Genomic DNA, 57,671 nt, shown 5'->3' with positions numbered 1-57,671 from the left:
GACGCGGAGCAGTTCGTGGACGCCGTGAGGAGGGTGGCGGGGGGTGGGACGGTGATGGATCCGCAGGTGATCCAGCAGTTGCTGGCGCGGCGGGCGGCCGACGACCGGCCGTTGGGGCGGCTCACGCCCCGGGAGGTCGAGGTCCTCGAACTGATGGCACAGGGGCGGTCGAACGCGGCGATCGCGGGGCAACTCGTCGTCACGGAACGGGCGATCGGGAAGCACACGTCCAATATTTTCGCCAAACTGGGACTGGAAGTCTCCGACGACGACAATCGCCGCGTGCTGGCGGTATTGGCCTATTTGGACCAGGGACGCTGAGCACTAGCTGTGAGTCGATCACAACTGCTGGTGTTTAAGGGCCAGTTGTCAGGGGACTTACCCAGGAACCTCTCATAAATTTATGAGACGGCTGAACACTCCTGGGACCCCCTGCGTATCTGAGGGAGCCGCTTCACTCCTGTCGGGCGCCCTCGCTGCCCCGCAAGGAAGTCAGAGGAGTTCCATGGGACGCAATGATCGTAAACGCCGTACGCCGATGGCCACCAAGGCCATTGCTGCCTCGGCTGCCCTAGCCATCGGGGGGGCCGGGCTGATCTGGGCGCAGATGAACGCTTCGGCGCATGAGTCCAGCTCATCGGGCCAGAACGCCACGAAGGCCGCCGCGGCCAGTGCTGTCGCGACGATCGCCTGCCCGGACGTCGGCCAGCAGCTGACGAACGTGCCGCAGAAGGCTCGTCAGGGTGTCGCCGTCGAACTGGCGAACCTGGACAAGCAGATCACCGAGGCCTACGCCCGGCTCGCCTCGACGCGTCAGGCGCAGGCGAACGACGCGAGCTTCGTGCAGAACGCGATCGTCGGCCCCCTCAAGGAGAAGCGGGCCGCGACGATCGACCGCATCCGCATCGACATCCAGCGAGTGGGCGGCACCGTCAACGCGACCGCGCTGGCCCAGCTCGCCGCCTGCACCACGCAGAACGCCACCAACACGACCACCGCGGGGGGTCAGAACAACGGCGGCGGTAAGAACAACGGTGGCCAGAACAACAATGGCGGCCAGAACAACGGCGGTCAGAACAACGGCAACACCGCCGCTCCGAGCGCCAGCGCCTCCGCGCCGGCGGCCAACAATGGTGGTCAGGCCGGCAACGGCCCGACAGCCGCGGACTTCGTGGACATCACGAAGGCCGCGGCGAACGTCCAGGCGAAGCCGCAGAACAGCGGCCAGGCTTCGACCGGTTCGTTCACCACCAAGTGCGGTGTCAACGCGAACAAGAACCACAACACCGACAACGTCATCGTGGCGCCCGGCGTGACCAACGGCGCGCACCACGAGCACGACTACGTCGGCAACCAGAAGGTCAACGCGTTCTCCACGAACGACTCGCTGCTGGCCGCCCCCTCCAGCTGCCAGAACCAGAGTGACCTCTCTTCGTACTACTGGCCGGTCGTTCGTGTGCAGGACGGCACGAAGGAGTTCGACCAGAACGCGCTCGGCGGTGGCCAGGAAGGCAACGTCGGCAAGATCCTGACCGCGCAGTCCGCGCAGATCAAGTACGTCGGTTCGCCGGCCAGCAAGGTCGTCGCGATGCCGCAGTTCCTGCGCATCATCACCGGTGACGCCAAGACCCTCACCAACGGTCTGGCCAACGCCAACGCGCACTGGAGCTGCACCGGCTTCGAGAACAAGGTCCAGCTGACGGAGCAGTACCCGATCTGCCCGCAGGGCAGCAACGTGGTCCGCACCTTCGCGTTCCAGAGCTGCTGGGACGGCGTGAACATCGACAGCGCCAACCACCGTACGCACGTGGCCTTCGCGGACCCGGCGAGCGGTGTCTGTGGGAACGGCTTCAAGGCCATCCCCCAGCTGACGATGCGCCTGGTCTACAAGATCACGCCCCCCACCATCCAGGCGGACGGCACCGTGAAGAACGCCTACGCGGTGGACGGATTCCCGGAGCAGCTGCACAAGCCGTCGACCGACCACGACGACTTCATCAGCGTCACCAAGAACAACCTGGCGGCGAAGATCGCCAACTGCGTGAACTCCGGCAAGAAGTGCCAGTGAGCGCAGCTAGCCGGTAGGACCCGGTAGCACGAGAGCGGGCGGTGGGAGAACCCACCGCCCGCTTTTGTGTGTGTCCTGGACTAACCGGTCTCGGCCCTCTGAGAGGTGTGAACCGGTGACAGCCTTTTCAGCTGGTGTGCTTGGAGTGGTCGGTGCCGATCTCCTCGGAGCCGCCGAGCGTGGTCTGCAGCTTCTTGACGATCTTGTCGGTGCCCACGACGACCCACTTGCGGCCGACGAGGTAGAAACCGCCGTAGTCCTTGGCGTCGTTGATCCACTCGCGCTGGCCGCGGTCGGTGGCGAAGGTCGCGAGGACGAACTTGCCGTAGCTCATCTTGCAGATGGCCTGGCGGAGTTCGTCGGCGTCGGTCTGGATGTCGGGCGTGCACTTCACCTGGGCCGCGAGGCTCTCCAGGCTGCCACTGGCCTCCGTCGGAACGGTCGCGGCCTTGGTGTCGGCACCGCAGCCCGCCAGCGCCAGCGCCGCCGTGGCGCCGGCCACCGCGAGCATCGGTCGGGTCAACCTCATCTGTCGTTCCTCCGGTCGTCCGGTCAGCAGCATGCCGCAGTCGGCCCCGGCGAGGGGCCTTCTCCTTCGATACGGCCACAACCTGCCCCGCGCTCAATTCGATCGTCGTCGGCTGTACGCGTGTGCGAAGGTGGCGCCCGTGAACCAAGACTGGGAAGACCGTACGACCGCCGCCTGGGCGACCTTCGACGATTACCCGGAGGAGCGTGCGGCCGACTTCCGGGCCGTGATCGACGCGCTCGTCGCCGAACTCCCGGACGGCAGCCCACAGGGCCCCTTCGAGCGGGCCTGCGCCTGGGACTCGACCGGGCACTCGGACCGGGCCGTTCCGCTGTACCGCGAGGCGCTGGCGCTCGGGTTGCACGGCTACAAGGGGCGGCGCGCGAAGATCCAACTCGCCAGCTCGCTGCGGAACATCGGGCAGGCGGAGGAGGGCGTCAAGCTGCTCACGCCCGAACTCGACGGCCCCTCGGACGAGTTGGACGACCCGGTCCGCGGGTGCCTCGCCCTGTGTCTGTCCAGCCTCGGCCGCGACCGCGAGGGCCTGTCCCTCGTGCTGGGCGCCCTCGCACCCCATCTGCCGCGCTACCAACGGTCGATGGCGAACTACGCGCGGGCCCTGGTCGAGCCCGAGGCCTGAGGCGCCCGGGTCGCCCGGGCGGCGGTGACCAACTCACCATTCGCTCGTTTTGCTGAACGTGCAGTCACAGGATGTCGCCAAGCGCCCCGCAGCTTCACCCACCGACCCGGTCGTCGATGTCGAACAGGCCGAGGCCGCGCTCGTCGAGCACTATCCACGGCTCGTCCGGCTCGCCTATCTGGTGCTCCCCCCGAGCCTCGGCCGCAACCGGCGCGTCCTGACCGCGCACGCCCTCACCCAGCGCGCCCTGCCCAGGCGCCGCGCGTCGGCGTCGGCGATCCCGGCCCAGTCGACCGGCCGCGACGGCGACCCCGGCTATGCCTTCGTCCGCCTCCAGGTCGTGCGTACGGCGCTGGAGGCCGGCCTGCCGCTGTCGTTCCGGGCATTGCCGAAGCGCTCCCAACTCCCGCCGCTGCTCCCCCAGGTGCGGGGCCTGCGGCTCTTCCCCCGCTCGGGCGGTGCCGACGAACTCGCCCTGGACCAGCGGCTGTCGGCGCTGTCCGGCCCGGCGCGCGCGGTGTACGTGCTGCGCGGCCTGGAGAAGCTGCCCGACGGCGACGTACGCAGGGTGCTCGCGGCGGCCGGAGTCGACGAGGTGGACGAGGCGCTGCGCGAGGCCGACGAGACGCCCGCGCAGTACGAGTTGCTCAACTCCCCCGAGTTCGACCCCTGTTCGCTGCACGCCCGGCCCACCGACCTGATGCGCCGCCGCCAGCACGGCAAGGCCGCGTTCGCCGCCGCCGCGGCCGTCGCCGTGTGCGGCGCGCTGCTCGCGCTGCCCGGCGGCGGCTGGGGCCCGGACGGCGCCGCCGCTCCCGCGTACGCGCAGAACCCGGCTTCCCAAGCCGCCCTGGATCCAGGCAAGTTGACGAGGATCGCGCCCACCGCGTGGAAGTCCGCCACACGCGAGGACTTCTCCGTCTGGCCCGCCCGCGGCGACCTCGCGGACGACACCGCGCTGCTGCGCCGCGCCCTCGCCGTCTGGGCCCGCCCCGGCGAGTCCGTCCAGGTCTCGGCGACCCCCGGCACCCCCTCCGGCGGCCCGGCCGGACCGCCCCAACTCCTGTACGCGGGCACGGTCGACAACGCGCGCGTGGTGATCCTCTACGACGGTCTGCGCATCGCCCGTTACGCCGAACCGAAGGACGGCACCAAGGGCGCCGCGCTGGACTTCGCCCGGGTCGACGGCGCGACCGGGGCCGAGGCGGACGCGGTGGTCCTGGACCGCGCCGACGGCAACGTCCGCTATCTGACGGCACCTTGGGTGAAGAAGGCGGCCGAGCGCGATCTGCAGAAGCCGAACGCCGGCGCGCTGCCCATGACCCTCACCGACGGGATCACCTCGCCGCTGGCCAGCCCCGCCCAGGCGACCGGCGCGTGCACGTCGTGGAACGTGCTCCAGCTGACCGACGGCACCGGCACCCGGCTGCTGAGCGACCTCGGCGAACTGGTCCCGGCGCACCTCACCGCCGGCCGCCCCGGCGCGGCCCGCGAGGTGTCCGGCACGGGGACGCAGCACGCGTGGGCACCCTTCGCCTGCTCCCTCGGCGCGATGCGCTCCCTGGGCGTACGGTCCGTGAACGCCTGGCAGTACGCCGAGCAGCCGCTGCCCGACGCGAGCGGCACGGCGGAGTGGGTGTGCACGCGGGCCGAGACCTGGCAGGGCGGCGGCGAGCGCGTGCTGGCACAGTTCCGCACGCCGGGCGGGACGTACGGCGCGGTCGCCGCGAAGGCGCAGGACGTGGCGGCCTGCGGGGCGCGTGACCCGCACGTCCTGGCCGGTGTGCTGTGGAAGTCGGCGGCGGGCTCCTGGTATCTGCTGGCCGCGGGCAGCAAGGGCACGGAGGCGGTCACGGCGACGGGCGGGGTGACCGGCTCGGCGCGCGGCGGCCTGCTGACCGTGAAGACGAAGCAGGGCGTCCAGGCCGAGCTGAAGGGCACGCTGGACGACGGCAGGACGATCACCGGCCTGCGCTAGTTGACGTTCACGTCAACAAGTACCCGCACAAGGGTTCCCCACGGACTTACCCGTCAGTACATTGACGCCATGTCCAATAGCCCGCTCAAGGCCCGCAAGGTGTCCTTCTCCTGGGAGGGCACCCCGCTGCACTGGGTGCCCGGTGATCCGTTCACCACGCACACGATCAACGTGCTGCATCTGCTGCTGCCCGCCGGTGAGCGGTGGTTCGTGCACGTCTACAAGCAGGTGCTGCCCCTCATCCGGGACGACCGCCTGCGCGAGGACGTGATCGGGTTCATCGGCCAGGAGGCGATGCACTCCCAGGCCCACGACGAAGTCCTCCCGCACCTCAAGGAGTTGGGCCTCGACCCGACCCCGTACACCGCGCAGGTCGACTGGTTCTTCGAGAAGCTGCTCGGCGACCGCACACTGCCTCCGGGCCGGGCCCGGAAGTGGTGGCTGCTGGAGCGGGTCGCGATCATCGCGGCCATCGAGCACTACACCGCGTTCCTCGGCAACTGGGTACTGAACGCGGAGGAGTTGGACCGGCGCGGCGCCGATCCGACCATGCTGGACCTGCTGCGCTGGCACGGCGCCGAGGAGGTCGAGCACCGCTCCGTCGCCTTCGACCTCTTCCTGCACGTCGACGGCGGCTACCGGCGGCGCGCCCGGACCTGGGCGACCGCGTTCACCGCGCTGATGTTCCTGTGGCAGCGCGGAGCCCGCTTCTTCATGGCGAACGACCCGACCCTCGTCGACGGCAGAGCGAGCTTCAAGGACTTCTACGTCGCCGGCCGGCGCGGCACCCTGCCCGCCACCGGGGACATACTCAGGTCCATACCCCGCTATCTGAGCCGCGCCTACCACCCCTCGCAGGAGGGCTCGACCGAACAGGCCGTCGCCTATCTGGCCACGTCGCCGGCGGCGGTTGCCGCCGAGAAGGCTCAGCGCCCCGAAGGGGCTCGGGGCTGTGCCGAATCTGCGGCCACCGCCGCGTGGGCGCGCCCAGCCACGAAGGCGCCGTACCCGACAGACGGCCTGGAAAAGGGGACGGTGTGATGCCGAAGCCCTGGACCGTCGCGGTCGTCGCGGGCGCCGCCCTGATCACACTCCGGGCCCTACGCCGCCGCGTCCGGGCCTCGCCGCTGTGGCCGCTGCCCGCGCTGGACCCGCCGATCTCCGGCCGGCCGCGCACCCGGGCACTGAGACTCCGGGTCGCCACGCGGGAGACGGTCGCCGACGGCGTCGTACAACTACGCCTGGAAGGACGGGACTTGCCGGGCTGGGAACCCGGGGCGCACATCGATCTGGTGCTGCCCTCGGGGCTGGTGCGGCAGTACTCGCTGTGCGGGGACCCGGCGGACACCTCGGCGTACACGGTCGCCACGCGGCTGGTCGAGGACGGGCGGGGCGGGTCGCGCGAGGTGCACGAACAGGTGCGGGTGGGCGCGGAGTTGGAGGTGCGCGGGCCGCGGAACCGGTTCCCGCTCGTCGAGGCACCCGCGTACGTCTTCGTGGCCGGCGGGATCGGGATCACGCCGGTGCTGCCGATGCTGCGGGCACTGCCCGAGGGCGCCGACTGGCGGCTGCTGTACGCCGGTCGGACGCGGGAATCGATGCCGTTCCTGGCGGAGATCGAGGAACTCGGCGCGGGCCGGGTGACCGTCGTGGCCGGACTGCCCGATCTGGACGGGGAGTTGGCGGACGTACCCGAGGGAGCCGTCGTCTACTGCTGCGGACCCGAGGGGCTCATGGCGGCCGTCGCGGAGCGCTTCCCGGACGTACTCCTGGAACGCTTCGCGCCCCGGTCGGCATCGGGAGGCGAGGCCTTCGAACTCGAACTCCGGCGCAGCGGACGGACGTTGACCGTGCCCGCCGACTCCACCGTGCTCGCCGCCGTCCGCGCGGAGCTGCCGAACACCCTCTACTCCTGCGAACAGGGATTCTGCGGAACCTGCCAACAGCGGGTGCTGGAAGGGGAGGTGGAGCATCGGGACGAGTTGCTGACCGACGCGGAGCGGGCCGGCTCGATGCTGATCTGCGTGTCCCGGGCCCGAAGTGGGCGTCTGGTGTTGGATCTGTGATGGGGTGATGTGAACAACCCTGGTCGGTCCGGTCCGTTCGGGGCCCGAACAGATCGGTAAGGTGTTCGCATGAGTACCGGGGTTCGCCGCAGGATGGGAGTCGAGGAACGGCGACAGCAGTTGATCGGCGTCGCTCTCGACCTGTTCAGCCATCGCTCGCCCGACGAGGTCTCCATCGACGAGATAGCCGCGGCCGCGGGCATCTCCCGGCCGCTGGTCTACCACTACTTTCCCGGCAAACTCAGCCTGTACGAGGCCGCGTTGCAGCGCGCCTCGGACGATCTCGCCGGGCGGTTCGTGGTCGCCCGGGAGGGCTCGCTCGGGGGACGGCTGCTGCGTGTGATGGGCCGGTTCTTCGACTTCGTGGACGACCACGGACCCGGTTTCGCGGCGCTGATGCGCGGCGGTCCGGCGGTCGGCTCGTCCACCACCAACGCGCTCGTGGACGGGGTGCGGCACGCCGCGTACCTTCAGATCCTCTCCCACATGAAGGTCGAACACCCGCCCGCCCGACTGGAGTTGATGATCCGCTCCTGGATCTCGCTGGTCGAGTCGACGGCCCTGATCTGGCTGGACGGCCGACGTATCCCGCGCGCCGAACTGGAACGCCAACTCGTGCACGACTTCGGGGCGTTGGCGGCGGTGAGCGCCGCGTACGACGACGAACTGGCCGCGCTGCTGCGCGAGTCCCTGCGGAACGAGCCGGGCGACGGGCCGTTCACCGACCTCGTCGTCCGACTCGTCGCCCTGGCCTCGTAGAACAGACTCTGGGGGAACAGGCCTCAGCGCTGGAACTTCCGGTAGGACGCGTTGAGTTCACGTACCTCGGCGGAGGCGTGCAGAACGGAGCCGTCCTCGTCGATGTACTCGCGGAGGAGGTCCAGCACCCTCTCGGTCAGCTTGGCCTTGGTCTCCTCGGTGCGGCCGGCGAGCAGGCCGAGGGTGACATGGATGACGGTGTGGCCCAGCTCGTCGAGACCCTCGTACCCGAAGGCCGTGTACTCGCTGGGGCGGAACTGGGTCTTGCACGCCTCCGGCTTCGCCGCGGCGATCTCGACGACGGCCTCGTGCAGCGCGCGGGCGAAGCCGTCCTGGTCGAAGGAGATCGTGTGGGAGTGGTCGACGGTGATCTGCGGCATGGGAAGACTCCTGTTCTAAGCCAACAACTCGCTGCTCACCCTAGGACCTATCCGCAACGCCAGCATCGCGATGTCGTCGTCCCGGTCGACGCCGAAGCAGTCGAGCAGGGTGTCGCACAGGGCGTCCAGGCCCGGCAGGGCGCCCGAGGAGGCCGCGCGGAGTTGTTCCATCGACACGGAGATGTCCGTACCGCGGGTCTCGATGAGGCCGTCGGTGATCATGAGGAGCCGGTCACTGGGTTCGAGAAACAGTTCGGTGGGCGGCGGATGCGACAGGCCCACACCGAGCAGCGGGCCGGCCGCCTTGGCGTAGTCCGCGCTGCCGTTGTCCCGGATGATCAGCGGCGGGATGTGCCCCGCGTTGGAGATGAGGGTGCGTCCGGTGTCCGGGTCGACCAGGGCCAGACAGACGGTGGCCGTGGTCTCCGGGTGGTAGTGCTGGAGCATCCGGTCCAGCCGCTCGGCGAGGACGCTCGGGTCGCTCTCCTCGACGCAGTAGGCGCGCAGCGCGTGCCGTATCTCCACCATGACGGTGGCCGCCTCCAGTGAGTGCCCGACGACGTCGCCGACGGCGAACAGCACTCCCTCGGCGGTCTTCAGGACGGCGTAGAAGTCGCCGCCGATCTCGGTGTCCTGGGACGCGGGCACGTACCGCACCACGACGTCGACGGCCGGGAGGTCGGGCAGTTTGTCCGGCTTGGGCAGGAAGCTGCGCTGGAGGGTGAGGGCGACATGCCGCTCGACCTGGTACATGAGGAGGGGTTCTGCGGCGAGCGCGGTGGCCTGGGCGAGTTGCGCGAGCAGCGCCCCGGCCTCGGGACCCACCCGGCGCAGCCCGCGCGTGGGGGCGGCGAGGCAGACCGGGGCCCGGCCCTCCTGGGTGAGGACCAGCGCGAGGCGGGCGTCGTGCTCTACGCCGGGCCGGAAGTAGCCGGTGGGCCACAGCGGCGCGGGCACCGTGGTGATCTGCACCCCGGACTGCCCCTGCGAGAGCCGCCGCAGCAGCCGGGACACGGCCCGGTCGGCGCCCGGGTCCGGCAGCGCGACCGAGGTGCGGTCCCGGGGCAGACCGCGGTACAGCTCGTCGTCCCGGTCGAGGACGAACACGGCGGCGGGGGTGTTGGTGAGCCGCGCGGTACCGTCGGCGGCGACCTCGACGAGTTCCTGGAGGGAGCGCGCGGCCTGGATGGTGACGATCATCTCCGACAGCAGGGTCAGCCGCCGCACCAGCGCCCGGTCGTCGGCCCGCAGCCGGGCGGCGCGGACGGCCGCCCGGACCGCGGCCTCGATCTCCTCGGGCTCCGCGGGCACCGTCAGATAGGCCTCGTCGCCCGCGTCGAGCGCCGGGCAGCGGTCGCTCGGGGGGACGGCGAGCGCCGAGACGTGCACGACCGGCAGGCCCGCCATGCGCGGCCGCTCCTTGAGCAGCCGGCACAGTTCGAACCCGCTCATGTCCGGCAGGTTCACATCGATCAGGGCCACGTCGGGCAGGTTCCCCTTGCGCAGCCGTACGTCGAGTTCGGTGAGCGCCTCTTCGCCGCTGCCGACCGCGAGGACCCGATGACCGGCGCGGCTCAGCACGCTCTCGAACGCGAACCGGCTCGCGGGCTCGTCGTCCACGACCAGCACGGTCGCATGCGTCAGTTTGCCGTTGGCGTCCATTTGTCAGACCTGGCCCTTTGACACACCGGTGGGGCAGGCCGGTGTCCGCAGCCTGCCCCCCTACGGTAATGCGCTTTCAGGGTGTCCGGGTGAATACGGCGACAGTACGTGCGGGAACGGCGAAGGTACCGGTCCCCTTCGCGTACGAGGCCGCCTTGACGGTGGCGTCGGCACCAGCCGCCTGCACCGGGTGCAGCCGGTAACCGGTACCGGCCAGCGAGCCCACCCGCTGCTCCTGGGTGCTCGGCGTCGCGTTGAACACGACCACGAGATCACCGAGCTCCATGGTGATCACCCCCGGCGTCTCGTCCGCCCCGGACAGCGGGAACGACAGCTTCGCCTGCACCTGCCCGGCCGTGTCGAGCGAGAACACACTGTCCGTCGTACGGATCCTCAAGAGATCCTGGTACGCCGCAGAGGCCCCCTCGATCTGCCCGCACCCGACCCCGACCGACGTCAACAGCCCTTTCGCGTACGGCCACTTGGACGCGTTGTCGGCCGCCGACGGCAGCCCCCGCCCGAAGCCGTTGCCGTCCGCGCAGTTCCAGTGGACGGCGTTGAACCAGTCGCCGCTGTCGAAGGAGTTGCGGTCCAGGGACTTGGAGCGCAGCAGGTCGGTACCGGCCTGGGAGAGCGACGGCCCCTGCGACAGAGTGGCCGTGGCCATGGCGAGGACCTGCATCCGGGCCCGGTCGGCGGCGCTCGTCCCGGCGGGCAACTTGTACGTCAGCGCGTCGAACAGCGACTCGTTGTCGTGCGCGTCGACGTAGGCGAGGGCGTCGCCCGGCGCGTCCGCGTATCCGGCGGGAGCGCCGTTGTAGTCGATCTCGGCGCCGGTGACGTCCTTCCCGTCGGAGTCGGTGAAGCGGTACGCGGCGAGGTTGCCGCTCAGGCCGACCTTGATGAGGTCCTGGTAGTGCAGGAGGCGGGCCTTCTGCTCGGCCGAAGTGCCGTTCGCCGTGGACGAGTTGGGGTCGGTGTACAGCCCGGACGCGAAGCCCTGGACACCTGGGTCCGCGTCGAAGGGGCTGCCGCCGCGCACCGCGTCACGGGCCCGGTCCGAGAAGGTCGCGATGCCCGTGCCGGCCATGTTCTTCTGCGTGGCCTGCACGAAACGGGCGTCGTCGGCGACCTCTCCGAAGTTCCAGCCCTCGCCGTACATGATGATCTTCTTGCCGTCGACCCCGTCCTTCGCGAGTGTCAGCGCGTCCAACGCCTTGCGTACGGCGAGGATGTTGGCCTTCGGCTGGTGCCCCATGAGGTCGAAGCGGAAGCCGTCGACCTTGTACTCCTTGGCCCAGGTGACCACGGAGTCGACGACGAGCTTGCCCATCATGGCGTTCTCGGTCGCCGTGTTGGCACAGCAGGTGGAGTTGGCCACACTGCCGTCGGCCAGCAGCCGCTGGTAGTAACCGGGCACGATCTTGTCCAGGACCGAGTAGTCCGCCTGCCCGCTGGCCGCCGTGTGGTTGTAGACCACGTCCATGACGACCCGAAGCCCGTCCTCGTTCAGCGACTTGACCATCTTCCGGAACTCGACGGTACGGCCGGTGCCGTCCGGATCGGTCGCGTACGAACCCTCGGGAACCGTGAAGTGGTAAGGGTCGTAACCCCAGTTGTAGGCGTCCTTCGCGGCGACGGCCGCCACGCACGCCTGCTGCTGCTCCGAGTCGGCGGCGTAGGAGGCGAGATCGCAGTCGGTGCTCGACTGCTCGGACTTCTTCTCGGGGATGGTGGCGATGTCGAAGGCGGGCAGCAGATGCACATACGACGTCCCGGACTCGGCCAACTCCCGCAGGTGCCTGGACCCGTCGCTGTTCTTGTCGGTGAAGGCGAGGTAGGTCCCCTGGTCCTTCGCGGGAACCGTCTTGTCCGCGACGGAGAAGTCCCGGATGTGCAGCTCCTGGATCTCGGCGTCCTTCAGCGGCACCGCCCTGGGCTTCTTCAGGCTCGACCAGCCGCTCGGGGCGAGGGACTTGGCGTCGAGGTCGACGACGAGGCTGCGCTTCGAGTCGGTGGTGAGGGCGACCGAGTAGGGGTCGGTGACCTCGTTGGTGACCAGCTTCTGGACGGTCGGCGCCCACACCTTCACGACGTACCGGTACGGCTTGTTCGTCCAGGAGGCCGGACCGCTGACGGACCAGACGCCGGTGGTGGCGTCACGGCTCATCTTCTTCAGCGAGCCGTCGAGATCGAGGGACACGTTCTGCGCGGTCGGCGCCCAAACGGCCAGCGCGGGACGGCCGTTGTGGAAGACCGGGCCCAGATCGGCCTTGGCGGCGGCGCCGTACACATCGTCGAGCACACCGGCGACCTGCACGCCGGTCGCGGCCAACACGGCGCCGTTGACGGCCCGTTGGGAGGCGACGAGCTGACCGGTCAGCGCATCCCGTACGCGCCCTCGGTCACGCGGGTCGACGGACCAGGCCGTGTAGTCCTTCAGATAGGGGAACTTGGCCTTCTGGGCGTCGGTGAGCGTGGTCCTGCTCAGCCGCAGCCAGCGCTCGTCGTCGCTCGTCAGCGTGCCGTCCTTCACGGCGATCGAACCGTCGTGGGAGTACAGGAGCTGGCTGGAAGCAGCCGCGTCGGACCCGTTCCAGGCAACGGTGTTCCGGTCGATCCAGACCGCCTTGGAGGTGCTCAGGTCGAGCGCCGCCGTGCTCCCGGCGGGCTGCGGCAGGAGGTACTTCTCCTGACCGTTCAGCAGCCACACTTCATAGCCGTTGGACTTGAGGTCGAGCGACTGGTCGGCGGAGAGGTCCTTCTCGTCGCCCTTGTGGAGGATGTAACTGAGGCTGGTGGCACCGGAGTTGAGCGGTACCTCGTAGACGGCGCCATAGGCGTCGGTCCTCACCGGCTGCAACGGGCTCGACCAGTCCGTGGGGCTCGCGGCACCCGTCCAGACGTGCAGCCCCCAGCCGGTGTAGTCGCCGTCGGCGCGGTGGTAGTGGACGACGGCCTTGGTGGTGTCCTGCGCCGGGTAGTCGGGCCTGTCCGTCTGTACGGCGTCCTTGCCCTGCTCGATCCAGACCTCGCCGGTCTTGGTGACATCGATCGAACGGTCGGCGGCGACATCCTTGTCGCCGTCCTTGTCGATCACCAGGAAGCTGACGTTCGAGGCCCCGGGCTTCAACTTGACGTAGGCGAAGGCACCGTAGGCATCCCGCCCGATGAACGGGTGACTGGCCGGCCAGGTCGTCGACTCACCGTCCGCGAGGTCACCCCAGGCGTACAGGCCCCAGTTGTCGTAGTCGCCGTCGGTGCGCTTGTAGTGGACGACCGCGTAGTCGCGGGAGGAGGCGGTGGGGACCTCTGCGGCGGGCGGGGTGCCGGTGATGGAGGCGGCGGTAGCGCTCGCCGTGCGCCCGGTGGAATCGACCACAACCGCCTTGTAGCGCAGGGCGGTTCCGGGCGCCACACCCTTCCCGATGGTCTGGGTGACCTTGTACGGGGCGTGGTCGGCGGAACCCAGCGTCCGCCACGTGCCGTCGCCGGTCTGGGCGGCGAAGACGACCCGGTTGAGCTGACCGCCGGTGACGTCGGCACTCAGCTCGACGGTGCCGGTGGCGCCCGCGTCCGGGGCCTTGAGGGTGATCGTGGGCTTGGTGACGGGCTTGGCGAGGGTACCGGCCGCCTTGAGGACGATGGCGGCACCGGCCGGGACGGTGACGGTGACCTTGTGGTCGGCGCCGCTCGTCGCTGCGACCGAAGTCCCGTAGATCCCCCGGTACTTCATGCCTGCCGACCCGGTCGCGAAGGTCACCGTCCTGTCCGTGTCGGCGTTGTTGAGGGCGACGACGTACTCGGCGCTGCCGCTGGTCCGGGTGAAGGCATAGACACCGGCGCCGTCGGCCGCGTACCGCTCGGTCTGCACACCGTCGGTCAGTGCCGGGTTGTCCTTGCGCAGCTTGGAGAGGGCGGCAATGTCCTTGTACAGCGGGGCAGTTGGGGCGTAGGCGTCGCTGGCGGCGGTGCGATCGGTGCCGATCTCGTCGTCGTCGAGATAGTCGGCGACCTTCGAGGCGAACATCGTCTGGCGGGCGTCCTTGTCGCCGCCGGAGCCGGTGAAGCCCTGTTCGTCGCCGTAGTAGACGACGGGGTTGCCACGGCTGAGGAACATCAGCTCATTGGCGAGCCTGTCCTTGGCGAGGAGTTGGGCGTCGGTGGCCTTCGGATTGTCCTGGTCGAGGAAGTAGCCGATGCGGCCCATGTCGTGGTTGCCGAGGAAGGTGACCTGCTCGTACGCGTTCGCCTTGTCGGTCGTGTACTTGTAGTCGTCGCCGAAGACACTCGCGAGCTTCTGCGCGCTGCCGCCCTGGGAGGCGTAGGCGCGCGCCGCGTCCTGGAAGGGGAAGTCGAGCGTGGCATCCAGGCGGCCCTGGGTGACGTACGGCGACGTGACGGACGTGTCGGCGGAGTAGACCTCCCCGAACATGAAGAAGTTCTTCCGGCCGTGCTGGGCCGCGTACTTGTCGAGCGCGGTGGCCCACTGGGTCCAGAAGTCCATGTCGACGTGTTTGACGGTATCGATGCGGAAGCCGTCGACGTCGAAGTCGCGCACCCACTTCTCGTAGATCTTCTCCATGCCGCTGACGACCTCGGGACGTTCGGTCCACAGGTCGTCGAGGCCGGAGAAGTCGCCGTAGGTGGCGTTCTCGCCGACGTAGGTCGAGTCGCCCCGATTGTGGTACATCGTCGGGTCGTTGAGCCAGGCCGGGACCTTCACGTTCGCCTTGTCGGCGGGGACGGTCGGGGTCTTCGGGAAGGAGGAGGTGGAGACGGCGGGGAAGGTCTTCGTGCCGTCCGCGTAGTCGGCGTCGTCGAAGGGCTGCCCGTCCTTGGTGAGGTAGGGGAAGGCGCCCTTGGAGAGGTAGTCGTAGGACTTGCTCTCGTAGTCGACGACGTCGGCGGTGTGGTTGGTGATGACGTCGAAGAAGACCTTCATGCCCTTGGCGTGCGCCTTGGAGATGAGGGTCGCGAGGTCCTTGTTGGTGCCGAAGTGCGGGTCGACCTGGGTGAAGTCCGTTATCCAGTAACCGTGGTAGCCGGCGGAGGCTCCCCCAGAGCCAATAGCCTGGGAGGTGCCCCCACTCCCCGTCCCCTGCACGGGCTGGTTCTTGAAGATCGGGGCCATCCAGATGGCGGTGGTGCCGAGGCCCTTGATGTAGTCGAGCTTCTTCGCCAGGCCCTTCAGGTCGCCGCCCTGGTAGAAGCCCTTGTCGGTGGGGTCGTAGCCGGTGCTGAGTCGTGAACCGGTCAGCCCGCCCTGGTCGTTGGCGGTGTCGCCGTTGGCGAACCGGTCCGGCATCACGAAGTAGAACTGCTCGCGGGTGTCGTCGTGCCGCGCGGGCGTGGCGGCCAGCCTCGCGTCGGACGGGGGTGCGGGCGGGGTCGCGGCGTGGGCGGCGAGGGGTTGGACGAACGCGGCGAGGAGTGCGGCGACGATGACGCCCGTGGCCCTTCTCCGTCGCTCGGTGCGGCGCGTGCGGGGCGCCGGCCATCTCGGTATCACAGGCGTGAACTCCTTGCGATTACGGCTCAGTTCGGGTCCGACCCCGGCGAGACCGTATCGCTGACGCAAGGGTTGCAGCAAGACTTCTGAAAGTCACAGAAAGAACTTTCAACCGCAACCTTGACGTGCCCTTCTCAACTGGCCCACGCTCACGAGTTGTTGAAACCCGAATCCCCCCTTTCGGAGCCGCTCATGAGCAGATACCGAACACCGGGAACCATCAGGCGCGCGGCCAGTACCGTGGCCGCCGGGGCCCTCGCCCTGGCGGGCGTGGTCGCCCTCCCCGCCGCCACCGCCCACGCGGACACCTCCGCCAAGGGCGATGTCATCGCCAACCTCTGGGAATGGAACTGGAACTCCATCTCCTCGGAGTGCACGAACGTCCTGGGCCCGGCCGGCTACGGCGCGGTCCAGGTGGCGCCGCCCGCCGAGTCGCTCAAGCAGACCAACTACTACTGGTGGGACGTCTACCAGCCGTACTCGTACAACCTGAACAGCCGTTTCGGTACGGCGGCCCAGTTCGCGAGCATGGTGAGCGCGTGCCACACGGCGGGCGTCAAGGTCTACACGGACGCGGTGATCAACCACACCGCCGCGCAGACCGGCACCGGCTACAACGGCACCACCATCACCAGCAAGTACGACACCCCCGACTGGGACCCCGGCGACTACCACACCTCCGCGGACTGCCCCACCTCCGACCTGACCATCCAGGACTACTCGAACCTCACCCAGGTCCAGAACTGCGAACTCCTGGGCCTGCCCGACCTGAAGACCGGCTCGGACTCGGTCCGCGTGGGCATCGCGAACTTCCTCAACAAGCAACTCGCCCTCGGTGTCGACGGGTTCAGGGTCGACGCGGCCAAGCACATCCCCGAGACCGACCTGGCGGCGATCGAGGGCAAGCTGACGAGCACGACGGCGGGTGCGGCACCGTACGTCTTCCAGGAGATCTACCCCGGCTCGACACCACAGCCGAGCGACTACTACGCCTCGGGCGACGTCCTCGACTTCACGTACGCGAGCAGGATGAAGTCGGCCTTCCAGGGCAACGTGAGCGACCTGTCCTCCCTGGAGAGCAGCGGCATCCTCCCCGCCGCCAACTCGGTGTCCTTCGTGACCAACCACGACACCGAACGCAACGGCCTGCACATGAGCTACAAGGACGGCGACACCTACAAACTCGCCAACCTCTTCCAGCTCGCCTACAAGTGGTCCACGCCGACGGTGTACGCCAGTTGGGAGTGGACGCAGAGCGATCAGGCCCCGCCGAACTCCTCCGGCTTCGTCAGCAACACCGACTGCTCCAGCGGCAGTTGGTACTGCCTGGACCGGGACACCGGGGTCGTGGGCATGCTGGCCTGGCACAACGCGGTGGACACTGCGGCCGTCTCCAACTGGCAGACCAAGTCGTCGAGCGTGATCGGCTTCGGCCGCAGCGGAGCGGGCTTCTTCGCGCTCAACAACGGTTCCTCGGCGGCGACTTACTCCTTCACGACGGGGATGGCCGACGGCACGTACAAGAACGTGGTGGACGGCGGCGCCTCGACCGTGACGGTCTCGGGCGGCAGCGCGTCCCTCACCATCCCGGCGAAGAGCGCGATCGCCTTCTACAACTCGTCCTACACCTGCACGGTCGGCTGTGACGACACCGGCGGGGGCGGTTCGTCCGGCTCCACGGTGACCGCCACCTTCAACGAGTACGCGTCCACCACGTCCGGCACGAGCGTCTACGTCGTCGGCTCCATCGACGCGCTGGGCGGCTGGGACACCTCGAAGGCGGTCACGCTGTCGTCGTCCGGCTACCCGGTCTGGTCCGGGGCGGTGAGCGTGCCGACCAACACGTCCTTCGCCTTCAAGTACGTCAAGAAGGACTCGTCCGGAAACGTCACCTGGGAGTCGAACGCCAACAGGGCCGCCACGACGACCACTTCGGCGGTCTCGGTCAACAACTCCTGGAACGTGGCCGACGCGGATGCCACCGACGTGACCTTCAACGAGTACGCGACGACCACCCTCGGCACCAACGTCTACGTCGTCGGCTCGATCGCCTCGCTCGGCTCCTGGAACACGAGCGACGCGATCCCGCTGTCCTCGGCGTCGTACCCGACCTGGAGCAAGCTGGTCATCGTCCCCAAGAGCACGACCTTCGCGTACAAGTACATCAAGAAGGACAGCTCAGGGACAGTGAGCTGGGAGTCCGGGACGAACCGCTCGTACACGACGGGCACCTCGTCCGGCTACACGGCGAGCGACACCTGGAAATAGGTCTCCTCGCGAACTCCCGGGATCTCCTTCGAACTCCTGCGAACAAATCCGCCGTACCGCGCATCGAACTTTGTGTACGGCACCAGTAGGACGGTGCGGGCCGCCGAGCACGGCCCGCGCCGCGGAGCAGGAGTGGGGAACACGACCGTGAACGAAGTCCGGAACATCACCGACCAGACCGCCACCGCCAAGCACCGGCACCGCGCCGACCGCAACCTCGGGCGCACGATGATCGGCCTGGGCGCCGTCGTCGGCCTGGGGCTCGCGGCCTGGGCGGGTACCGCGAACGCCGCGACCTCCACGGCCACCGCGAAGGCGACGCCGACCTGCTCGGCCGCCGCGCTGAAGGCGACCTACGGTCAGCAGCTCGGCGGTGGCATGAACCACGCGGGTGTCGTCATCCGGCTGCGCAACCTCAGCGGCAAGACCTGCTTGCTGCGCGGCTACCCCGGCCTGGGCCTGGAGAACTCCGCCCACAAGAAGCTCGCGACCCACACCACCTGGGGCAACACCTGGTACGCGCACAACCCCGGCAAGAAGACCCTCACCCTCAAGGACGGCGAGAGCGCCGAGGCCGTCGTCGCCTGGACCCACGCCAACACCGGCACCTCGGGCGCGGTCCACGCCGCCTACCTGGAGATCACTCCGCCCGCCTCCACCCAGCACAAGACCCTGGCCCTCCCCCAGTGGGTCGACCACGGCGACCTCGCCGTGACGGCCCTCGCGAAGCACATCACCGTCACCCCCTGACCTCCCACGGTCCGGACGGCGGCGACGTGCCCCCTCGCGCCGCCGCCGTCCAACACCGGGGATCAGCAGGCCGACTCAGTGGCGCCCAGGGATACCTGGGTCGTCCGAGTCGGCACCCTTGTGCAGCCCTTCACGTGCAGGTAGATCGTCGTACCCGCCGCCGAGGGTGACAGTTTGTCGTGCTCCGTGAACTCCTCGTCGCGCCTGATCGGCTCGTCGCAACGGCCGCAGAAATTCACCGTCGGCACTCCCTCACCAAGCGGTACAGACCTCTCCCGACCGGGCACGCAGCGGCATCGTCCGCGCAGTCCCTGCACGTCGAACCATGAGCGAACAGCCCCTGGTGCGCACGCCCGGCGACGCACTGGCGACACGCTTTGGGAAACCAGCGCCGGGGTTCCGGCTGCTCGCCCAGGTCGACGGCCGTCTCGGTCGTCAATCGCTCACCGCCCCAGACGCAGGTCACACCGCGCACCTGCTCATCGGTGAGATCGTCGAGCGACGGCAGCACCAAGACCTCCAGGACACCAGGGACCAGGCCCGAAGCTGGGTTGCTCATGCCGACCGCTCCCATCCGCTCTCGGAGCGTAAGCAGCCCTCAAGGGCAGCCCGGAGGCCCGCGCATCGGTGAGCCAGTCGCCCTCCCCGGGACAGATCCGCCAGTGCGGGCCCGGTGGCTGCGTCCATCGTGTGGGCGGGACAGCGAGGGTGCCGCCCTTGCCGATCGGATGGGTCCCCTCGACTGCCCACCCGGCAGCGGTACCGCTAGCGACGAAGTAGTAGACGACGTCTTTGGGCGGGTACTCCAGTACGGCTCCGCAGCCGGCACCCAGAACAGCCAGGGCGGCGATACCGAGTTGGCGCGGTACCCGGATCACATCCCAGTCCAGGCCGGCATCCTGCAAGGTGCACCCCGCGGCGGTCGGCAATCGTGTGGGCGGCATTGCGGCTCCTCGAATCACGGACGATCAGGTGCGCTTCAGAATGGCCCTCTTGGAAACGGATATCGAGGACTTCAAGAGGTCTTTCAACTGCCGCCAATAGGACTTCTGTTGGCCTTATGGGGGTGATGGGTAGCCAGATCGAGGACTCCGGGTGAAACTGTCCGCAGTACTCGACATGGAGGTACTGCACAGTGCCACGGCCCGCAGGCAACACCCGACTCAAGGCAGCCCGGTTGGCGGCCGGGTTCCGATCGCAGCAGGCCCTCGCCGACGCCCTTGGAGTTGGCGTGCGCCAGGTGCGGCGCTGGGAGTCCGAGAATCCGCCGTCACCCCAGCCGGACCAGGCGCAGGCTCTCACGCGTGAACTCGGCCAGGATCTGGAGTCGTTGGGCTTCAACTCGCCGAACACCGCCCAGTCCGAGCGCGGTCGTCGCTCCGTTCTCGGGGCCACGGCCGCCGTCGTAGGGCTGGCAGCAGTCCCTACGACGGCCATCACCAGGCAACCCCCCACCGTCGCAGCGGACTTCGAGGCCGTCACTCGATCCCATCGGCGCCTGTACTGGTCGGTGGCCCCCGCCACGCTGCACCCCGCCGCGCAGGCCCACGGCTCCCTCGGCTGTGCCCTGCTCACCGAAACCGCAGGCCAGACCCGGCGGGCCGTAGCCGCAGCCCTCGCGGAGTCCTACTTGCTCGCCGGACGCATCGAGTTCTTCGACATGCGTGACGCCGATCGCGCCGGGAACACCCTGCTGCTCGCACTCCAGGCCGCAGGCGAGGCCGACGACCCGCTGCTCGGCGCGGCGATCCTGGCCCACACCGCCTTCATCCCCGCGTGGGAAGGCGAGCGGGACAAGGCAGTTGAACGGATGGTCGCCGCGCGCACCTACGCCCGGCGGGGCGTCCCCTCGGCCGAGTTGGTCGCTTGGCTGGACGCGGTCGAGGCGGAGTGTGAGACCCGGTGCGGCGACACCCGTACGGCACTGCACCTCATCGGACACGCCGAAGACACGCTCGCCACCGGCTCCGAACAGCGAAGCCCGGACTGGCTGGACTGGTTCAGCCCTGTCCGCCTCGCGGCCTTCAAGGGCAACACGCAGTTGAAGGTCGGGCATCTGCCCCAGGCCAGGGAGACCCTCCTCGGGGTGCTCGATTCGCTCGACCCGAGTGAGGAGAAGCAGGCGACCGTCGTTCTCGGAGACCTTGCCGCCGTGGAGGCAGCGGCCGGGCAGCCGGACGAGGCGTGCCGCTACGCGCTGCGGGCGCTCGATCAGCTCGAACGGACCTGGTACGCGATGGGCATGGACCGGGTGCGCGAGGTGCGGCGCGCTCTGGCGCCGCACCAGCACGAGCGGTGTGTGCGCGAACTCGACGACCGGCTGTACGGCTGGTCGACGACGGTCAGTGCGCTGAGCGGTTGAAGTCCGCGATCAGTGCGGGCAGTTGCGAGAGGTCCTCGACTCTGAACGTCGGGAGTTTCTCGGCTTCTTCGGTCCTCCACTGGATCGTCGCCCACGGTCCCCGGTGCACCAGGGCCGTGTGCATGCCCGCCGCCACGGCCGGCCGCAGATCGTTGTCGACGCGGTCGCCGACGTAGAGGATCTCGTCGGCAGCGAAAGGGACGACCTCGGCCACGCGTCGGAAGAACTCAGGGTCCGGCTTGCTGGCGCCCCAGTCGTCCGACGTTCCAATCAAGTCGACGTCGTCGCTGAACAGGTCCCGAAGGATCTTCCCGGCGCGGATCGTCTGGTTGCCCGCGATGCCCAGCCACAGGCCGTCGGCACGTAGCCGCGCCAGCGCGGGGCGCACGTCCTCGTACAGGTCCTCCTCGCCGAAGGACTCCGGCTTGCCTGCGGCGGCCCGCTTCTCGCGCTCCTCGTACAGGTCGAAGCCGGGCCGGAACTCCTGGAACACCTCACGGTAGTCCCGGCCCTGCGCGACGACCGCGCCGAACATCGCGTGGAAGGTGTGCCGGGGTACGCCGAGCCAATCGGCCCAAGTGCCGTACTCCCGGCTCTCGTCCACCAGGCACTCACCGACGTCGAACACCACCGCACGCATCATGGCGGCAGCGTAGCCGGGCACGAGAAGGCTTCCCCGACTCGGCTTAGCAGGTCGATTTCCCGACGTAGATCGCCAGAGCCGCGTTCGACCCCAGCCGCCCCAGATTCAGGCCAGAGGTGCATGCGAGCCTCTGCGGAGCACGGCGGGAGGAGTCGTTACGCCCTTGGAGTGGAGTGGCGTTCGTTGTCCTCGACCGTGCGTCGCACGAGGGAAACCAGCCATGAGTTGAGGGAACGGTCGTTTGCGGCGGCAAGCACCTTGGCTTTGTCGTACAGGTCGTCAGGGAGTCGGAGATTCAGCTTGATCATGTGTCAAGTGTGGCCCTAAAGTGGGGCCATGTCACGTTTCCGGATGTATCCGACGAGTGAGCAGGCGGGCATCATGCTCAGCCACTGCGCGCACGCCCGGTACGTGTGGAACCTGGCCGTCGAGCAGCACTCCCACTGGCGCAGGGGCAGGAAGGCGGCGCCCGGTTTCGCCGAGCAGTGCCGCCAGCTCACCGAGGCCCGGCGGGAGAACGAGTGGCTGCGTGAGGGCAATGCCGATGTGATGCAGCAGGCCCTCAAGGACTTCGCACGGGCCAAGAACGCCCGCTTCACATGCGGGTTCGGTGAACCGACCTGGCGCAAGCGGTTCCAGCACGAGGGCTTCCGCGTCATCGGCACCGACCGCGTTCCCGAGTCCGGGCCGGACGGCAGTCCGAAGCTGAACACGAAGACGGGCAAACAGGTCATGGGCCGCTCGGTGGCGGTGCAGAAGCTCAATCGCCGCTGGGCGCAGGTGAAGGTGCCCGGCTGCGGCTGGGTCCGCTTCCGGCTCACCCGTACCGGCCTGCCGGACGCGAAGACATTCAGGGTCACCTTCCGCAATGGCCAGTGGCACATCGCCTTCGCCGTCATCCCGGTACCGCTCCCCGCACCCGGCACGGGCGAGATCATCGGCATCGACCGGGGTGTGACCGTCACCGCCGCTCTCTCGGACGGGCGCAAGCTCAACTGCCCGCAGCGCACCGTGAAAGAGCGGGCGCAGATCCGCAAGCACCAGCGCCGTGCCGCCCGCGCCCCCAAAGGCAGCGAGCGGAAGAGTGCCGAGTACGCGAAGGCCGCCAGGCTCAAGGCCCGCGAAGCCGACCGGCGCAAGGACTGGTGCGAGAAGACCTCCACCATGCTCGCCCGGACCTATGGCCTGATCCGGTTCGAGAAACTGAACATCAAGAACATGACCACCAAGGTCAAACCGAAGCCCGACCCGGAGCAGCCCGGCACGTTCCTGAAGAACGGTCGGGCCACCAAGGCCGGACTGAACCGGGCCATCCTCGCCCAGGGCTGGGGAAGGCTGCGCCGGCGCACGGAGGACAAGGCTCCAGGTCGGGTCGAGGACGTTCCCGCTCCCTACACCAGTCTGCGGTGCAGTGCCTGCGGATGGGTCGACAAGAACTCGCGCAAGAGCCAAGCCGAGTTCGTCTGCTCCTCCTGTGGTTTCACCTGTAACGCGGACAGCAACGCAGCAGTCAATGTCGCGGCAGGACAGGGCGGGATGCCCCGCCCCCGGCGTACCGCCGGTGCCGGAGGGGTGACAGCGGCCACCAGCCGTTCGAACGCCCGTGAACCTCAACCCACCTGGGTTGGAATCCCCCTCTTTTAGGAGCGGGAGGATGTCAATGCGAGCCCTGTATGTGTTGCTCGGCGGGCATGTGCGGTGCCGGGCACCAGTGCGGCGGTGAGCGCGACGGCTCCTGCAAGTGATCTGCTGCTGGCCATGTGGGGGTTCCTTCTTCATTGAAGGTTCTTGCTGAAACCAGTTGGAAGGCGGTGGTCAGATGTTAAAGGCCCGCCGCCCAAAAGGGCAGCGGGCCGTGTGAAGTTGCTGCAAGGACTTACGGGGTGGTGGTCCACCAGACCGTCGTGTCGGCGGGCAGCTTCGCCTCGCCGGCCGTCTCGGTCACCTCACCGCTGGCGAGCAGCAGACGGCCGTACGCCTTCGTCGTCACCGACTCCCCGCTCGTGTTGGCCACGCACACGAACTCCCCACGCCGGAAGGCGAGTACGCCCTCGGGCGCCCGCAGCCACTCCACCGAGTCGCCTGCTCCCAGGTCGAGTTGGGCGCGGCGGGCGGCCAGCGCGGCCCGGTACAGCTCCAGCGTGGAGCCGGCCGCCCCGGTCTGCGCCTCGATGCTCAACTCGCCCCAGCCCTCCGGCTGCGGCAGCCAACTGCCCCCGCTTCCGAAGCCGTACGACGATCCCTCGCGCGTCCACGGGATCGGCACCCGGCACCCGTCCCGGAAGCCGTCCTGGCCCGCACCCCGGAAGTAGGCGGGGTCCTGGCGGACGGAGTCGGGGAGGTCCACGACGTCGGGCAGGCCGAGTTCCTCGCCCTGGTAGATGTACGCCGAGCCGGGCAGCGCCAGCATCAGCAGGGTCGCGGCGCGGGCCCGGCGCAGGCCCAGGTCCCGGTCGCCCGCCAGGCGGATCTGGGTGCCGAGGCCCGGTGCGTTGGCGAAGCGGGTGGCGTGCCGGGTGACGTCGTGGTTGGAGAGGACCCAGGTGGCGGGGGCGCCGACCGGGCGCATGGCCTCCAGGGTGCGGTCGATGACCGTACGGAGTTCCGCCGCGTCCCAATCCGTCGCCAGGTACTGGAAGTTGAAGGCCTGGTGGAGTTCGTCCGGGCGGACGTAGTTCGCGGTGCGCTCGACGGTCGGGGTCCACGCCTCCGCCACGAAGATGCGCCCGCCCGTCTCCCGCCCCCACCCTTCCGAGGAAGGCCCTTCGGGCCCCAACTTATTGCCCGCGTACTCGTCGAGGACCGTGCGCCACTGGCGGTACACGTCGTGCACGCCGTCCTGGTCGAAGAACGGCATGACATCGTTGCCCAGCAGCTTGAGCTGGTCGTGCGAGCCGAGGTCGGGCAGGCCCGCCGCCTTCACCAGGCCGTGGGCCACGTCGATGCGGAAACCGTCGACCCCGATGTCGAGCCAGAAGCGCAGGATCGAGCGGAACTCGTCGCCCACGGCCGGGTGTTCCCAGTTGAAGTCGGGCTGCTCGGGCGCGAAGAGGTGCAGGTACCACTCCCCCGCCGAGCCGTCCGGTTCGGTGATCCGCGTCCAGGCCGGGCCGCCGAAGATGGACTCCCAGTCGTTGGGCGGGAGTTCGCCGTGCTCGCCCTTGCCGGGGCGGAAGTGGTAGCGCTCGCGCAGCGGTGAGCCGGGGCCTTCCCGCAACGCCCGCTTGAACCACTCGTGTTGGTCCGAGGAGTGGTTGGGGACCAGGTCGACGATGATGCGCAGGCCGAGTCCGTGGGCGTCGCGGATCAGCGCGTCGGCGTCGAGCAGGTTGCCGAACATGGGGTCCACGGCCCGGTAGTCGGCGACGTCGTAGCCGGCGTCCGCCTGCGGGGAGGCGTAGAACGGGCTGAGCCAGACGGCGTCGATGCCGAGGTCGCGCAGGTACGGGAGCCTGGCGCGTACGCCTTCCAGGTCGCCCATGCCGTCGGCGTTGCTGTCGGCGAAGCTACGTGGATAGACCTGGTAGATGACGGCGTGCCGCCACCAGTCGTTGCGCTTGGCCTGGGTGGGGTTCTGCGGTGTGGGGGCGATGGCCGAGTCTTGCTGGGTCATGGCGTCCTTGGTGCGTAACTTGGTTCTGGTCAGGGGGAGTCGGTGACGAGGCGGCCGTGAGGTCAGCGGGGTCGGATGGACGTCACGGCCGCCTCGAGTTGTGGGTGCGGCTGGGTGGGGGCTGGTCGCGCCGTTCCCCGCGCCCCTTGCGGGGGCGCTGTTCGAACCGGCGTTTCTAGCCCTTGGTTCCGCCTGCCGTCAGGCCGGTCACCAGGTTCTTCTGTACCAGGTAGAAGAACGCTGCCACCGGTATCGCGATCAACACCGCCGTCGCGGCCATCAGGTTGCGTTGTGCGTCGTGTTCGCTGACGAAGGTCTGGAGGCCGACCGCGAACGTGTACTTCGTGTCGGACAGCATGAACGTGGACGCGAACGCGACCTCGCCGAAAGCCGTGAGGAAGCTGTAGAACGCGGCGACCGCCAGGCCCGGCTTGGCGAGCGGCAGGATCAGTCGCAGGAACGTGCCGAAGGGGTTCAGCCCGTCGACGCGTCCCGCCTCGTCGATCTCGAACGGGATCGTGTCGAAGTAGCCCTTCAGCAGCCATGCGCAGTAGGGCACCGCGGTCGAGCAGTAGACGAGGATGAGACCAAGGTAGCTGTCGATGAGCTGGAGGTCGGCCAGAATCTGGTACATCGGCACGATGAGTACCGCTATCGGGAACATCTGGGTGACCAGCAGCACCCACATGAACTTCCGGTAGCCGGGGAAGCGCATGCGCGAGACGGCGTAGCCGGTGCTGGCCGCGATCGTCACGCCGATGACCGTGGTGCCGAACGAGACGATCAGCGAACTCTTCAACCAGTCGAAGAACCCGGTGTGTTGGAGCACGAACGAGTAGTTGTCGAACGTCATCTTCCGCCAGATGCCGGCCGGGTGGAGATAGTCGTCCGAGTCCGGGCCCAGCGAGAGGAAGACCAGCCAGGCGATCGGGAAGAGCGCGATCAGGCTCGCGACGATCAGGAAGCCGTGCGAGGCGAGGGCGCCGGAGCGGCTCAACTCACCCCGGCGGCGCGTCCGTCGGGGCGTGGTGTCGGTCGTGCTGCTCATGGGGGCTCCTGTCTCAGATCGCGAGCTGTTGGTCATTGCGGTTCAGCCAGCGGCGGTAGAAGGAGGTGAAGACGATCAGGATGGCCAGCAGCAGGATGCCGTAGGCGGCCGACTGGGCGAATTCGCGCGGCTGTTGGCCGAAGCCGAGGTAGTACGACCAGGTGACGAGGATCGAGGCGTCGGGGGCCGTGTTGCCGAACAGCAGGAAGATCACGGCGAACTGGTTGAAGGTCCAGATGACGCCGAGGAGCACGACGGTGGAGCTGACCGACCTCAGGCCCGGGACGGTCACGTAGCGGAAGCGCTGCCAGGGGCTCGCGCCGTCCATCTCGGCGGCCTCGTAGAGCGAGGCGTCGATGGACTGCAGTCCGCCGAGCATCGAGACCATCATGAACGGCACACCGCACCAGGTGTTGACCATGATCGCGGCGGTCCGCTGCCAGAACGTGCTCTCCAGCCAGTCGGGTTGGGGCAGGTGCAGGGTGTGCAGCGCGGTGTTGATGATGCCGCCGTCGGCGAGCATGAACCGCCAGCCGAAGACGGTGACGAAGGTGGGGACGGCCCACGGCAGGATCAGGATCAGCCGGTACAGCGTGCGACCGCGCAGCTTCTGGTTGAGCAGCAGGGCGAGCGCCAGGCCGATCGTGTAGTGCAGGGCGACGCAGACCGCGGTCCACACGATCGTCCAGATGAAGTGCGACCAGAAGCGGTCGTAGGACGTCGGGCCGAACAGGATGTCCTGGTAGTTGTCGAGCCCGATGAACTTGTAGGTGGCGTCGATGTGGTTGACGCCGATCGTGCGCGCGGTGTTGAGGCTGTTGGCGTCGGTGAGCGTCAAGTACAGCCCGTACACCAGGGGGTAGAGCACGAGGACGCCGAGCACGACGACCACGGGGATGATCATCGCGTACGCGTACCAGTGCTTCTGGTAGCCGTTCTTGAGGCGCCTGCCGGGCCCGGGGCGGGGTGCGCGGTCACCGTGGCGCTTGCCGGTCGCGCGGTCGATGGCGACTGTCATGGTTCGTTCGACACCTTCTGGAAGTTCAGGAGTTGGTCCTGTCGGGCCTGTGCACAGGCCGATGGCCGTCGGATCCGTCCCCCGGGTTCCCACATGGGGGTCCCCCCGCTCGAGCGAAGCCGAGAGTGGGGGAGGATCCGACGGCCACTCGGGGCTACTTGCTGAAGTCCGGGACCAGCTTGGCGATCGCCAACTCGGCGTTGCTCAGGCCCTTGTCGAGGGACTCCTTGCCACCGGCGACCTTGGGCAGCTCGGTGTCCAGCGGACCCCACAGCGAGCTGTACTCGGCGAGCGCCGGGCGCGGCTGGGCGGCACCGAGGACGCCCTGGTAGCCGGCGATGCCCGGGTCGGCCTTGACGGCGGTGGTGTAGGCGTCGTCGCGGGTCGGCAGCGTCGAGTTCTTCAGCGCGATCGTCGACTGGGAGGCCGCGGAGGTCATGAAGTTGAGGAACTTCAGGGACGCCTTCTGGTGCGCGGCGTCCGAGCCGGCGTAGACCGAGAGGTTGTGACCGCCGGTCGGGGCACCGGACTTGCCGGTGGAGCCGGCCGGGATCTGCGCGATGCCGAGGTTGGACTTGTCCGTGAAGGCCGAGCCCTTGTAGAAGTTCGTGATCTCCCAGGGGCCCTGGATGATCGCGGCGACCTTGCCGGTGACGAACGCGTCCTGGATGTGGGCGTAGGCGTCGGCGGTGGTGTCGGCCTTGTGCAGGCCGGTGCCGGAGAAGAGGCTCAGCCAGGTGCCGTAGGCCTTCTTGGCGGCGGTGGAGTCCACGGTGATCTTCTTGGCGGAGGCGTCGACGGTGTCGGTGCCCTCGCCGTAGAGGAAGGTCTGCGCGTAGTAGGCCTGGGTGGAACCCCAGTAGCCGTCGACCTTGGACTTGGCCTTGATCTTCGCCGCGTCGGTCTTCAACTCGTCCCAGGTGGTGGGCGCCTGGGTGATCCCGGCCTGCGCGAAGAGCGCCTTGTTGTAGACGAGGGCGAGGGTGTCGGTGACCAGCGGCACGCCGTACGTCTTGCCGTCGTACTGGGCCTGCGTGATCAGGTTCGACTTGAACTTGGCCTGGTCCGCGAGGGCTTCGGTGCCGTCGAGCGGCAGGAAGTAGCCCTTCTTCGCGAAGGCGGGGGTCCAGCCGACCTCCGAACGCAGCACGTCCGGGGCGCCCTTGGAGCCGGCGGCGGTGTCGAACTTGTTCTGCGCCTGGTCGAAGGGCACGTTGACGTACTTGACCTTGACGTCCTTGTTGGCCGCCTCGAACTTGGCGACCAGGGCCTTGTACGTGGGCGCCTCATTGGTGGCGTTGGAGGTGTCCCACCAGGTGATGGTGACCGGCCCGTCCGACTTGCCGCTGTCACTGTCACTGCCGCCGCAGGCCGTCGCCGCGAGGGCGAGGGACGCCACCAGAGCGGTGGCCGCTATGCCACGCCGCATGAGTTCTCCTTGAGGGTGAAAGCCCGTGTGGTCGCAGGGGGCGGGCCCGTCCGCCGCCCCTGTGACCCGCCGACCGCTCCTTCGCCGCCGCCGGGCGTCGCCGAACGTAACAGCGATGTAAGCGTTGCGAAAGTCCTTGCTGCAAAAAACTGCAAGAAGGACCGAGAGTTACCCGCCCGTGACCTCTCCTCGACCCCCGCGAAACCCTTGACTGGTCAGGCCGAGCGGGCAAGGGGACACTTGTGCAAGACTCTGCAAGCTCTTGCCGCATGCCGTACGCCGACCTGAAGCCGGCCAGACCACAAGGGATCGCGATGACGCAGCAACCCGCAGCGCGCCGACGGCCGGTACAGTCCACTCCCGTGACCACACGGCTTGCCGACATCGCCGCCCAGGCGGGGGTGAGCGAAGCGACCGTCAGCCGCGTCCTCAACGGCAAGCCGGGCGTCGCCGCCACCACCCGTCAGTCCGTCCTCGCCGCGCTCGACGTGCTCGGCTACGAACGTCCGGTACGGCTGCGGCAGCGCAGCGAGGGCCTGGTGGGCCTGATAACACCGGAGTTGGAGAACCCGATATTCCCCGCCCTGGCGCAGGTCATCGGCCAGGCGCTGACCCGGCAGGGGTACACCCCGGTGCTCGCCACCCAGACCCCGGGCGGGTCCACGGAGGACGAGCTGACCGAGATGCTGGTCGACCGCGGGGTGGCCGGCATCATCTTCGTCTCCGGACTGCACGCGGACACCTCCGCCGACATGCAGCGCTACGAGCAACTCCGGGCGCAGGGCGTGCCGTTCGTACTCGTGGACGGCTTCTCGCCGAAGGTGCAGGCGCCGTTCATCTCCCCCGACGACCGCGCGGCGATGACCCTGGCCGTCACCCACCTCGTCTCGCTCGGCCACACCCGCATCGGTCTGGCGCTGGGGCCGAAGCGCTTCGTCCCCGTACAACGCAAGATCGAGGGCTTCGTCCGCGCGATGCAGGACCAACTGGCCCTGAGCGCCGACGATGTGGAGACCCGGCTCGTCCAGCACTCGCTGTACACGCTGGAGGGCGGGCAGGCCGCCGCCGCCGCGTTGATCGAGCGCGAGTGCACCGCGGTGGTGTGCGCGAGCGACATGATGGCGCTCGGCGCGATACGGGCGGCCCGGCAGCGGGGTCTGGAGGTCCCCCGGGACGTCTCGGTGGTCGGCTTCGACGACTCCCCCCTGATCGCCTTCACCGACCCGCCCCTCACGACGATCCGCAAGCCGGTGCCGGCGATGGGACAGGCCGCGGTGCGGACGTTGCTGGAGGAGATCGGCGGGACGCCCGCGCCGCACAGCGAGTTCGTGTTCATGCCGGAGCTGGTGGTGCGCGGTTCGACGGCTTCGGCGCCCGGGGACCGGAAGCGGCCCTGACGTACCCCGGCTCGCCCTGACTCATCCCCGAATCGTCCCCAAGGGGGAGGAAACGCGGACGGATCCCGTGCGCTGGTAGGAGGACGGGGACTCTTCTCGTCGTAGAACATGCGAGCCGGACCCGACCAAGGGATGATCGGTCGCGGAAGCCTTTTCTGGCAGACTTTGTGTCTATGGGTGAGACCACCGTGACGACATTGGAAGGCCGTGAAGAAGCCGTTCCGAGCCCCGTCGCGGACGCCGCGGGGCAGCGTTTTCTGCGCCGGTTGCGGACTCCGCGTCGGCCCCGGCTGTGGTTCGAGATCCTGCTGATCGCGGTGAGTTACTGGACGTACTCACAGATCCGCAACGCGGTGCCGGAGCAGAAGAGCGCGGCACTGCGCAACGCCGACTGGATCTGGCGCGTCGAGAACCATCTCGGCATCGCCGTCGAGCAGTCGGTCAACCACGCCGTGAACTCGGTGACTTGGCTGATCGTCGGCATGAACTACTACTACGCGACACTGCACTTCGTGGTGACGCTGGGTGTCCTGGTGTGGCTGTTCCGCAGTCATCCGGGCAGATACGCGGCGACGCGCACGGTCCTCTTCGCGACGACGGCCGTGGCCCTGGTCGGCTACTACTTCTTCCCGCTGGCCCCGCCGCGCCTGATGACCGGCGGCCACTTCGTCGACACGGTCATGGTCCACCAGACCTGGGGTTCGATGGCGTCGGGCGACCTGAAGCACGTGTCGAACCAGTACGCCGCGATGCCGTCCATGCACATCGGCTGGTCCCTGTGGTGCGGCCTGACGATCTTCGCCCTGGCGAAACTCCCCTGGGTCCGGATCCTGGGCCTCCTCTACCCGGCGGTGACCCTCATGGTCATCGTCTCCACGGCCAACCACTTCTGGCTCGACGCGGTCGGCGGCATGCTCTGCCTGACCTTCGGCTTCGCGGTCTCCCGCCTCTGGTACGGCGCGTTCCCGTACGCCCTGCCGCGTGCGGTGGCGGTACGGGAAGCGGGCGGGTCCCTGCTCCCCACCAAGGCCTGAGGGGCTAGTCGGCGGTCGCCGCGTCCCGCAGCGCCCGCAGGAACGCCCGCAGGGCCGGCTGGGGCGGTGCCGTCTCGCGGACGGCCACGTGGATGGTCCGCACCGGCTCCGGATCCCGTACGACCCGTACGACCACGTCCGGGTGACGGCTGCCGAGCCCCAGCCGGGGAATCAGGGTCACCCCGAGGCCGGCCGCGACGAACCCCTGAGCCGTCACGTAGTCCTCGCTCTGGACCGCGAACCTCGGCCGGAACCCCGCCGCCTCGCACGCGCCGAGCTGGGCGTCGAGGCAAGGTCCCGGCCACTCACTGCCGACCCACGACTCCCCCGCCAGCTCCCCCAGCTTCACACTCCGCCGCGCGGCCAGCGGGTGCCCCTTGGGCAGTACGGCGAGATACGGATCGTCGAGCAGCTTCACCAGCCGTACGCCCTCGATGCCCCCGGCTGCCCCGACCACCAGCGCGACATCCGCCCGCCCCTCCTTCACCTCGGGCAGTGGATCCTCGGGGTCGATCAGCTTCAAGTCGATCTGGACTCCGGGGTGTTCGGCGCGGAGCCGGGCCACGGCCGGGGCGACCAGGGCAGCACCGGCCGTGGCGAAGTAGCGGACCGCGAGCCGTCCCGTGCGGCCGGCCACCAGGTCCGCCAGCGCCGTCTCCGCCTCGGCGACCTGCCCCGCGATCGCGTCCGCGTACCCGGTGAGCAGCAGCCCGGCCGCCGTGGGCCGCACCCCGCGCCCGACCCGCTCCAGGAGCGCGGTGCCGGCCTCCTTCTCCAGCGCCCCGACCTGCTGGCTGACGGCGGACGGGGTGTACCCGAGCCGGGCCGCCGCCGCGGTCACCGACCCGCTGCCCACCACGGCCCGCAGGACCTGCATGCGTCGCACATCAAGCATGTAGCTGAGATTAACAGTGACTGTAGAATCTTTCGCTTGTCCTGAAAGGTCCGGCTGTCCGACCGTGGACCCATGCAGCCCGCCTCGACACTCCGCATGGCCGTGCTCGCCCTTCTGTGGGGTTCGGGCTTCCTCTGGATCAAACTCGCCCTGAACCACGGCCTCTCCCCCGCGCAGATCACGATCACCCGCTGCGCCCTGGGCACGCTGGTGCTGCTGGCCCTGGCCCGCGCGGCCGGCCAGCGCCTGCCGCGCGACCCTGCGACCTGGGGCCGACTCGCGGTGGCCGCCCTGTTCTGCAACGCCATCCCGTTCGCCCTGTTCAGCGTGGGCGAGCAGACCGTCGACTCCGGCGTCGCGGGCGTCCTGAACGCCACAACTCCCTTGTGGTCCCTGCTGATCGGCATCGCGCTCGGCACCGACCGCGGCCTCGGCCGAGCCCGCCTGACCGGACTCCTCCTGGGCTTCGCGGGCACGGTCCTGATCTTCGCCCCCTGGCACCGCTCGGGCCTGCTCAGTTGGGGCGCCCTGGCCCTCCTGGGCGCCGCCGCGAGCTATGCCGTGGCCTTCGCGTACATGGCCCGCAAACTCACCACCGGGCAGGCCCCGTTGGCCGTCTCGGCAGCCCAACTGATGGCAGCCACAGCCTGGACCACCCTCGCCCTACCGGCCTCCGGCCCGGTCCACCCCGACCTCACGGCCCTGCTGGCGGTCACCGCCCTGGGCATCCTCGGCACGGGCGTGACCTTCTACCTCAACTACCGCCTGATCAAGGACGAGGGCGCGACAAGCGCGGCAACGGTCGGATATCTGCTACCCGTTGTCTCGGTGTCGCTGGGCGCGGTGCTACTGGACGAGAGGGTGGGGCTGCGGGTGATGGCAGGCATGGCGGTAGTCCTGGTGAGCGTCGCCCTTACAAGGCGCCGCTCAGCGGAGTCTTTTAGGGGCGCGGGGCCGTCACATTTGCGGCTCCGCCGCGCGGGCACGCCCAGCCCCCACCGGCCGTCAGCCGAAAAGCAACCCACTCAGGCCCCGTAGAACAACACGTCCACCACACCCCGAGCCCGCCGAGTAGTCCGCCGATAGTCGTCGAGCATGTCCCCCACATGCCCCGGCCCGTACCCCAAGTACCGCCCCACGGCCGCCAGTTCCCGCGGCTCAGAGGGAAACGTGTCCCCCGCCCGCCCCCGCACCAGCATCACCGCGTTACGGACCCGAGTGGCCAGCACCCACGCCTCGTCCAGCGTCGCCGCGTCCTCGACAGAGATCAGCTCGGCAGCACAGGTCGCCGCAAGCCCCTCCCGCGTACGGGTGGTCCGCAACCCCGGCTCCGTCCAGCCGTGCCTCAGCTGCATCAACTGCACGGTCCACTCGACGTCGGAGAGCCCCCCACGCCCCAACTTGGTGTGCAAGGTCGGATCCGCCCCACGGGGCAAGCGCTCGGACTCCATACGGGCCTTGAGCCGCCGAATCTCCCGTACGGCATCATCCCCGAGCCCCTCGGCCGGATACCGCAGCGGATCGATCAGCTCGATGAACCGACGGCCCAACTCCGCGTCCCCGGCGACGGGTTCGGCCCGCAGCAGCGCCTGGGACTCCCAGACGAGGGACCACCGGCGGTAGTACGCCTCGTAGGAGTTCAACGACCGTACGAGCGGGCCCGACTTGCCCTCGGGACGCAGGTCCGCGTCGATCAGCAGGGGCGGGTCCGAGCTGGCGACCTGGAGCAGCCTGCGCATCTCGGAGACGACCCGGTTGGCCGCGTCGGAGGCCTCGCGCTCGGGTACGCCCTCGCGGGGTTCGTGCACGAACAGGACGTCCGCGTCGGAGCCGTAGCCCAGTTCGTGGCCGCCGAAGCGGCCCATGCCGATGACGGCGAAGCGGGTGGGGAGGGTGTCGCCCCAGCCCGCGCGGACCACCGCGCGCAGCGTGCCGGCGAGGGTCGCCGCCGTGAGGTCGGAGACGGCGCCGCCGACCCGGTCGACGAGGGCTCCCTGGTCGGCCGCGGCGGGCTGGGTCTCGGTGCCGTAGGAGCCGACGATGTCGAAGGCGGCCGTACGGAAGAGCTCTCGGCGGCGGACGCCGCGGGCGAAGGTGACGGCCTGGACGGCGTCGTCGGCGCGGCCGACCGCGGCCAGTATCTCCTGGTCCAGGTGGGCGCGTTCGCGGGGTTCGAGGCCGCTGCCGCCGTCGCCGTCGCCGAGCAGGGCGACCGCTTCGGGGGCGCGCATGAGGAGGTCGGGGGCGAGGCGGCCGGCGGACAGGACACGGGCGAGGTTCTCGGCGGCGGCGCCCTCGTCCCTCAACAGCCGTAGGTACCAGGGGGTCTTGCCGAGCGCGTCGGACACCTTGCGGAAGTTGAGGAGGCCCGCGTCCGGGTCGGCGGAGTCCGCGAACCAGCCCAACAGGACGGGCAGCAGGGTGCGTTGGATGGCGGCCTTGCGGGTGACGCCGGAGGCGAGGGCCTCGATGTGGCGGAGGGCCGCCGCCGGGTCGTTGTAGCCGAGCGCGACCAGGCGTTCGCGGGCCGCCTGGGGGCTCAACCTGGTCTCGCCGGATGGGGGTCCCCCCGCCCGAGTGAATTCGAGGGTGGGGGAGAGTTGGGCGACCGCGTCGAGCAGTGGACGGTAGAAGAGCTTCTCGTGCAGACGGCGTACGACGGTCGCGTGCCGCTTCCACTCGCGGTTCAACTCGGCCACGGGGTCGGTGCGCAGGCCCATCGAGCGGCCGAGGCGGCGCTGGTCGGCCTCCTCGACGGGGACCAGGTGGGTGCGGCGCAGGCGGTAGAGCTGGATGCGGTGTTCCATCGTGCGCAGGAAGCGGTAGGCGTCGTCGAGGCGGGCGGCGTCCTCGCGGCCGACGTAGCCGCCGGCGGCGAGGGCCTCAAGGGCGACGAGCGTGGTGCCGCTGCGCAGCGAGGTGTCGGCGCGGCCGTGCACCAACTGGAGGAGCTGGACGGCGAATTCGACGTCCCGCAGACCGCCGGGGGCGAGCTTGAGTTCGCGGTCGATCTCGGCGGCGGGGATGTTCTCGACGACCCGGCGGCGCATCTTCTGCACGTCGGTGACGAAGTTCTCGCGCTCGGCGGCCTTCCACACGAGGGGTTCGAGGGCGGCGACGTACTCCGCGCCGAGCGCGAGGTCGCCGGCCACCGGGCGGGCCTTGAGCAGGGCCTGGAACTCCCATGTCTTCGCCCAGCGTTGGTAGTAGGCGAGGTGGCTGGCGAGGGTGCGGACCAGGGGGCCGTTGCGGCCCTCGGGGCGGAGGTTGGCGTCGACGGGCCAGATGGAGCCCTCGACGGTGGTCTCGGAGCAGATCCGCATCATGTGCGCGGCGAGCTTGGTGGCGGCGCGCAGGGCCTTGCCCTCGTCGGCTCCGTCGACGGCCTCGCCGACGTAGATGACGTCGACGTCGGAGATGTAGTTCAGCTCGTGGCCGCCGCACTTGCCCATCGCGATCACCGCGAGCCGGCACAGCGCGGCGTCGTCGGGCGCGGCGGCGCTCGCGATGGCGAGGGCGGCGCGCAGGGTGGCGGTGGCGAGGTCGGCGAGTTCGGCGGCGGTCTGCGCCAGGTCGGTGGTGCCGCACACGTCACGGGCCGCGATGGACAGCAGACAGCGGCGGTAGGCGACGCGGAGAGCGACGGGGTCGGTGGCCTCCGCCAGCCCGCGCTCGAACTCCTCCACCCCGGGGTGGAGGTCGCGGGGCTCGTACATGACGAGGGCGTGCCAGTCGTGCGGGTGCCGCGCGAGGTGGTCCCCCAGGGCGGCGGAGGCACCGAGCACGCCGAGCAGCCGGTCCCGTAGGGGTTTCGCCGCGATCAGCGTGTCCGTCAGCTCGCGCCGGGCGGTCGGCTCGGGCTGCGCCTCCAGGAGTCGTACGAGACCCTGAAGGGCGAGGTCGGGGTCGGCGGTTGCGCCGAGGGCCTCCAGCAGGACCGGGTCGTTCCTTATCGGCGCCAGCTCCGCGCTCTCCAGGAGCCGCTCGGCGGCCGAGGGATCGGTGAAGCCGTGCCGCAGCAGTCGCGTGAAGGTGCTGCTCCTGCGCCCCGGCGCCGTCATCCTCGGCCTCCCTCGCATCAACGTCGTGCGGATCCAGTCATTCGGATCCAGTCGTTCGGATCTACGTCGTTCCGATCTAGGTCGTACCGTCCCGAGCCTAACCGCAGGTGCGGGCGGGGGCGCCGGGGCGTACGGCGATGAGTTCCGGCGGGGTACGGGGTCTCCAGTAGGGGACGACCGACGACTCAGGGAGAAGCCGATGACCGACAGGGAACCGCAGACCCGTCTCGACCCCCGCTACAGCGACCCGGCGGCCACCGCGACCGACTGGGCCGCGGCCGAGGCGCGGCTCACGGCGGCCGAGTTGTTCTGGATCTCGACGGTACGGCCGGACGGGCGGCCGCATGTGACGCCCCTGCCGGCGGTGTGGGCGGACGGCGCGCTGCATTTCTGCACCGGGCCCGAGGAGCGCAAGGCCCGCAACCTCGCCGACAACCCGCACGTCGTCCTGACGACCGGCACGAACACCTGGGACGAGGGGTACGACCTGGTCGTCGAGGGTGCGGCGGTGCGGGTCGTGGACGAGGACCGGCTGCGGGAGCTGGCCGCCGCGTGGGAGGCGAAGTACGGCAGTGTCTGGCACTTCGACGTGCGGGACGGGGCCTTTCAGCACGGTTCCGGGCACGCCTTTGTGTTCGCTGTGGCGCCGCGCACGGTTTTCGGCTTCGGTAAGGGAGAGCCGTTCAGCCAGACGCGGTGGCGGTTCGGGTGACGCGCCTGACAGACGTGCCCGACAGACGTGCCTGACAGACCTGCCTGACAAAGGAGTCAAGCCATGGACATGACCCTCGAAGTGATCCTTCTTCCCGTCTCCGATGTGGACCGGGCCAAGGCGTTCTACCAGGACAAGGTCGGTTTCCACGTCGATCTCGACGGTGAGGTGATGGAGGGCGTGCGGATCGTGCAGCTCACGCCGCCGGGTTCGGGCTGTTCGATCGCGCTGGTCGACGGCTTGCAGATCCCGACCGGAACCCCGCAGCCGGGGACGTACCACGGCATGCAGTTGTGCGTGACGGACGCGAAGGCGGCCTACGACGAGCTGACCGCGCGCGGGCTCGAGGTGAGCGAGCCGGTGCAGTTCGCGCCGCAGGACGGGGCGACGTTCATGTACTTCAAGGACCCGGACGGCAACGGCTGGGCGATCCAGGAGTACCGGAAGCGGGCCACCGAGCCGCTGCATCAGGTGCTGGCTCAACTGGCGGGACCGCAGCAGTAGTTCACCACTTCTTCATCCGCCGGGTTGGGAGCGGTGGGATGCGGGCATTTTGGCGTGTGCATGCTCGGTTCGCACCGTCACCCCCGTCCTCCCCCCACCCCCCACCCGGAGGTAGAAGTGTCCGGCAGCTCCGTGTACCGCCGCAGCCGCGCCGTCGCGGCGTCCGCGCTCGCCTTCTCGGCAGCCGCCGTCGGGGTCTGGACCGGCTTCGGCACCGTCTCGGCCGCGCACGCCGCGACCGTGGTGCCGACCCCGGACCACGTCGTCGTGGTGGTGATGGAGAACCACGCGTACAGCCAGGTCATCGGCTCCTCCAGCGCCCCCTACATCAACTCGCTGGCGAGCGGCGGGGCCGCCCTCACCCAGTCGTACGGGATCACCCACCCGAGCCAGCCGAACTACTTCGCCCTGTTCTCCGGCTCCACCCAGGGCATCACCGGCGACAGCTGCTACACGGCCGGCTTCTCCTCGGCAGCGAACCTCGCCTCCGAGGTGACGTCGGCGGGCGGCAGTTGGGCGAGCTACAACGAGACGCTGCCGAGCCAGGGTTCGACGACGTGCAGCAGCGGCACCTACGCGCGCAAGCACAACCCGTGGTTCGGTTTCTCCAACGTCGCGACGTCCACGGCGAAGACCTTCGCGCAGTTCCCGACGGACTACACGACCCTCCCCGACCTCTCCTTCGTCACCCCCAACCTGTGCAGCGACATGCACGACTGCTCGGTGGCGACGGGTGACACCTGGCTGAAGAACAACCTCGGCGCGTACGCCACTTGGGCCAAAACGCACAACAGCCTGCTCGTCGTCACCTTCGACGAGGACAACCTGCTCAGCGGCAACCGCATCCCGACGGTCTTCTACGGCCAGCCGGTGAAGGCCGGTTCGACGTCCTCGACCACGTACAACCACTACAACCTGCTGCGGACCCTGGAGGACTCCCAGGGCCTGACCACCCACGCGGGCAACGCGGCGTCGGCCGCCGACATCACCGGCATCTGGGCGTCCTGAGATGTACGTGGCGGACAGCCGCGCCAACGCCGACCCAAGTGCCGGGAGTACTACGGGTATTGCGGCCGACCCGAGTGCCAGGGGTGCGGGTACCGCGGGTACTCCGGCGCGGGTGTCCGCCGCCGTCGCCCCCACGGTCTTCGCCCTCGGCGCGGTCAGCCTGATCACCGATGTGTCGTCCGAGATGGTGACCGCGGTCCTCCCGCTGTACCTGGTGACGGGGCTCGGCCTCTCCCCGCTGGGCTTCGGTCTCCTGGACGGCATCTACAACGGCTTCTCGGCCCTCGTCCGCCTGACCGGCGGCCACCTCGCCGACCGGGGCGGCGGTCGCCACAAATGGGTGGCGGGCGTGGGCTACGCCGTCTCGGCGGCCTGCAAGCCTCTGCTCCTCCTGGCCCACACCCTCACCCCCATCGGTCTGATCCTCGCCGCCGACCGCACGGGCAAGGGCCTGCGCACGGCACCGCGCGACGCGCTGATCTCCCTCTCCTCCACCCCGGAGAACCGGGGTCGGGCCTTCGGGGTACACCGCGCGATGGACACGGCGGGCGCGCTGCTCGGTCCGCTGGTCGCGTTCCTGATCCTCCGGGCGACGGTGGACGGGTACGACGCGGTGTTCACGGTGAGTTTCTGCGTGGCGGTGGTCGGGGTCCTGGTGCTGGTGCTGTTCGTGCCGGGCGGCCGGGTGGCGCCGGGTGGCCGAGGGGCGCCGGGTGGCCAGGTGGCGCCGGGTGGCCGGGTGGCGCCGGGTGGCCGGGTGGCGCCGGGTGGCCGGGTGGCGCCGGGAAACCCGGGGGTGCCGGGAAGCCGGGTCGTGCCAGGCGACCAGGCATCGGCGCCGGTGACCACGAGCGGCCCGACCCCGGGCGAACGCCCCACCCTGGGCGCGGCGTTCGCGCTCCTCGCCCGCCGCGACCTGCGCCGTATCGCCGTCTGCGCCCTGCTCCTGGGCCTGGCGACGGTCAGCGACTCCTTCGTGTATCTCCTGCTGCAACGGCGACTCGGCGTCCCTGACCGCTGGTTTGCGCTGCTGCCGCTGGGCACGGCTGCGGCGTTCCTGCTGCTGGCCGTCCCCTTGGGCCGGCTCGCCGACCGCGTCGGCCGCTGGCAGGTGTTCCTCGGCGGCCACGCAACCCTCCTCACGGCGTACGCCCTCCTCCTCACCTCCTGGCACGGCACGGCCCTCCCCTATGCCGTCCTCCTCCTGCACGGCGCCTTCTACGCGGCGACCGACGGCGTGCTGATGGCGGCGGCCTCGGACAGCGTGCCGGAGCAACTGCGGTCGTCCGGGCTGGCGTTGGTGCAGACGGGCCAGGCGGCGGCGCGGTTCGTGTGCTCGCTGGGCTTCGGCGCGGCGTGGACGCTGTGGGGCGACCGTACGGCGCTGATGGCGTCGGCGGTGGCGCTGGCGGGCTGCGCGGCGTTCGCCCTGACACTCCGCCCAGGCCGACCCGTTCCGGAGCCCGTCTCATGACCCTGCGCAACCGCATCCTGGTCCTCCTCGCCGCCGTGGCCGCACTCGCCGTAGTGGCCACGGCCTCCGTCCTGCACGCGTCCGCGCGGGCCGAGCGGCGCAACGAGGCCCGGCCCGGTGGCCCGAAGATCACGGCGGGACGGATCACCCTGACCGACCCCGGCCGCATGGTGTTCCGCAACATGGCATGGGGCCCACACCGCGACGAACTCACGACGGTCCCGGCGTCGAACCCCGCCGGCCCCCGCATCGCCTCGGGCCTCAAGTGCCTGCGCTTCTACGCCGGTTCGGGCACCGGCGTCTGTCTCCAGGCGGTGCACGGCACGGTCACGGACACGTACCGCGCGCTGATCCTCGACGCCCACCTCAAGGAGACGGCGCGCTACGACGTCCCCGGCATCCCCTCCCGCGCCCGGGTCTCCCCCACGGGTCACTTCGCGGCCTGGACGGCGTTCGTCGGCGGCGACTCGTACGCGGGCACGAACTTCTCCACCCGAGCGGCGATCGTCGACGCCAGGACGGGCCGGCTGATCCCGTCCCTGGAGTCGTTCCGCGTCCTCAAGGACGGACACGTCTACCACGCGGCCGACGTCAACTTCTGGGGCGTGACCTTCGCGGCGGACGACCGCACGTTCTACGCGACGCTGGCGACGAAGGGCAGCACATATCTGGTGCGGGGCGACCTGCGCACCCGCACGGTCACCACCGTGCACGCCAACGTCGAGTGCCCGTCGCTGTCCCCCGACGGCACGAGAATCGCGTACAAGAAGCGCGTGAAGGGCCTCCCTAAGGACGCCCCGTGGCATCTGTACGTGCTCAACCTCCGCACGATGCGCGAGACTTCACTGGCAGAGCCCCGCAGCGTGGACGACCAGGCGGTCTGGCGCGACGACCACACGATCGTCTACGCCATGCCCGGGGACTACGGGGCGGATCTGTACAGCGTCCCCGCGGACGGCACGGGAAAGCCGCGGCGCATCAGCACCGCGGCCGTGTCTCCCGCGTACGTCAACTAGGCGGAGCGCTACAGCACCGGCAAGTTCTTCCGCAGCTCGAACGCCGTCACCTCGGAGCGGTACTCCTCCCACTCCTGCCGCTTGTTGCGCAGGAAGAAGTCGAAGACGTGCTCGCCCAGCGTCTCGGCGACCAGGTCGCTGCGTTCCATCAGGGTCAGCGCCTCGCCCAGGTTCTGGGGCAGCGGCTCGATGCCCATCGCGCGGCGCTCCGCGTCGGAGAGGGCCCAGACGTCGTCCTCGGCGCCCGGGGGGAGTTCGTAGCCCTCTTCGATGCCCTTCAGGCCCGAGGCGAGGAGGAGGGCGTAGGCCAGATACGGGTTCGCGCCCGAGTCCAGGGAGCGGACCTCGACCCGTGCCGAGCCCGTCTTGCCGGGCTTGTACATCGGGACGCGGACCAGGGCGCTGCGGTTGTTGTGGCCCCAGCAGATGTACGAGGGGGCCTCGCCGCCGGCGCCCGCGGTGCGCTCGGAGCCGCCCCAGATGCGCTTGTAGGAGTTGACCCACTGGTTGGTGATCGCGGAGATCTCCCCCGCGTGCTTCAGCAGGCCCGCGATGAAGGAGCGGCCGACCTTGGAGAGCTGGTACTCCGAGCCGGACTCGTAGAACGCGTTCCGGTCGCCCTCGAAGAGCGAGAGGTGGGTGTGCATGCCGGAACCGGGGTGCTCCGAGAACGGCTTCGGCATGAACGTCGCCTGTACGCCCTGCTCCAGCGCGACCTGCTTCATGACCAGGCGGAAGGTCATGATGTTGTCCGCCGTGGAGAGCGCGTCGGCGTAGCGGAGGTCGATCTCCTGCTGGCCGGGGGCGCCCTCGTGGTGGGAGAACTCGACCGAGATGCCCATCGACTCCAGCATGGTGATCGCCTGGCGGCGGAAGTCCATGCCCACGTTCTGCGGGGTGTGGTCGAAGTAGCCGGAGTTGTCGGCGGGGGTCGGGCGGGAGCCGTCGAGGGGGCGGTCCTTCAGGAGGAAGAACTCGATCTCCGGGTGGGTGTAGAAGGTGAAGCCCAGGTCGGAGGTCTTGGCGAGGGCTCGCTTCAGCACGTAGCGCGGGTCCGCGAAGGACGGGGAGCCGTCCGGCATGAGGATGTCGCAGAACATCCGGGCCGTGCCGGGGGCCTCCGCGCGCCACGGCAGGACCTGGAAGGTGGAGGGGTCCGGCTTGGCGATCATGTCGGACTCGTAGACCCGGGCGAAGCCCTCGATCGCGGAGCCGTCGAAGCCGATGCCCTCGTCGAAGGCCTGTTCCAGCTCGGCGGGGGCCACGGCGACGGACTTGAGGAAGCCCAGCACGTCCGTGAACCACAGCCGTACGAACCGGATGTCGCGCTCCTCCAGTGTCCGGAGCACGAACTCCTGCTGCTTGTCCATCTTCCGCTTCCCCATCCTTGCTGGTCAGGCCGCCTGTCCTCGTACCGCAGGAGGCGGTCGGGCACCTGAGCATCCCACCACAACACCATTTCGTGCGCGTTGCCGACCATGATCGGCAGGCCGACCTCGGGCTGAACGCCTCGCGTACGGCAGGTGTCCTGCGCTGTTGCCCGGCTTCTGACCATCTTGCCTGCTCGAACCGACATTCGTCATACCTGGTCGGGGGGTGAATCCGGCGGTCCCCCGTCTTTGCTGTGGGCGCCCTACGAGAACCCGTTCCTCCCCACTACGATCAGCAGGGCCCGACCTTCCTGTCCCTTCCCCCAAAAGGACACATACCTCATGGGTTCCGCCAAGAACACCGGTTCCGCGGCGCGCAAGGCACGCATCGAGGAGATGCGGCGCGCCGAGCAGTCCCGCGAGCGCCGCGGCCGGATCGTGAAGATCGCGGCGAGCGCGGTGGTCGTCGCCGGTCTCGTCGTCGGCGGTGTCGCCGTCGTGCACGCGCAGTCCGGCAAGGACGACAAGGGCAGCTCCGCGAGCGACTCCAAGAGCGGCGGTTCGGGCCACTTCGTCGCGGGCGCGGACGGTGTGAACACGTGGAAGGGGACGCTGGGCCGCACCCACGTCACCGGCACGGTGAACTACCCGATGCACCCGCCGGTGGGCGGCAACCACAACCCGGTCTGGCTGAACTGCAACGGCAACGTCTACGACAAGGCCGTCAAGGACGAGAACGCGGTGCACGCGCTGGAGCACGGCGCGGTCTGGGTGACGTACAACAAGAAGGCCTCGGCGGCCGACGTCAAGGCGCTCGCGACCAAGGTGAAGGCGACGCCGTACTCGCTGATGAGTCCGTACGACAGCCAGAAGGACCCGATCATGCTGTCGGCGTGGGGGCACCAGCGGACGGTGAAGAGCGCGAGCGACCCGGATGTGAACGCGTTCTTCGAGAAGTTCGTGCAGGGCAGCCAGACGCCCGAGCCGGGTGCCTCGTGCACCGGCGGGACGATGTGACGTGAGGGCGTACGTCGGGTGGGTCGCGGGTGCCGCGGCCGCCGTACTGGTCGCGGGCGGCGCGATCACCTACGCGGTCGCGGAGGACGGCAGCGGCGGCGGATCGAACAACTCCTCAGTCCCTGCGGCGAATTCGGCGGACGCCGGGTTCGCGCGGGACATGGCGGTCCATCATCAGCAGGCCGTCGAGATGGCGTACATCGTGCGGGACCGTACGAAGAACGTGGAAGTACGGCGCCTTGCATACGACATCGCGCAGACGCAGGCCAACCAACGGGGCATGCTGCTGGGCTGGTTGGACCTGTGGGGGCTGCCGAAGGTGTCCGCGGACCCGCCGATGACCTGGATGGGCATGGGTGACATGGCGTCCGGCAAGGACGGTTCGCTGATGCCCGGGATGGCGACCAACTCCGAGCTGACGAAGCTGAATTCACTGAGCGGAAAGCCCGCCGAGGTGTTCTTCCTGCAACTCATGACGGACCATCACAAGGGCGGCATCCACATGGCCGAGGGGTGTGTGGACAAGTGCCGGGTGGGGGTGGAGAAACGGCTGGCGCAGGGGATGGTCGACGCGCAGCGGTCGGAGATCCAGTTGATGGCCGACATGCTCAAGGAGCGTGGCGCAAAAGCGCGTTCGTAAAGCATCCCCGGTCGTTCGTTACACGCCCGTAAGGAAAAAAGCTCCCAAATCGCCCTGAGTGACGGTTCCTTGGGTTTCTCTTGACTTTTGCGTTCCCCTGGCATGAACGGTTCATCGAAAGAGTGGCCCCCACGTGTGATCCATCCACGGGCCTTCCCGCCGCGGGTTCCGTACGGATCGACGACGACCAACCACTCCATGCGTCGAACCGCATAGCAGGGGGTTTTATGAGATCCAATCGCGCCACCATGCGCGCCGGCGTGAGCATGGCAGCGACACTGCCCATGATCGCCGGTGCCCTGGCGCTCGGCATACCCGCGGCGCACGCCGCGGACAGCCCGGGCCGGGACACGCTCGCGGGCACCAAGCCCGCGTGGGCGACGGCCAAGGCGGACAAGGGAGCGACCTCCGACAGCTCCCAGGTCTCCGCCCGGGTCTACCTCGCCGGCCGGAACGCGTCCGGCCTCGCGGCGTACGCCAAGTCCGTCTCGGACCCGAGTTCGGCCCTGTACGGCAAGTACCTGAGCGCCGCTCAGGTACAGCAGCGCTTCGGCGCCACGACGGCCCAGGTGACCGCCGTCAAGTCCTGGCTGAAGTCCGCCGGGCTGAAGGTCACCGGCACCACGCAGCACTACGTCACGGTCTCCGGTGACGTGGCGGCGGTCGAGAAGGCGTTCAGCACCTCGCTGCACAACTACTCGAAGGGCACGAAGACCTACCGCGCCCCGTCGAAGACGGCCTCCGCGCCGGACAGCCTGGGCGGTGCCGTCCTGACCGTCACCGGTCTGGACAACGCCCCGCACAAGGCGAACCACGACGACGCGCTGCCGGGTCCGACCGCCGTGTTCAAGAACTCGGGGCCGTTCTCCTCGTACTACGGCTCCAACACCGCGAGCACGCTGCCGTCGGCGTACGGCAAGAAGATCCCGTACGCCGTCCAGGGTTACACCGGCAAGCAGTTGCGGGCGGCCTACGGCGCCGGCAAGTACACGGGCAAGGGCGTGCGCGTCGCCATCACCGACGCCTACGCCTCCCCGACGATCGCCTTCGACGCGGCCACCTACGCGAAGAACCACGGCGACCAGAAGTACTCCACCAGCCAGTTGAAGCAGGTGCTGCCCAGCACCTACACACAGACCGAGGCCTGTGACGCGTCCGGCTGGTACGGCGAGGAGACCCTCGACGTCGAGGCCGTGCACGCGGTGGCGCCGGACGCGAACATCACGTACGTGGGTGCCGCGTCCTGCTTCGACGACGATCTGCTCGATTCGCTCAGCAAGGTCGTCGACAACCACCTGGCCGACATCGTCTCCAACTCGTGGGGCGACATCGAGGCCAACCAGACCCCGGACCTCGCGGCCGCCTACGACCAGGTGTTCCAGCTGGGCGCGGTCGAGGGCATCGGCTTCTACTTCTCCTCCGGTGACAACGGCGACGAGGTCGCCAACACCGGTACGAAGCAGGTCGACACCCCGGCCAACTCGGCGTGGGTGACGGCGGTCGGCGGAACCTCGCTGGCGGTCGGCAAGGGCGACAAGTACCTGTGGGAGACCGGCTGGGGCACCGAGAAGGCCGCGCTGTCGGCCGACGGCAAGAGCTGGACCAGCTTCCCCGGCGCCTTCACCTCGGGCGCGGGCGGCGGCACCAGCAAGACGGTGGCCGAGCCCTTCTACCAGAAGGGTGTCGTCCCGAAGGCGCTCGCCACGGCCAACAGCGCCACCGGCAACCGCGTCGTCCCGGACATCTCGGCGATCGCCGACCCGAACACCGGTTTCAAGGTCGGCCAGACGCAGACCTTCCCCGACGGGTCGGAGCAGTACAGCGAGTACCGGATCGGCGGCACCTCGCTCGCCTCGCCGGTGATCGCGGCGGTCCAGGCCCTGGCCCAGGAGGCGCGCGGCGGCAAGGCGATCGGTTTCGCCAACCCGTCGATCTACGCCAAGTACGGCACGAAGGCCTACCACGACGTGACCGACAACCCGACGGGCTCCGGCCTGGCGGTGGCGCGCGTGGACTTCGCCAACGCCTTCGACGCCTCCGACGGCCTGCTGACCTCGGTCCGCAGCCTCGGCAAGGACAGCTCGCTGTCCGCGGTCAAGGGCTACGACGACGTGACCGGCGTGGGCACGCCCGCGGGCGGCTACGTCCAGTCGTTCGTCCCCTCGAAGGGTCACCACTGACCTCGTAGCGGCAACTAGCAGCCACCGTGGGGTGGCGTGGGGTGCACCACACCTCGCGCCACCCCATTGTGTCGCTCTGACGATTACGGGCGATTACAGTGGACCCGTGCCTCCACTGAACTTCTGGTCGATCTATCAGCACGGCTTCGCCCGCGTCGCCGCCTGCACGGGCCACACCGTGATCGCGGACCCGCACGCCAACGCCGAAGCGGTCCTGCGTCACGCCCGCCGCTGCGCCGAGGAGGGCGTCGCCGTCGCCGTCTTCGCGGAGCTGGGCCTGTGCGGCTACTCCATCGAGGACCTGCTGCTCCAGGACGTCCTCCTCGACCAGGTCGAAGAGGCGCTACGAGAGGTGGTCGCCGGGTCGGCCGAGCTGCTGCCGGTGCTGGTCGTCGGCGCCCCGCTGCGACACCGCAACCGGATCTACAACTGCGCGGTGCTGGTGCACCGGGGCCGCGTCCTGGGCGTCGTACCGAAGTCGTACCCCCCGAACTACCGCGAGTTCTACGAACGCCGGCAGATCGCCGACGGCGCGGACGAGCGCGGCGGTTCGATCCGCGTCGGCGGGGAGGAAGTCCCCTTCGGCGTGGACCTGTTGTTCGCGGCGCGGGACGTACCGTCCCTCGTGCTGCACGCGGAGATCTGCGAGGACATGTGGGTGCCGGTGCCGCCGAGCGCCGAGGCCGCGCTGGCGGGGGCGACGGTCCTCGTCAACCTCTCCGGCAGCCCGATCACGGTCGGCCGCGCCGAGGACCGCAAACTGCTGTGCCGCTCGGCGTCCGCGCGCTGCCTCGCCGCGTACGTCTACGCGGCGGCCGGCCTCGGCGAGTCGACGACGGACCTGTCCTGGGACGGCCAGGCGATGGTCTACGAGAACGGTGTGCTGTTGGCGGAGACGGAACGCTTCCCGCTGGGCGACGAGTACGCGGTGGCCGACGTCGACCTCGACCTGCTGCGGCAGGAACGGCAGCGGATGGGCACGTTCGACGACAACCGCCGCACGCACCGGGCGAGGACCGCGGACTTCCGGACGGTGTCCTTCGAACTCGCCCCGCCGCTCGCCGACTTGGGACTCCGCCGCCGTCTGGAGCGCTTCCCGTTCGTGCCGGCCGACGCGGAGCGGCTCGCGCAGGACTGCTACGAGGCGTACAACATCCAGGTCGAGGGCCTTCAGCAGCGGCTCGCGGCGATCGGCGGCCCGAAGGTCGTCATCGGGGTCTCCGGCGGCCTCGACTCCACGCACGCGCTGATCGTCGCCGCGCGCGCGATGGACCGCGCGGGGCGTCCGCGCAGCGACATCCTGGCCTGGACGCTGCCCGGTTTCGCGACCAGCGACCACACGAAGGACAACGCGCACGCGCTGATGCGGGCGATCGGTGTCACGGCCGCCGAGTTGGACATCACGCCGACCGCCCGCCTGATGCTGAAGGAGATGGACCACCCCTTCGCCTCCGGCGAGCCCGTCTACGACATCACCTTCGAGAACGTCCAGGCCGGCCTGCGCACCGACTACCTGTTCCGCCTCGCCAACCAGCGCAACGGCATCGTGCTCGGCACGGGTGACCTGTCGGAGCTGGCGCTGGGCTGGTCCACGTACGGCGTCGGCGACCAGATGAGCCACTACAACGTCAACTCCGGCGTACCGAAGACCCTGATCCAGCATCTGATCAGGTGGGTGGTGAGCAGCGACCAGTTCGACGAGGAGACCGGCAAGATCCTCACCGCGATCCTCGACACGGAGATCAGCCCGGAACTGGTACCGGGCGAGGAGATGCAGTCCACGGAGTCGAAGATCGGCCCCTACGCCCTCCACGACTTCACCCTCTTCCACGTCCTGCGCTACGGCTTCCGCCCGTCGAAGATCGCGTTCCTGGCGTGGCACGCGTGGCACGAGGCGGGGGCGGGCGCCTGGCCTCCCGGCTTCCCCGAGGAGAAGCGGGTGGCGTACGACCTGCCGGAGATCCGGCGGTGGCTGGAGGTGTTCTGCCGGCGCTTCTTCGGCTTCGCGCAGTTCAAGCGGTCGGCGATGCCGAATGGGCCGAAGGTTTCGGCGGGGGGGTCGTTGTCGCCTCGGGGGGACTGGCGGGCGCCGTCCGATGGGTCGGCTACGGCTTGGTTGCGGGATCTGGAGCGGTTCGACTGATTCGGTGCGGGTCGGTGGGGGTCCGGGGACGCGGCCCTGGACCCCCACCGGCCCGAAGAGCCTCGTCCTCGAACGCCCGACAGGCTAGTGGTGCAGCGCGGCCGACCGCTCGGGCACATGAGCCGCGACCAGCAGTTCACGCCCGGGCACGGCCCGCCGACGGTCCACCATCGCCGCTGTACCGGCAACTCCCAGTCCCAGCACAGCCAAAACCGCCCCGGCCAGCGCAGGCGACGTCGCTCCGAAGCCTGCCGCCAAGGCGAGGCCGCCGATCCAGGCGCCGCCCGCGTTGGCCAGGTTGAAGGCTGCCTGGTTCGCGGAAGAGGCCAGGGACGGGCCCGCTGACGCCTTCTCCATCACCATCAGCTGGAGCGGGGAGCCCGTCACGAACGCCGCTGTGCCGAGCAGGACGACCGACAGGGCCGCGCTCCACTCCGTGGTCATCAGGAGCGGGAACAGGGCCAGGACCGCGGCCAGGGACACCAGGCCGCCGAACAGGGTGCCCCGGAGGGAGTGGTCCGCCAGGCGGCCGCCCAGCAAGTTGCCTGCCGTCGCTCCTACGCCGAACAGCGCCAGCAGCAGCGTCACGCTGCCGTCGGCGAAGCCCGCCGCGTCCGTGAGCATCGGGGTGATGTAGCTGTAGGCGGAGAAGAGCGCGCCGAAGCCCGCCACCGTCGTACCCAGAGCCAGCCAGACCGGAAGTGACCTCAGCGCCGCCATCTCGCGGCGCAGGCCCACCGCAGGCGCGTGCGCGTGGTCGTGCGGGATCAGCAGCGCCAGCGACGCTATCGCCGCCAGGCCGATCGCGCTCACGCCGAGGAACGTGGCCCGCCAGCCCAGGTGTTGGCCCATCATCGTGGCCGCCGGTACGCCCACGATGTTGGCGACGGTGAGGCCCAGGAACATCAACGAGACGCTGCGCGCCTTGCGTTCGGGCGCCACCATCGTCGTAGCGACGACGGCTCCTACGCCGAAGAAGGCGCCGTGCGGCAGGCCGCTCAGGAAGCGGGCGACGAGGAGGTAGTCGTAGTTCGCGGCGAAGGCCGAGAGCGCGTTGCCCGCCACGAACAGGACCATCAGCCCGATCAGGACGGTACGGCGGGACAGCCGGGCCGTGACCGCCGCGAGCAGCGGGGCACCGATGACCACCCCCAGCGCGTACGCCGAGACCAGGTGGCCCGCCGTGGGGATCGAGACGTGGAGGTCGTCCGCGACCTCGGGCAGCAGGCCCATGATCACGAATTCGGTGGTGCCGATACCAAAAGCGCCGACGGCCAGAGCGAGCAGGGCCAGGGGCATGGAAGTGCCTGTGCCTTTCGAGGGAGAGCGGAGTTCCGTACTGAGCGAGCTTAAGTTCAGTTACGGAACAAAGACTCCCAGGCGCTCTATTCCACGAGGTTAAGAGCTCGTGTCGAGGTTCACACGGGCCGCGATCGGGAGGTGGTCGCTGCCGGTCTTCGGGAGGGTCCACGAGGTGACCGGTTCCACGCCCTGGACCATGATCTGGTCGATCCGCGCCATCGGGAACGAGGCCGGCCAGCTGAACCCGAAGCCGCTGCCCGCCGCACCCTGCGTGGAGCGCATCTGGGAGGTGACGGCGTTCAGCGAGCGGTCGTTCATCGTGCCGTTCAGGTCGCCGAGGAGGATCTTCCGCTTGAGCGGCTCGGCCGCGATCGCCTCACCCAGCGCGTCGGCGCTCTTGTCGCGCTGCCGTGCCGTGAACCCGGCCTCCAGCTTCACGCGCACCGAGGGGAGGTGGGCGACGTAGACCGCGATCTGTCCCTCGGGGGTCGCGACGGTGGCGCGCATCGCACGCGTCCAGCCCAGCTTTATGTCCACGGCCCTGATGCCGCTCATCGGGTACTTGCTCCACAGGCCGACCGTGCCCTGCACCGAGTGGTACTTGTACGTCGACGCGAGTGCTTCCTCGTACGTCGGGACCGCCGCCGCCGTCAGCTCCTCCAGGGCGACGACGTCCGCGCCGGACGCGGCCACGTCACGGGCCGTACCGGCCGGGTCGGGGTTGTCGGCGTTGACGTTGTGCGTGGCCACCGTCAGATCGCCGCCGGTGCCGGTCTTGTCGCTGAGCAGCAGCCCGCCGAAGAGGTTCAGCCAGACGACCGTCGGCAGGACGACGGCGATGAGCGCGGTAGCCGACCGGCGGACCAGGCCGAGGACGAGGAGGACCGGGACCAGCAGCCCGAACCAGGGCAGGAACGTCTCCGTGAGGCTGCCGAGGTTCCCGATCCGGTTCGGGATGCGCGAGTGCAGCAGCATGACGAGGGCGAGCAGGATCGCGGTCGCGGCGAGGATCAGACCCCGGCGCCAGATCCGCGGGTCGCCGCGCCAGCCGCCGGTCAGTCTGTTCCACAGGCGCCGAAGCCGGGATCCGCGCGGCTCGTCCCCCGAGCCGCCGTCGTCCGTCTCCGCCACATACGCCTGCTGTGCCATTCCGTCGCCTCACTACCTGCCGTGCACACCATCGTCCCCGCGCCTACGACCCTAGGGGATGATCGGTTCCGATCCGCCGTCCCATGACGGCCGTACTGGGACGAGGACGAACAAGTCGGCGTCCGGAGTTCCGAACACGCGCGACGGCGGCGGTCTCTGTGACGGAACGCGCACATTCGGACGGGTTCTCAGCCGGCCGGGCCGACGGGTCGCAGGGCCAACAGGACCGTGTCGACGAGCAGTTCCGACAGGCCCTCGGGGAGGTCCGCGTCGACGCGCATGACGGTGCGCAGGAGCATCGGGCCCACCAGCATGTCGTTCATCAGATCGGGGTCGAGGTCGGTGCGGAGTTCGCCGTTCTCCTGGCCGCGGCGCAGGATGTCCACCTGCTTGCGGCGCCGGGGTTCCACGACCGTCGCGTGGTAGGCGGCCCAGACCTTCGGGCTGCTCTTCATCTGCGCGAACACGTTGTGCAGGAGCGCCGAGGACCGGGTCAGCAGGCCGCGCTGGCGCAGTTGTTCCATCATCGCCACGAGGTCGTCGCGCAGCGAGATGCCGGGCAGTTCGGGGTCCTGCGGCTCGGCCTCGCGGACGACGTCGACGAACAACTCCTCCTTGCCCGGCCAGCGGCGGTAGATGGTGGCCTTGCCGACTCCGGCGGTACGGGCGATGCGCTCGATGGAGAGTTCGGCCAGCGGCACGCCCTCCTCCAGGAGCTTCATCACGCCCTCCGTGATGGCGCGTTCGACGGCCTCGCTCCGCGGGCGTCCCCGGGTGGGCGCGCCCGGCCGGGTCCCGTTGTCGGTCCCGTTGTCGGTGCCGTTGTCAGTGCCGGTGGCGGTGCCGTTGTCGGCAAGGCTCACTTCACTCCGTCCCTTCGCTGTCCCCCCGTTCCCGTCCTGTGGTGATTGTCGTCGCTATTCGCCTACGACGACCAACTCCGGCTCCTGCTTGCCCTCCTGAGGAACCGACGGCTTGCCGGGCAGGAAGAGGAACGCGACCACCGCGCCGACGACCGCGACGCCCGCGCCGCACAGGGCGGTGACGTGCATGGCGTGCAGGAAGGCGTCGTTGGCCGGGGTGATCAGGGCCCTGCCCTGCGGGCCGAGCTTCGCGGCGACACCGAGGGTGGCCTCGATGGACTCGCCGGCCGTGTCCTTGAGGGCGGCCGGCACCGAGCCGAGCTTGCCCTCGATGCCGTTGCGGTACGCCGTGGACAGCACCGAGCCGAGGACGGCGATGCCGAGGGCGCCGCCGACCTGCCGGAAGGTGTTGCTCAGCGCGGACGCGGAGCCCGCCTTCTCGCGCGGCAGCGCCTGCATGATGACGACGCTGGTCGGGGTCATGACGTGGGCCATACCGGCGCCCATGAGGAAGAAGATGACCTCAAGGATCCAGATCGGCGTGTCCGCCTTGAGCGTCGCGAAGGCACCGAGCATCCCGGCGAGCAGCACGAGGCCGACGCCGGTCGTGATCTTGTTGCCGAAGCGGTTGACGACCAGCCGGGCCCGCGGCGCGAAGATCATCTGCGCGGCGGCCAGCGGCAGCATCAGCAGACCGGTCTGCAGCGGCGAGTAGCCGCGCACGCTCTGGGTGTAGAAGACCGAGAAGAAGGTCACGCCCATCAGCGCGAAGAAGACCAGCGCGATGGCGGCGATCGCGGCCGAGAACTCCTTGTTCTTGAAGTACGTGACATCGATGGACGGGTGGTCGCTGCGCTTCTCGAACCAGACGAACCCGGCGAGGACCACGACACCGGCGAGGATCGTCGACAGCACCTTGGGCGCCGTGAAGTCGGCCAGCTCGCCGCCCTCGATGATGCCGTAGACCAGCAGGACGAGGCCTACGACGGACAGGACCACGCCGACCGGGTCGAGGCGGCCGGGCTTCGGGTCGCGGGAGTCGGGGACCAGCCAGATCATCAGGGCGAGCGCGATCAGCACGATCGGCACGTTGATCAGGAAGACCGAGCCCCACCAGAAGTGGTCGAGGAGGACACCGCCGGTGATCGGGCCGATCGCGATGGCGAGGCCGACGCCGCCGGCCCAGATGCCGATGGCCTTGGGCTGCTCCTCGCGCTCGAAGACGTTCATGAGGACGGCGAGGGTGGCGGGCATCACGAAGGCGGCACCGAGGGCCATCAGGGCGCGGTAGCCGATGAGTTGGTCCGGCGAGCCGGACTCGGCGGCCAGCGCGGAGCCGATGCCGAACACGACGAGCCCGCCGAGCAGGACCCGCTTGCGGCCGATCCGGTCACCCAGGAGGCCCGCGGTGAACAGCAGGCCGGCGAAGACGAGGGTGTAGGCGTTGATCGCCCACTCCAGCTCGCTCTGTGTCGCGCCCAGGCCGGTCGGGGCCGGGGTGGAGATGGTCTTGATGGCGACGTTGAGGATCGAGTTGTCGAGCACCACGATCAGCAGGCTCAGCATCAGCACGCCGAGGATGGCCCAGCGGCGGCGGTGCACCGCTTCGGGTATCCGGGTGCCAGGGACGGGTGGAGTGGTCATGCGGTCCAGACTAGGGAACCGCCGGGCAATTCCGATACGAGACCGTGCCGTATCGTAAATCTTTTACTCAGACCTTACGTATCGCCACGTGATGCGCGTGACCGGGGGCCCCTCTGGCCCTCCGTGGCACGAGGTGCCACCATGGAGGGGATCCGGGGACGCCGTGAGGGTGCCTCGAGATGACTGAAGGAGCCGTTGCAATGACGCAGCTTTCGGCTGCCCAGACTGGGAAGACCAGCTCCTCCGACGGCAGCAAGGCGCTGTACGGAGGCAAGGGCACACGCCGTATCACCGTCCGCGACATCGCCCTCGCCAAGGAACGCGGCGAGAAGTGGCCCATGCTCACCGCCTACGACGCGATGACCGCGTCCGTCTTCGACGAGGCCGGTATCCCGGTCATGCTCGTCGGCGACTCGGCGGGCAACTGCCATCTCGGGTACGAGTCGACCGTGCCCGTCACCCTCGACGAGATGACCATGCTGTCCGCCGCGGTCGTGCGCGGCACGCAGCGGGCGCTGATCGTGGGCGACCTGCCCTTCGGGTCCTACCAGGAGGGTCCGGTGCAGGCGCTGCGCTCGGCGACCCGGCTGGTGAAGGAGGCCGGGGTGGGCGCGGTGAAGCTGGAGGGCGGCGAGCGCTCGCACGCCCAGATCCGGCTGCTGGTCGAGTCCGGGATCCCGGTGATGGCGCACATCGGTCTCACTCCGCAGTCCGTGAACTCGATGGGGTACCGGGTGCAGGGCCGGGGCGAGGAGGCGGCCCAGCAGTTGCTGCGGGACGCGAAGTCCGTGCAGGACGCGGGGGCGTTCGCGGTCGTCCTCGAACTGGTGCCGGCGGAACTCGCCGCCGAGGTGACCCGGGTGCTGCACATTCCCACGGTCGGGATCGGGGCCGGGGCCGAGACCGATGCCCAAGTCCTGGTGTGGACCGACATGTTGGGGCTCACGGGTGGGAAGATGCCGAAGTTCGTGAAGCAGTACGCCGATCTGCGTGCGGTCATGGGCGACGCGGCGAAGGCGTTCGCGGAGGATGTCGTCGGCGGGACGTTCCCGCTGGAGGAGCACTCGGTCCACTGACCGGTTGAGAGCCACTGCGGCACCATGGCAGCCCGCCGAACTTCCCCCGTCGGCGGGCTGCCTCTTTACTGTCCGACCTGGCCAGGGTTCTCGAAGGGAGCCACACGTGCGGGACATTGGTGTCGACCCCGTTGCCCACAACCGGGCGGCCTGGGACAAGTACGTCCAGGAGGGCAACGAGTGGTCGACGCCGGTGAGTTCTGAGACCGTCGAGCGCGCCCGCACGGGCGACTGGTCGATCGTTCTCATCGGGCGTGAGCCGGTCGACCGCTCCTGGCTGCCGACGGACCTGACCGGCAAGGACGTGTTGTGCCTGGCCTCCGGCGGTGGCCAGCAGGGTCCGGTCCTCGCCGCCGCGGGGGCGCGGGTCACCGTCTTCGACAACTCGCCCCGCCAGCTCGGCCAGGACCGGCTGGTGGCGGAGCGCGACGGGCTCGAACTGCGCACCGTGCAGGGCGACATGAGCGACCTCGGCGTCTTCGGCGACGGGGCATTCGACGTCGTGTTCCATCCGGTCTCCAACCTGTTCGTACCGGACCTGGCACCGGTGTGGCGCGAGTGCTTCCGCGTCCTGCGACCGGGCGGAACCCTGCTCGCGGGCTTCCTCAACCCCGACGCGTACCTGTTCGACCACGAGGCGCTCGACGAACGCGGCGAGCTGATCGTCGCGCACAAGCTGCCCTACAGCGATGTCACGCACTACTCCGCCGAGGAACGCGCCACGAAGTTCGGCGCGGACGCCGCTCTCGAATACGGCCACACCCTCACCGCCCAGATCGGCGGGCAACTCGCCGCGGGGTTCGTCCTCACCGGCTTCGCGGAAGGGCCGCACCAGTCCGACGCGTCCGCCGAATACATGTCGCACTACTTCGCGACACAGGCGGTCAAACCGGGCTGACCCGGTGTGCGCATCCCGGCCGGCCGTGGCAGGTGGTGGACGGGCAGAGGCCGGCGTCGGCGGGCTGTAGGCGGCTGTCGGTGGGATGTAGGCGTTCTGTCGGTCGGCCCTGGCACTGTCATCGGCATGACGCGAATCGACAACACACCCAGCGGCACGGCAGTGTCCGTGCGGGGGCTGGTCAAGCACTACGGCGAGACCAAGGCGCTGGACGGCGTCGACCTGGACGTCCGGGAGGGCACCGTGATGGGTGTGCTCGGGCCGAACGGTGCCGGTAAGACCACCCTCGTACGCATCCTGTCCACACTGCTCGCCCCGACCTCCGGCGAGGCCACCGTCGCCGGCTACGACGTCCTGCGCCAGCCCCGCCAACTGCGCCGGGTGATAGGCCTCACCGGCCAGTACGCCTCGGTGGACGAGAAGCTCCCGGGCTGGGAGAACCTGTACATGATCGGGCGGCTGCTCGACCTGTCCCGCAAGGACGCCCGGGCCCGCGCCGACGAACTGCTGGAGCGGTTCTCGCTGACGGACGCCGCCAAGCGGCCCGCCAGCACCTACTCCGGCGGTATGCGGCGCCGGCTCGACCTGGCCGCCTCGATGATCGGGCACCCGCAGGTGCTGTTCCTGGACGAGCCGACCACCGGCCTGGACCCGCGCACCCGCATGGAGGTGTGGGACGAGGTGAAGTCCATGGTCGGCGGCGGCGTGACCGTGCTGCTCACCACCCAGTACATGGAGGAGGCCGAGGCACTCGCCTCCGAGCTGACCGTCGTGGACCACGGCAAGGTCATCGCCAGTGGCAAGGTCGACGAGCTGAAGGCGAAGGTCGGCGGTCGCTCGCTGCGCATCCGGCCGGCCGACCCGCTGCAACTGCGGCCGCTGGCCCACGCGTTGGACGAGCTGGGCATCACCGGACTCGCCACCGTCACCGTCGACGTGGAGAGCGGCACGGTCCTGGTGCCGATCCTCAGCGACGAGCAACTGACCGCCGTGGTCGGCGCGGTGAGCGCCCGCGGCCTCACCATCGCCTCCATCACCACCGAACTGCCCAGCCTGGACGAGGTGTTCCTGTCCCTCACCGGCCACCGCGCCAGCGCCCCGCAGGACACCGTGCCCACCCACGACCGCGAGGAGGTCGCCGTATGAGCGCCATCACCGTGAAGCCCGGCGCCGTCGCGTCGGACCCCCGTATCCCGCTGCGCAACCATCTGCGCCACACCGGCGCGCTGATCCGCCGCAATCTGCTGTGGATCCGGCAGGACCCGGAGTCGATGTTCGACGCCATCCTGTTCCCGGTGATCTTCACGCTGCTGTTCGTGTACGTCTTCGGCGGCTCGATCGGGCAGTCGCTGGGCGGCGGGCAGCACGCGTACGTGCAGTACGTCGTGCCCGGTCTGCTCGCCATGATGGGCATGAACATGGCCCAGGGGGTGGGCACCGGCTTCAACACCGACTTCCACAGCGGGGTCATGGACCGGTTCCGGTCGCTGCCCATCGGACGCGGCTCGGTACTGATCGCCAAGATCCTGGTCGAGATCATGCGCATGCTGGTCGCGTGCGCCGTTCTGATGGTCGTCGGTGTCCTCGTCGGCTTCGACATCCACCGCTGGGGCGGCATGTTCGCCGCGATCGGGCTGTCCGCGGTGTTCGGCTCGGCGCTGATGTGGGTGTTCATCACCCTCGGCGTGACCATGAAGAGCGCGCAGTCCGTGCAGGCCATGGGCTTCCTGGTGCTGATGCCGCTGCAGTTCGGCTCGTCGATCTTCGCGCCGACCGGGTCGATGCCGGGCTGGCTGCAGAACTTCACCGACTACAACCCGCTGTCCTCCCTGGCCGACGCGGCCCGCGGGCTGATGGTGGGCGGCCCGGTCGCCCACGGTGTGCTGCTGACGCTGGCCTGGTCGGTGGGGCTCACCGCGGTGATGGCCCCGATCGCGATCCACAAGTTCCGCACCAAGACCTGACCCGGCCGTGCGCCTCTTCGGGCGGTACGGCCCACGGGCCGCCCGTCCCACCGGGTACGCGTCGGCTCACACCAGGGCGGCAGCCTCCTTCGCGGAGAGGCTGCCGCCCTCGGCGCATTCGGCCGCGTACGCCTCGTAGGCCGCGTCGCCGAGCACGGCGCGCGCCCGCAGCTCGGCCTGACGGTACACCTCGCTCTCCACGGACGCCCTGACGTGCCCGGGCGGCAGCAGCCCCAACGCCGCGACGAGGCAGCGGACACCGTCGCGGACCCGGCTGCCGCCGTCCAGTTCGGCGAGGACGACCGCGGCGATCCCCAGGTACAGCGAGGACATGCTCGGGGCGATGGCCTCCGACAGCGGGTCGCCGGCCCGCTCCAGCGCCTTGCGGACCTTGTCCAGGGACAACTGGTAGTTGCCGTCGACCGCCTCCACCCACGCCTCCGAGCCGAGGATGAACGCGTCGAAGACGACGAAGTGCGAGATCTGGAACTCCTCGCGCAGCAGCCGCATCTCCTCGCGTGCCTCCTCGACGCGGCCGGACATGGTGAGCCGGCTGGCGAGGAACATCCGGGCGGCGGGCATCGCCTCGCTGCCCAGAT

45 protein-coding genes (2 of these 45 cut by a window edge) are annotated in these 57,671 nt (G+C 69.4%); 27 read left to right on the top strand and 18 right to left on the bottom strand.

What is annotated here, in order from left to right:
• On the top strand, nucleotides 1-321 hold the 3' end of the coding sequence (locus tag ACIRRY_RS09765; protein ID WP_403969975.1) for a response regulator. 333 nt of this gene lie to the left of the window's left edge; only the last 321 of its 654 coding nucleotides appear in the window; the start codon falls outside the window, past its left edge; its stop codon occupies nucleotides 319-321.
• Between the two features lie 184 nt (nucleotides 322-505).
• Nucleotides 506-2,068: a DUF1996 domain-containing protein gene (locus tag ACIRRY_RS09760; RefSeq protein ID WP_403969972.1), complete on the top strand. Its 1,563-nt coding sequence runs from the start codon at nucleotides 506-508 to the stop codon at nucleotides 2,066-2,068.
• Between the two features lie 127 nt (nucleotides 2,069-2,195).
• Here the strand turns inward: ACIRRY_RS09760 and ACIRRY_RS09755 are convergent, their stop codons facing one another.
• On the bottom strand, nucleotides 2,196-2,597 hold the full coding sequence (locus tag ACIRRY_RS09755) for a hypothetical protein (RefSeq protein ID WP_403969969.1): 402 nt from the start codon (nucleotides 2,595-2,597) through the stop codon (nucleotides 2,196-2,198).
• A gap of 139 nt (nucleotides 2,598-2,736) precedes the next feature.
• Here ACIRRY_RS09755 and ACIRRY_RS09750 point away from each other — a divergent pair, with 139 nt between their 5' ends.
• From ACIRRY_RS09750 to ACIRRY_RS09730, 5 genes are all read left to right on the top strand, one after another.
• The gene (locus ACIRRY_RS09750) at nucleotides 2,737-3,237 is read left to right on the top strand and encodes a tetratricopeptide repeat protein (protein WP_403969966.1); all 501 of its coding nucleotides are present in this window, start codon (nucleotides 2,737-2,739) and stop codon (nucleotides 3,235-3,237) included.
• Between the two features lie 58 nt (nucleotides 3,238-3,295).
• Complete coding sequence (locus tag ACIRRY_RS09745; RefSeq protein WP_403969963.1) at nucleotides 3,296-5,215, top strand: hypothetical protein; 1,920 nt, start codon at nucleotides 3,296-3,298, stop codon at nucleotides 5,213-5,215.
• A gap of 69 nt (nucleotides 5,216-5,284) precedes the next feature.
• On the top strand, nucleotides 5,285-6,256 hold the full coding sequence (locus ACIRRY_RS09740) for a metal-dependent hydrolase (protein ID WP_403969960.1): 972 nt from the start codon (nucleotides 5,285-5,287) through the stop codon (nucleotides 6,254-6,256).
• On the top strand, nucleotides 6,256-7,281 hold the full coding sequence (locus ACIRRY_RS09735; protein ID WP_403969957.1) for a PDR/VanB family oxidoreductase: 1,026 nt from the start codon (nucleotides 6,256-6,258) through the stop codon (nucleotides 7,279-7,281). The genes ACIRRY_RS09740 and ACIRRY_RS09735 overlap by 1 nt, the downstream gene beginning before the upstream one ends.
• A gap of 69 nt (nucleotides 7,282-7,350) precedes the next feature.
• The gene (locus ACIRRY_RS09730; RefSeq protein WP_403969954.1) at nucleotides 7,351-8,040 is read left to right on the top strand and encodes a TetR/AcrR family transcriptional regulator; all 690 of its coding nucleotides are present in this window, start codon (nucleotides 7,351-7,353) and stop codon (nucleotides 8,038-8,040) included.
• A gap of 23 nt (nucleotides 8,041-8,063) precedes the next feature.
• Here ACIRRY_RS09730 and ACIRRY_RS09725 read toward each other — a convergent pair whose 3' ends face one another.
• The 3 genes from ACIRRY_RS09725 to pulA form a co-directional block, all read right to left on the bottom strand.
• Complete coding sequence (locus ACIRRY_RS09725) at nucleotides 8,064-8,420, bottom strand: 5-carboxymethyl-2-hydroxymuconate Delta-isomerase (protein ID WP_403969952.1); 357 nt, start codon at nucleotides 8,418-8,420, stop codon at nucleotides 8,064-8,066.
• Nucleotides 8,421-8,435: 15 nt separating this feature from the next.
• Complete coding sequence (locus ACIRRY_RS09720; RefSeq protein WP_403969949.1) at nucleotides 8,436-10,082, bottom strand: SpoIIE family protein phosphatase; 1,647 nt, start codon at nucleotides 10,080-10,082, stop codon at nucleotides 8,436-8,438.
• Between the two features lie 76 nt (nucleotides 10,083-10,158).
• Nucleotides 10,159-15,594, bottom strand: a complete 5,436-nt coding sequence (gene pulA, locus ACIRRY_RS09715) for a pullulanase-type alpha-1,6-glucosidase (RefSeq protein ID WP_403969946.1) — start codon at nucleotides 15,592-15,594, stop codon at nucleotides 10,159-10,161.
• Nucleotides 15,595-15,786: 192 nt separating this feature from the next.
• Here pulA and ACIRRY_RS09710 point away from each other — a divergent pair, with 192 nt between their 5' ends.
• The 3 genes from ACIRRY_RS09710 (at nucleotide 15,787) to ACIRRY_RS09700 (ending at nucleotide 20,974) form a co-directional block, all read left to right on the top strand.
• Nucleotides 15,787-17,862, top strand: a complete 2,076-nt coding sequence (locus tag ACIRRY_RS09710; RefSeq protein ID WP_403969943.1) for a carbohydrate-binding module family 20 domain-containing protein — start codon at nucleotides 15,787-15,789, stop codon at nucleotides 17,860-17,862.
• A 147-nt stretch (nucleotides 17,863-18,009) separates the two neighbouring features.
• Complete coding sequence (locus tag ACIRRY_RS09705; protein WP_403969940.1) at nucleotides 18,010-18,612, top strand: DUF4232 domain-containing protein; 603 nt, start codon at nucleotides 18,010-18,012, stop codon at nucleotides 18,610-18,612.
• 1,135 nt (nucleotides 18,613-19,747) lie between these two features.
• Nucleotides 19,748-20,974, top strand: a complete 1,227-nt coding sequence (locus ACIRRY_RS09700; RefSeq protein WP_403969937.1) for a helix-turn-helix transcriptional regulator — start codon at nucleotides 19,748-19,750, stop codon at nucleotides 20,972-20,974.
• Here ACIRRY_RS09700 and ACIRRY_RS09695 read toward each other — a convergent pair.
• Complete coding sequence (locus ACIRRY_RS09695; RefSeq protein ID WP_403969934.1) at nucleotides 20,955-21,617, bottom strand: HAD family hydrolase; 663 nt, start codon at nucleotides 21,615-21,617, stop codon at nucleotides 20,955-20,957. The two genes, ACIRRY_RS09700 and ACIRRY_RS09695, sit on opposite strands and share 20 nt — an antisense overlap.
• A gap of 155 nt (nucleotides 21,618-21,772) precedes the next feature.
• Nucleotides 21,773-21,925 carry an Arc family DNA-binding protein gene (locus ACIRRY_RS09690; protein ID WP_403969931.1) on the bottom strand — a complete coding sequence of 51 codons (153 nt, stop codon included), beginning with the start codon at nucleotides 21,923-21,925 and terminating at the stop codon, nucleotides 21,773-21,775.
• Nucleotides 21,926-21,953: 28 nt separating this feature from the next.
• Between ACIRRY_RS09690 and ACIRRY_RS09685 the strand changes: the two genes are divergently transcribed.
• Nucleotides 21,954-23,261: an RNA-guided endonuclease InsQ/TnpB family protein gene (locus ACIRRY_RS09685; RefSeq protein WP_403969929.1), complete on the top strand. Its 1,308-nt coding sequence runs from the start codon at nucleotides 21,954-21,956 to the stop codon at nucleotides 23,259-23,261.
• A 232-nt stretch (nucleotides 23,262-23,493) separates the two neighbouring features.
• Here the strand turns inward: ACIRRY_RS09685 and ACIRRY_RS09680 are convergent, their stop codons facing one another.
• From ACIRRY_RS09680 to ACIRRY_RS09665, 4 genes are all read right to left on the bottom strand, one after another.
• On the bottom strand, nucleotides 23,494-25,230 hold the full coding sequence (locus tag ACIRRY_RS09680; protein WP_403969926.1) for a glycoside hydrolase family 13 protein: 1,737 nt from the start codon (nucleotides 25,228-25,230) through the stop codon (nucleotides 23,494-23,496).
• 175 nt (nucleotides 25,231-25,405) lie between these two features.
• On the bottom strand, nucleotides 25,406-26,278 hold the full coding sequence (locus ACIRRY_RS09675; protein WP_403969923.1) for a sugar ABC transporter permease: 873 nt from the start codon (nucleotides 26,276-26,278) through the stop codon (nucleotides 25,406-25,408).
• A gap of 13 nt (nucleotides 26,279-26,291) precedes the next feature.
• Nucleotides 26,292-27,296, bottom strand: coding sequence for a carbohydrate ABC transporter permease (locus ACIRRY_RS09670; RefSeq protein ID WP_403969920.1), 1,005 nt, complete (start codon nucleotides 27,294-27,296; stop codon nucleotides 26,292-26,294).
• A gap of 154 nt (nucleotides 27,297-27,450) precedes the next feature.
• On the bottom strand, nucleotides 27,451-28,725 hold the full coding sequence (locus tag ACIRRY_RS09665; protein WP_403969917.1) for an extracellular solute-binding protein: 1,275 nt from the start codon (nucleotides 28,723-28,725) through the stop codon (nucleotides 27,451-27,453).
• A gap of 362 nt (nucleotides 28,726-29,087) precedes the next feature.
• Between ACIRRY_RS09665 and ACIRRY_RS09660 the strand changes: the two genes are divergently transcribed.
• Nucleotides 29,088-30,122, top strand: coding sequence for a LacI family DNA-binding transcriptional regulator (locus ACIRRY_RS09660; protein WP_403969914.1), 1,035 nt, complete (start codon nucleotides 29,088-29,090; stop codon nucleotides 30,120-30,122).
• Nucleotides 30,123-30,295: 173 nt separating this feature from the next.
• Nucleotides 30,296-31,156: a phosphatase PAP2 family protein gene (locus ACIRRY_RS09655; protein ID WP_403969911.1), complete on the top strand. Its 861-nt coding sequence runs from the start codon at nucleotides 30,296-30,298 to the stop codon at nucleotides 31,154-31,156.
• Nucleotides 31,157-31,160: 4 nt separating this feature from the next.
• Here ACIRRY_RS09655 and ACIRRY_RS09650 read toward each other — a convergent pair whose 3' ends face one another.
• Entirely contained in the window at nucleotides 31,161-32,051 is an 891-nt protein-coding gene (locus ACIRRY_RS09650) for a LysR family transcriptional regulator (protein WP_403969908.1), read from the bottom strand.
• A 72-nt stretch (nucleotides 32,052-32,123) separates the two neighbouring features.
• Between ACIRRY_RS09650 and ACIRRY_RS09645 the strand changes: the two genes are divergently transcribed.
• Nucleotides 32,124-33,089: a DMT family transporter gene (locus ACIRRY_RS09645; protein WP_403969905.1), complete on the top strand. Its 966-nt coding sequence runs from the start codon at nucleotides 32,124-32,126 to the stop codon at nucleotides 33,087-33,089.
• On the opposite strand, the gene ACIRRY_RS09640 is transcribed toward ACIRRY_RS09645, so the two are convergent.
• Nucleotides 33,077-36,112 (bottom strand): bifunctional [glutamine synthetase] adenylyltransferase/[glutamine synthetase]-adenylyl-L-tyrosine phosphorylase, encoded by a 3,036-nt coding sequence (locus ACIRRY_RS09640; protein ID WP_403969902.1) that lies wholly within the window; start codon nucleotides 36,110-36,112, stop codon nucleotides 33,077-33,079. The genes ACIRRY_RS09645 and ACIRRY_RS09640 overlap by 13 nt on opposite strands.
• 199 nt (nucleotides 36,113-36,311) lie before the next feature.
• On the opposite strand from ACIRRY_RS09640, the gene ACIRRY_RS09635 reads away from it, so the two are divergent.
• The 5 genes from ACIRRY_RS09635 to ACIRRY_RS09615 all read left to right on the top strand — a co-directional run bounded on the left by ACIRRY_RS09635 (nucleotide 36,312) and on the right by ACIRRY_RS09615 (nucleotide 40,826).
• Entirely contained in the window at nucleotides 36,312-36,824 is a 513-nt protein-coding gene (locus tag ACIRRY_RS09635; protein WP_403969899.1) for a pyridoxamine 5'-phosphate oxidase family protein, read from the top strand.
• A gap of 63 nt (nucleotides 36,825-36,887) precedes the next feature.
• Complete coding sequence (locus tag ACIRRY_RS09630) at nucleotides 36,888-37,328, top strand: VOC family protein (protein WP_403969896.1); 441 nt, start codon at nucleotides 36,888-36,890, stop codon at nucleotides 37,326-37,328.
• Nucleotides 37,329-37,445: 117 nt separating this feature from the next.
• The gene (locus tag ACIRRY_RS09625; protein WP_403969893.1) at nucleotides 37,446-38,336 is read left to right on the top strand and encodes an alkaline phosphatase family protein; all 891 of its coding nucleotides are present in this window, start codon (nucleotides 37,446-37,448) and stop codon (nucleotides 38,334-38,336) included.
• A 1-nt stretch (nucleotide 38,337) separates the two neighbouring features.
• On the top strand, nucleotides 38,338-39,810 hold the full coding sequence (locus ACIRRY_RS09620; protein ID WP_403969890.1) for an MFS transporter: 1,473 nt from the start codon (nucleotides 38,338-38,340) through the stop codon (nucleotides 39,808-39,810).
• Entirely contained in the window at nucleotides 39,807-40,826 is a 1,020-nt protein-coding gene (locus ACIRRY_RS09615; RefSeq protein WP_403969887.1) for a TolB family protein, read from the top strand. Before ACIRRY_RS09620 ends, ACIRRY_RS09615 begins: the two co-directional genes overlap by 4 nt.
• 8 nt (nucleotides 40,827-40,834) lie before the next feature.
• On the opposite strand, the gene glnA is transcribed toward ACIRRY_RS09615, so the two are convergent.
• Complete coding sequence (gene glnA, locus ACIRRY_RS09610; RefSeq protein WP_019064820.1) at nucleotides 40,835-42,196, bottom strand: type I glutamate--ammonia ligase; 1,362 nt, start codon at nucleotides 42,194-42,196, stop codon at nucleotides 40,835-40,837.
• A gap of 342 nt (nucleotides 42,197-42,538) precedes the next feature.
• On the opposite strand from glnA, the gene ACIRRY_RS09605 reads away from it, so the two are divergent.
• The 4 genes from ACIRRY_RS09605 (at nucleotide 42,539) to ACIRRY_RS09590 (ending at nucleotide 48,176) form a co-directional block, all read left to right on the top strand.
• Nucleotides 42,539-43,213, top strand: a complete 675-nt coding sequence (locus ACIRRY_RS09605) for a DUF3105 domain-containing protein (protein ID WP_403969884.1) — start codon at nucleotides 42,539-42,541, stop codon at nucleotides 43,211-43,213.
• Nucleotide 43,214: 1 nt separating this feature from the next.
• Nucleotides 43,215-43,853, top strand: coding sequence for a DUF305 domain-containing protein (locus tag ACIRRY_RS09600; protein ID WP_403969881.1), 639 nt, complete (start codon nucleotides 43,215-43,217; stop codon nucleotides 43,851-43,853).
• Between the two features lie 227 nt (nucleotides 43,854-44,080).
• The gene (locus ACIRRY_RS09595; RefSeq protein ID WP_403969878.1) at nucleotides 44,081-46,033 is read left to right on the top strand and encodes a protease pro-enzyme activation domain-containing protein; all 1,953 of its coding nucleotides are present in this window, start codon (nucleotides 44,081-44,083) and stop codon (nucleotides 46,031-46,033) included.
• Between the two features lie 106 nt (nucleotides 46,034-46,139).
• On the top strand, nucleotides 46,140-48,176 hold the full coding sequence (locus ACIRRY_RS09590) for an NAD(+) synthase (protein WP_403969875.1): 2,037 nt from the start codon (nucleotides 46,140-46,142) through the stop codon (nucleotides 48,174-48,176).
• An 84-nt stretch (nucleotides 48,177-48,260) separates the two neighbouring features.
• Here the strand turns inward: ACIRRY_RS09590 and ACIRRY_RS09585 are convergent, their stop codons facing one another.
• From ACIRRY_RS09585 to ACIRRY_RS09570, 4 genes are all read right to left on the bottom strand, one after another.
• The gene (locus ACIRRY_RS09585; protein ID WP_403969872.1) at nucleotides 48,261-49,475 is read right to left on the bottom strand and encodes an MFS transporter; all 1,215 of its coding nucleotides are present in this window, start codon (nucleotides 49,473-49,475) and stop codon (nucleotides 48,261-48,263) included.
• A gap of 99 nt (nucleotides 49,476-49,574) precedes the next feature.
• On the bottom strand, nucleotides 49,575-50,627 hold the full coding sequence (locus ACIRRY_RS09580; protein WP_403969869.1) for an endonuclease/exonuclease/phosphatase family protein: 1,053 nt from the start codon (nucleotides 50,625-50,627) through the stop codon (nucleotides 49,575-49,577).
• A 188-nt stretch (nucleotides 50,628-50,815) separates the two neighbouring features.
• The gene (locus ACIRRY_RS09575) at nucleotides 50,816-51,490 is read right to left on the bottom strand and encodes a TetR/AcrR family transcriptional regulator (RefSeq protein WP_403969866.1); all 675 of its coding nucleotides are present in this window, start codon (nucleotides 51,488-51,490) and stop codon (nucleotides 50,816-50,818) included.
• Nucleotides 51,491-51,544: 54 nt separating this feature from the next.
• Nucleotides 51,545-53,134, bottom strand: a complete 1,590-nt coding sequence (locus ACIRRY_RS09570) for an MFS transporter (protein WP_403969863.1) — start codon at nucleotides 53,132-53,134, stop codon at nucleotides 51,545-51,547.
• Between the two features lie 200 nt (nucleotides 53,135-53,334).
• Between ACIRRY_RS09570 and panB the strand changes: the two genes are divergently transcribed.
• From panB to ACIRRY_RS09550, 4 genes are all read left to right on the top strand, one after another.
• Complete coding sequence (gene panB, locus ACIRRY_RS09565; RefSeq protein WP_403969860.1) at nucleotides 53,335-54,210, top strand: 3-methyl-2-oxobutanoate hydroxymethyltransferase; 876 nt, start codon at nucleotides 53,335-53,337, stop codon at nucleotides 54,208-54,210.
• A 106-nt stretch (nucleotides 54,211-54,316) separates the two neighbouring features.
• Nucleotides 54,317-55,108 (top strand): class I SAM-dependent methyltransferase, encoded by a 792-nt coding sequence (locus ACIRRY_RS09560; protein ID WP_403969857.1) that lies wholly within the window; start codon nucleotides 54,317-54,319, stop codon nucleotides 55,106-55,108.
• A 126-nt stretch (nucleotides 55,109-55,234) separates the two neighbouring features.
• Complete coding sequence (locus ACIRRY_RS09555) at nucleotides 55,235-56,254, top strand: ATP-binding cassette domain-containing protein (protein ID WP_403969854.1); 1,020 nt, start codon at nucleotides 55,235-55,237, stop codon at nucleotides 56,252-56,254.
• A complete protein-coding gene (locus ACIRRY_RS09550; protein ID WP_403969851.1) occupies nucleotides 56,251-57,072 on the top strand; it encodes an ABC transporter permease in 822 nt (273 codons plus the stop codon). The genes ACIRRY_RS09555 and ACIRRY_RS09550 overlap by 4 nt, the downstream gene beginning before the upstream one ends.
• A 66-nt stretch (nucleotides 57,073-57,138) precedes the next feature.
• On the opposite strand, the gene ACIRRY_RS09545 is transcribed toward ACIRRY_RS09550, so the two are convergent.
• Nucleotides 57,139-57,671 carry the 3' end of a BTAD domain-containing putative transcriptional regulator gene (locus ACIRRY_RS09545; RefSeq protein WP_403969848.1) on the bottom strand. 2,776 nt of this gene lie beyond the right edge of the window, so 533 of the gene's 3,309 nt are visible here — the last part of the coding sequence; its start codon lies beyond the right edge, outside the window; it ends in the stop codon at nucleotides 57,139-57,141.

Origin of the sequence: Streptomyces sp. NPDC101776 (assembly GCF_044766845.1) — a bacterium.
Lineage (GTDB): Bacteria > Actinomycetota > Actinomycetes > Streptomycetales > Streptomycetaceae > Streptomyces.
This window is presented reverse-complemented; position numbering and strand designations above follow the sequence as displayed.

Coding starts and splice junctions, on each gene's coding strand:
- ACIRRY_RS09635 (WP_403969899.1), top strand. CDS start 36,312: ATGACCGACAGGGAACCGCAGACCCGTCTCGACCCCCGCTACAGCGAC.
- ACIRRY_RS09605 (WP_403969884.1), top strand. CDS start 42,539: ATGGGTTCCGCCAAGAACACCGGTTCCGCGGCGCGCAAGGCACGCATC.
- ACIRRY_RS09640 (WP_403969902.1), bottom strand. CDS start 36,112: ATGACGGCGCCGGGGCGCAGGAGCAGCACCTTCACGCGACTGCTGCGG.
- glnA (WP_019064820.1), bottom strand. CDS start 42,196: ATGGACAAGCAGCAGGAGTTCGTGCTCCGGACACTGGAGGAGCGCGAC.
- ACIRRY_RS09730 (WP_403969954.1), top strand. CDS start 7,351: ATGAGTACCGGGGTTCGCCGCAGGATGGGAGTCGAGGAACGGCGACAG.
- ACIRRY_RS09710 (WP_403969943.1), top strand. CDS start 15,787: ATGAGCAGATACCGAACACCGGGAACCATCAGGCGCGCGGCCAGTACC.
- ACIRRY_RS09675 (WP_403969923.1), bottom strand. CDS start 26,278: ATGAGCAGCACGACCGACACCACGCCCCGACGGACGCGCCGCCGGGGT.
- panB (WP_403969860.1), top strand. CDS start 53,335: ATGACGCAGCTTTCGGCTGCCCAGACTGGGAAGACCAGCTCCTCCGAC.
- ACIRRY_RS09585 (WP_403969872.1), bottom strand. CDS start 49,475: ATGCCCCTGGCCCTGCTCGCTCTGGCCGTCGGCGCTTTTGGTATCGGC.
- ACIRRY_RS09720 (WP_403969949.1), bottom strand. CDS start 10,082: ATGGACGCCAACGGCAAACTGACGCATGCGACCGTGCTGGTCGTGGAC.
- ACIRRY_RS09570 (WP_403969863.1), bottom strand. CDS start 53,134: ATGACCACTCCACCCGTCCCTGGCACCCGGATACCCGAAGCGGTGCAC.
- ACIRRY_RS09615 (WP_403969887.1), top strand. CDS start 39,807: ATGACCCTGCGCAACCGCATCCTGGTCCTCCTCGCCGCCGTGGCCGCA.
- ACIRRY_RS09760 (WP_403969972.1), top strand. CDS start 506: ATGGGACGCAATGATCGTAAACGCCGTACGCCGATGGCCACCAAGGCC.
- ACIRRY_RS09740 (WP_403969960.1), top strand. CDS start 5,285: ATGTCCAATAGCCCGCTCAAGGCCCGCAAGGTGTCCTTCTCCTGGGAG.
- ACIRRY_RS09580 (WP_403969869.1), bottom strand. CDS start 50,627: ATGGCACAGCAGGCGTATGTGGCGGAGACGGACGACGGCGGCTCGGGG.
- ACIRRY_RS09680 (WP_403969926.1), bottom strand. CDS start 25,230: ATGACCCAGCAAGACTCGGCCATCGCCCCCACACCGCAGAACCCCACC.
- ACIRRY_RS09755 (WP_403969969.1), bottom strand. CDS start 2,597: ATGAGGTTGACCCGACCGATGCTCGCGGTGGCCGGCGCCACGGCGGCG.
- ACIRRY_RS09690 (WP_403969931.1), bottom strand. CDS start 21,925: ATGATCAAGCTGAATCTCCGACTCCCTGACGACCTGTACGACAAAGCC.
- ACIRRY_RS09550 (WP_403969851.1), top strand. CDS start 56,251: ATGAGCGCCATCACCGTGAAGCCCGGCGCCGTCGCGTCGGACCCCCGT.
- ACIRRY_RS09725 (WP_403969952.1), bottom strand. CDS start 8,420: ATGCCGCAGATCACCGTCGACCACTCCCACACGATCTCCTTCGACCAG.
- ACIRRY_RS09595 (WP_403969878.1), top strand. CDS start 44,081: ATGAGATCCAATCGCGCCACCATGCGCGCCGGCGTGAGCATGGCAGCG.
- ACIRRY_RS09670 (WP_403969920.1), bottom strand. CDS start 27,296: ATGACAGTCGCCATCGACCGCGCGACCGGCAAGCGCCACGGTGACCGC.
- ACIRRY_RS09655 (WP_403969911.1), top strand. CDS start 30,296: ATGGGTGAGACCACCGTGACGACATTGGAAGGCCGTGAAGAAGCCGTT.
- ACIRRY_RS09645 (WP_403969905.1), top strand. CDS start 32,124: ATGCAGCCCGCCTCGACACTCCGCATGGCCGTGCTCGCCCTTCTGTGG.
- ACIRRY_RS09735 (WP_403969957.1), top strand. CDS start 6,256: ATGCCGAAGCCCTGGACCGTCGCGGTCGTCGCGGGCGCCGCCCTGATC.
- ACIRRY_RS09555 (WP_403969854.1), top strand. CDS start 55,235: ATGACGCGAATCGACAACACACCCAGCGGCACGGCAGTGTCCGTGCGG.
- ACIRRY_RS09630 (WP_403969896.1), top strand. CDS start 36,888: ATGGACATGACCCTCGAAGTGATCCTTCTTCCCGTCTCCGATGTGGAC.
- ACIRRY_RS09685 (WP_403969929.1), top strand. CDS start 21,954: ATGTCACGTTTCCGGATGTATCCGACGAGTGAGCAGGCGGGCATCATG.
- ACIRRY_RS09650 (WP_403969908.1), bottom strand. CDS start 32,051: ATGCTTGATGTGCGACGCATGCAGGTCCTGCGGGCCGTGGTGGGCAGC.
- ACIRRY_RS09620 (WP_403969890.1), top strand. CDS start 38,338: ATGTACGTGGCGGACAGCCGCGCCAACGCCGACCCAAGTGCCGGGAGT.
- ACIRRY_RS09665 (WP_403969917.1), bottom strand. CDS start 28,725: ATGCGGCGTGGCATAGCGGCCACCGCTCTGGTGGCGTCCCTCGCCCTC.
- ACIRRY_RS09695 (WP_403969934.1), bottom strand. CDS start 21,617: ATGATGCGTGCGGTGGTGTTCGACGTCGGTGAGTGCCTGGTGGACGAG.